The organism is Rothia sp. HMSC069C10 (genome assembly GCF_001812205.1).
Taxonomy (GTDB): domain Bacteria; phylum Actinomycetota; class Actinomycetes; order Actinomycetales; family Micrococcaceae; genus Rothia; species Rothia mucilaginosa.
Window position 1 is genome coordinate 281,586 of record NZ_KV808301.1, and the last position, 47,544, is coordinate 329,129.

Genomic DNA, 47,544 nt, shown 5'->3' on the forward strand with positions numbered 1-47,544 from the left:
GGCTCCTCCGCCGTCTGGTCGGTAGCGTTCGATCCGGCACCGGAGGCGGGCGCGGGAAAAATAGTTGCGCCGCTCAGCTTCGCCGTGGAACCGTTGAACTCCACCGTGCCGAGGGCGGTCACCTTCATGCCCGGATAAATCGCCTGCGAGCGCGCGGTACCGCTCCCCTGGTGCTGAGCTACCGAGCTCGCCGCTGAACTTGCCTCTAGACGCTGCGCGGCGCTCTTTGCCGAACCGTCACGCCGATACACGCGCACCCGCTCATTAACCAGCGCACGCACGCTCCGCCCCTGAATTTCCTCCAGCTTAATAACCACCAGAGTAGTGCGCGGATCCACGCGGCGAACCTGCTCCACCGTGCCATTCAGACGAAGCGAGGCACCCTGCGCCTGCTGTAGGGTGGCGCGGGATGCATCCACCCCCGTAGCGCACAAAAGCACCGCCTGAACCGTGACAATACACGCCAGAAAAACCAGCTGACCGGTCGTGCGAAAGAGTAAGCTGTAGGGCATCACCGCACGCGGCGGAAAGAACAACAGAATCGCCAGGCACCCCAGCAGGGCAATGAGCACGCACGCCAGCGGATGCACCACCCGCCACGTGCCCACAGTCAGCGCCGCCGCGGTAAAAGCCCACAGCGCCAGCACCGTGAAACTCAGGCGAAGGTCCAGGTGAATGAGGCTTCCCTGGGCGCGCAGCTCCTGCTCATCGCGGCGGGTACGCCACCGTTCAGCGCCGATGCTCCAGCGGTAGCGGGCACGGTCATATGCCGTAGCCGCAGACCGGGTGAGGCGCAAGGAACCGGGAAAGAGTTCCCGCTCCCCTGCGTGCTGGCGGTTCTGCAAACGGCTCGGCCTGCGGTTCTGCCGGGGCATTAGACCGTCACCAGCGGGCGCAAATTCTCCAGCATCGACGGACCAATGCCGGGCACCGCATCCAACTCATCCACGCTATGGAAACCGCCGTGCGCCTCACGCCAGGCAATAATGCGCTGAGCCATTGCCGGACCAATACGCGGCAGGGTCTGTAGCTCCTCAGCGGTGGCGGTGTTAATGTTCACCGGGGTTGAGCCCTTCTGCGCGCTGCCTGCAGGAGTTAGCGTGCGTGCAGGATGAGGCTGAGTGCCACCCTGCGAAGCGCCGTTCTGCGATGCACCATTCGCCGCGTTACCCTGACCCGCATTCGCCGTGCCACCGTTGGGCTGAATCTGCGCCGGAGCAGCCGTCTCACCACGATGCGGCACATAAATCTGCACCCCGTCACTGAGCGCACCGGCAAGGTTCACGCGGTCCAGGTCAGCATCCGCTGCGGCACCGGAGGCGGCGGCAATCGCATCCACGGCACGACCCTGCGCGGGCAGCGTGTACACGCCGGGGTTGTTCACGGCACCCGCCACGTGTACCCGCACGGTAGCCTCACCGGAGGCGCCACCACCCTGCGCGGATTCACTCGGATGAGCGCCCGGCTGGGCAGTAGATTGAGTAGCGGACTGGGTGCCGGGTTGAGTTCCGGGGCTCTGCTGGGCACCCACCGCCTGCACCGACTCGGCAGAAGCGCCCGGGGAGGCGACCTGCTCGGCACGCGGCGCCGCCGAAAACTGGGTCACACCCCACACCACGGCAACCAACGCCAACACCGCCACCAGAAGCAGCACGCGCGGCGACAAGCCCCAACGGGCACTGCGGGTGGTGCCGGGCTGATCGGCCTGCTCCCACTCCGCCCAGTCGTCCACCTCGTTCCAATCGGGCTGCTGATCCCAGTCAGCCCAACCATTCGACTCCGGCTGGGATGCCGTGGGCTTGCTGGTAGGTACAGGGTCGCCGGTAGGTACGGGCTGGCTCGCCCTGGGTTGTGCGGTGCCGGGCTGAGAAGAATTAGGCAGCGAAAATTCAGGCTGCGGTGCCTCAGCTTCTTCGGCAGCTACCTCCGCGGGCGTTACCTCAGCGGCAATAGCCAGCGGCACGGTGTCCTCGGCATCCGGCGCACCGTTCTTGCGGGCGCGGGGGCTGCGGTAGAGGCTGTTCATCAGGGAGCGGGCGCTACGCTGCGCGCCGCCCTGCTGGGTTGTGTTGCCAGGCTGGGCTGCGCTGTCCTGCGCAGGGCTCTGTACAGCGTTCTGGTCGGGGTTGGGGGTCATGCTCGTCATACCCCTACCCTAGGCTCACGCGCGCGAACGCACGAGCGCGAACAAAGAACCTGTGGATAACTCCCCTCGAACAACGAGAAAGAAGCTATCCACAGGCTCATTTTTGAAAAATATGCGGTTTTTGTTCAAAAACGGCGGGTTTCGGTTTGTCATAAAACCGTCACAAACACCTCAGCCACATGCCCAGACACAAGCACCGCCACACGCGCAGACCGCGCCGCACAGACCAGAATCTAGCCCTCGCTTAGTCCTCACGCGGCAACTCAGTACCCGGAACGCCCAGCTCCGAAGCACGCTTATCAGCCATCACCAGCAGGCGACGAATACGGCCCGCAATCGCGTCCTTCGTCATCGGCGGATCAGCCAGACGACCCAGCTCATCCAACGACGCATGCTTATGCAACACACGTAGCTCACCGGCATAGCGCAGATGATCCGGCGCCTCATGACCCAGAATCTGCAGGGCACGCTCCACGCGAGCGCTCGCCGCAACAGCCGCCTGAGCGCTACGGCGCAGGTTCGCATCATCAAAATTCGCCAGACGGTTCGCGGTCGCACGAACCTCCTTGCGGGTACGCGCCTCACGCCACGTGGTCAGGGTGCCGGTCGCGCCCATACGCTCCAACAGCTGCGAAATCGTCTCGCCGTCACGCACCACCACACGGTCCGTGCCGCGCACCTCGCGTGCCTTCGCAATAATGTCCAGGCGACGAGCCGCACCCACCAGCGCGAGCGCCGCCTCCGGACCGGGGCAGGTAATTTCCAGGGAGGAGGAGCGACCCGGCTCAGTCAGCGAACCGTGCGCCAAGAACGCACCGCGCATGACCGCCTCGGCGTCCTGCAGGGAGCCGTTCACCACAGCCGGCGGCAGACCACGCACCGGGCGGCCACGCAAATCCAGCAGACCGGTCTGGCGAGCCAGCGCCTCACCGCCGTGATCCACACGCACAATGTAGCGGCCGCCTCGACGCAGGCCACCACCGCTGACGCTGGTCAGCTCAGAGTCGTGGCCGTAAATCTCCGCGATGGTGCGGCGCATGCGGTGGGCGGTTGCTTCGTGGTCGACCTCAGACTCCACCACGATTCGCCCCGAGACAATGTGCAGGCCTCCGGTAAAACGCAGAATCGTAGAGATTTCTGCCTTACGAGCAGAGACTTTCGTTGCCTCGTAGTTGGCGAGTTCGTCCTTGACGAGCGTGGTTAATGCCATGAACAGGTCCTTCTGGGCGTAGTGTCTAAGAGTCTATAACTTCGGGAAATGGGCACACCAAAATAGCAGCCGCAACGGTGATTCTAGGAGCTCAGCTCAAACGCTTCGTTATACGCAGCCGCAAGCTTCAGCGGGTCGTGCACATTCGGCTGGGAGCTCGAACGCAGATGCGCCCACACAACCTTCGCACCCATCGCAGAAGCCTCACGCTCCAGCTCGGAACGGTGATCAGCCTGCATGTCAGCGTCAGCAATCACCGCGTCAAGGTGAAGCTTCGGGGCGTACTGGCGCAACAAATCCAGGTGCGTTGCCGGGGTGAAGCCGACCGTCTCCTTATCGTCGGAGAGGTTCATGACCACGCAGCGGCGCGCCTCCGTGCGGATAATCGCCTCACGCTGAGCGTCCAACAGCAGATGCGGCAGAACCGACGTACGCCACGAACCCGGACCCAAAACAATCCAGTCGGACTCCTCAATAGCGGAGAGCGCCTCCGGGCAAGGACGCGCATTTGCGGGAGATAGACCAATATCGTGAACCCGCTCCTCCTTCGAGAGGTTCACCTGGCCGACCACCTTCACACGCTCAATACCGCCGCCGTTATGCTCACGCAACACGGTGCCGTAAATGACCATCGGATCCAGCGCCATCGGCAGCACGCGGCCGCGCGCATTCAGCAGCGCACCCGCCCAGTCCAGACCCGCAACCGGGTCATCCAGCAGCTGCCAGAGAGTAGCAATCAGCAGGTTACCGAGCGCGTGATAATCCAGCGGGAACTCACCCTCATAACCCTCGGGTGCGCTAAAACGATGCTGCATCACATCACGCCACGTGCGACCCCAATCGGTGTCATCACACAGCGCAGAAAGCGCCATACGCAAATCACCCGGAGGGAGAATACCCATCTCCTCACGCAAACGACCCGACGAACCGCCATCGTCAGCAACCGTCACAACAGCCGTCAAATCAGGCGTGACGTGGCGCAACGCAGACAGGGAACCGTACAGCCCGTGGCCGCCGCCCATCGCCGTAACCTTCGGCGAACGGTGCGTGGTCTTCAACAAGCGCAAAGCCTGAGTCGGCAGAGCCGGCAGGCGCGGAATACCCTGAGTGTCATAACTGGTCGAATGGGTAGACATAGTAATACCTCACATACCCGGAAGGAATGGTATGCCGGCCCCACGGTGTGCGGGGCCGGACGGCGGCTAATGAAACACGACGCGGTGGTTGGGACGCGCCGGGAAAAACTTACTCGCGGCCCTTGTCGCGGTGCTGAACATTCACGTTCAGCTCACCGAAAGCAGAGAGACGACGAGCCAGTTCCTCCGTCACAGCCACGGAACGATGCTTACCACCGGTGCAGCCAATTGCGATGGTGGCGTAGTACTTACCCTCACGGCGGTAGCCCTCAAGCACGGGGCGAAGAGCCGCAAGATAGTTGCTGATGAACTCCTCGGTGCCTGCGTGCTCCAGCACGTAGTCGCGCACCGGGGCGTCCTGACCGGTCAGGGGGCGCAACTCCGGAACCCAGTGCGGGTTCGGGATGAAACGCATATCAGCCATGTAGTTAGCGTCCGAAGGCGCACCGTACTTGAAGCCGAAGCTCATCACGGTCAGGTTCAGCTTCTTATCCGCACCCTCAGCAAACATTTCACGCACGGTACGAGCCAGCTCGTGAACGTTCATGCCGGTGGTGTCAATGGTGCGGTCAGAAGCGAGGCGCAGACCTTCAAAGAGAGTGCGTTCAGCGCGAATACCGTCGAGGACGCGGCCCTCACCCTGCAGCGGGTGCGGGCGGCGCTGAGCCTCGTAGCGAGCAATAATGGTCTCGTCCTTGGCGTCAAGGAAGAGCATGGAGAAGTCAATATCGGACTTGCGCAGAGTCTCAATCGCAGCGGGAAGATCGGAGAACAGTGCGCGGGCGCGAACGTCAATACCGAGCGCCACCTTCGGAACTCGTGCACCGTCGCGGGTCACCAGCTCAGCCAGGGAACCGAGCATCTGCGGCGGGATGTTATCGATAACGTACCAGCCCTCATCCTCCAGTACATTTGCGACGGTGCTGCGGCCTGCACCGGAAATACCGGTGATCACCAGAATCTGAGGACGCTCCTCACTCTGGGCGGGCTGTACCGTGGCGGGCTTGCTCTGATTCTCGGGCATGGTGCTTCTTCCCCTTCAACGCGAAATACTCTCTATGCCATGATACTAGACCTTTATCTGACGGTTCAGGGGTACGGTCAGAAATTTCACCACTATGACAGAAATATGAGATGCTCCCCCGGCGGAAGCCGAAAGGAAAGAAATCCCGGTCACAAATCCCTGCGCATAATGCTCTCCAAGGGGGTCCACAGAAGGGGGTCGCGGCTGAGCTACGGAGGGTACAGCAAAGCCCGCACGATACCTCCTCGCAGGAAATACCGCACGGGCTCCACACTATGAACGTTCCGAAATTTTACGCGGAAACGCAGGTTACATTAGGCAGAAAGCTCCGGCAAGAAAGCCGCCACATGCTCCAACAGACGCACCGACAACTCCTTCTTCGAACCGGAGAACACCGGCGCCTCATCATTCAGAGTCGACAGCAGCGTAATCGTGTTATCGTCCGTGCCGAAACCACGATTCACACCCACCGTATTGACCGCCAAGAAGTCCGTGCCCTTACGCTGCAGCTTCTCACGACCCAGCTCCAACGGAGTCTTCTCCGCCGAACCGGTCTCCGCCGCAAAACCAACAATGAGCTTCGGACCGAGGGTGCTCTCCCCCGCCTCACGAGCCTGCTGGCGGCGCACCACGACCTCACGCAGAATATCCGGGTTACGCACCAGCTGAATCACCGGCGCATCCTCAGAATCAGCGCTCTTCTTAATCTTGAACTTGGCAAACTCGGCGGGCCTAAAATCAGCCACCGCAGCGGACATAATCAGCACATCCACCGCCGCGCTCGCCTCAAGGGTCGCCTCACGCAGCTCCAGAGCGCTGACCACGCGGGTCACCTGCACGCCCTCCGGCGCGGGAACCTCAAGGTTCGCACCAATTAGGTGCACGGTCGCACCCAAGTCGCGTGCCGCCTCCGCGAGCGCCACACCCTGCTTACCGGTCGAACGGTTGCCGAGGAAGCGTACCGGGTCCAGCGCCTCACGGGTACCGCCAGCGGTAATGACTACGAGGCGACCGGACAGCGGGCCAGAGTCATCTGCCGAAGCGTCAGCCACCTGACCAGATTCACCCTGACCCAGCAGTGCCGAGGTCAGCGTCGCCTGACGCGCCGCCGCCATACGCTCCTGCTCCGTGCCCGTGTACAGGGGCTCAGTCGGCGCGTAACCGGGCGTGTACACCGGGTGCACCTGCCCCTTCGGGAAGCGCTCAATCACATCCAGCGCGACCGCGAAAATATCCTCCGGCTCAGGCATGCGACCCGGACCAGAATCCGGGCCCGTCAAACGCCCAATCGCAGGCTCAATCACGTGATAACCCCACGAACGCAGCGTCTGCACATTCGCCTGAGTCGCCGGATGCTCCCACATCTGGGTGTGCATCGCCGGCGCCAAAATCACCGGGGCGTGCGTCGTCAACACCGTAGAAGACAGCAGATCATCCGCACGACCAGCCGCCAAACGAGCCAGCAAATCAGCGGTCGCCGGGGCAATCACCACAGCGTCAGCCTGCTCGGCCTGACGCACGTGGTTCACCTCCGGCACGCGGTCAAACACGTCCGTCGAGACGGGGTTGCCGCTCAGCGCCTCCAGGGTGGGAACACCCACGAACTTCGTCGCGTTCGGGGTGGGCATGGCGATTACCTCGTCGCCATTCTTCGCAAAAAGACGAAGGAGCATCGCCGCCTTATACGCAGCAATGCCCCCTCCAATACCAACGATAATGCGCATGGTACGTTAAAGAATCCTTAAACCTGAAAGAACGCAGATTACTCAGCGGACTCGTCGAGGATAACCTCTTCGATAGCAATAACCTCTTCGCTACCTGCGGGGATGTACTCCTCCTCGATAGCGCCAGAGAACTCAGCCGCGCTGAAATCAATCACAGCGGACAGATCCTCGGGAACGGGGTAGCCGTCCTCATCGAACTTAGCGTCCGGGTGGTGCTCCGCCACAACACGGTCAGCAATGATTTCACGCATTGCCACCGACAGAGACTTCTCGTTCGACTCAGCGTCAACCAGCGGGCCAACGTGCGCAGCAGTATTGTCCTGCAGGTTAGCGTAGTACGCGTTAATCTGGCGTGCACGGCGGGCACCGAAAATCACCAGGCCGTACTTGGACTCCGCCTTCTCAATCAGCGCGTCAGCGCTGGGGCTCACGATGCCCTCGGGAGCGACACCGTCAACGAAGTTGTAGTCCTCGTGTTCCTTGATTTCGTTTGCCACTAAAAACTCCAAATAGCTTGATGGAATGTACGTACCGAACGCCCCCGCACACCGTTCGCGCTATGGCGCAAACCGGGCACACTGAGGGCACGGTCAAAACTAAAGAACTATTCTACCCTCTCAACGGCTAAAACGCACGTACCAGCCCGGATAAAAGGCAGACCGGCAGGCACAGAGTAGCGGGCACAGGGCAAACAAAAGGCGGGGGCTCCGAAGAAAACTCTTCGAAACCCCCACCTTTCACAACGCCTCACGGCAGAACTACAGGTCGGAAGAAACTCTAGCCCCACCGCAAACGCAAAGCATGCAGATTAGGCAGCGCCAATCAGCTCAGCAATCTCCTTCGCTGCACGCTCAACAGAGTCGTTGACGACCGTGACGTCAAATTCCTTCTCAGCAGCCAACTCAACCTTCGCGGTTTCAAGGCGACGAGCTTGCTCCTGCTCACTCTCGGTACCTCGACCCACCAGACGCGACACCAGCTCATCCCAGCTCGGAGGAGCCAAGAAAATCAGGCGAGCATCCGGCATGGTCTCGCGAATCTGGCGAGCACCCTGCAAGTCAATCTCAAGAATCACCGGGCGGCCAGCATCCAGGGCCTCCTGGACCTTAGCGCGCGGAGTACCGTACTTGTTCTTACCGTGTACCACAGCGTACTCAAGCATCTGACCGTCAGCAATCATCTGGTCAAACTCTTCCATCGAAACGAAATAGTAGTGAGTACCGTCAACCTCACCGGGGCGAGGATCACGAGTAGTAGCGGAAACAGAGAACCACACGTTCGGGTAGTTCTCACGAATGTACTGGCACACCGTACCCTTGCCAACAGCAGTGGGGCCAGCCAGTACGGTGAGAGTCGGCTGAGACATAGCTTCCTTACTGCGCCTTCATCGACTGAAGGCACGATGTGTTAGGACTGAGAAGATTCAGGAGGCAGAGTATTAGTCCTGCGACGTGCACGGTTCAAATACCGCGAATTACGGTTGAAGTACTCCACCATCTTGCGACGCTGGTGTACACCAAGGCCGCCAAGGCGGCGAGTCGGTGCAATATGAAGTTCTTCAATGATGCGTTCAGCTCGAACGGCACCAATGCCCGGAAGTGCGCGCAGCATCTGCCCCACCGGCATTTTAGCCAGTGCAGGGTCGGAATCGACCATATCAAGCACCTGACGCACGGAAAGTTCACGGTCACTCAGTGCACGCTTAATTTCCTGGCGGTGTGCTCGGGCAAGTACTGCCTTCTCGCGGGCGGAGGCGCGCGCATCCTCAGTTAGCGGAGTCAGCGGCATGGTTGGGTCCCCCATTTCTGCGAGTTATAGAATTTTACTTATCAACTAATGTAACACGGATAGCACGAGAACCCTCGTTCCACCCGCGGCACTCACCCTCGCACCAACAATGCGTCTACGCACGTCAGCACGTAAATATCAGGGAGTACCCCTATAGCATAGCGGAGTATTCGCACTATCAAAAGTGGAGCCACGCACGCACCTCAAAGAGCAGGCACACTCCCCCACTACAGAGGTGAGCAAACTCGCATCGGCGCGAGTGCACGGCGGCAAAATTATGCATGCGGATGTACCGAAAAAATGCAATAAAACAGGCACAAGGGGTACGCAAAAGGGGCGCGCACCCCGAGCAGACCCTCAACAGAATCCACCCGGAGCACACACCCCTCTCACACAACACGCGAACTACGCGCCGCGAGCCGCCAACAGGTCATCACGAGCCGCCTGCGCAGCCTGCGCCAAACCCTCAACCGACGGGCCAGCGGCCAGCACGCCGCGGCTGGAATTCACCAGCACCTGCGACTCAACGCCCGCAAACACGCGGTACAGATCAGCCGCCGAAGCGCCCTGCGCACCGTAACCCGGCGACAGAATCGGGCCGTTGAACACGCTCAGGTCAATACCCAAATCAACCAGCGCCTGACCAACAGTCGCGCCAACCACCAGACCGCACGGGCCCATCTGCTCCCACTGGCGGGAAGCATTCTCAGCGGTAGCCGCAGCGATAATACGCTTAGCCACAGCGCCCCCAGACTCACCCGAATGACCAGACTCCGACGCGCCCACGTACTGAACGCTCTTACCCTCAGGGTTCGAGGTCAGCGCCAGCACGAACGTGCCGCGGTCATTCTCATCAGCCAAATCCAGCGCCGGACGCAGCGACTCAAAACCCAGATACGGGCTCAAAGTCACCGAATCGGTACCCAGCGGCGAAGACGAGCCAAGCCACGCATCCGCGTACGCCTTCATGGTCGAACCGATATCGCCGCGCTTAGCATCAGCAACAATCAGCACACCATCAGCGGCAGCGCGGGCAAACAGCGCCTCCAGCACAGCAAGACCAGCCGAACCGTGACGCTCAAACAGCGCCACCTGAGGCTTCAACGCCGCCGCAAACGGGGCGCAACCCTCATAGACCGCTTCAGTAAAAGCAGCCAGACCGGCAGCAGAATCCTCAAGACCCCACTGCTCCAGCAGGTTCGGATGCGGGTCAATACCCACACACAGCGGGCCGCGCTCCGCCATCGCCTTCGCCAGACGATCACCAAAAGTAGCGGACATTACGCCTCGCCACCCTCGGAACGAGCATCCACAGCGGCAGCCAGCTGAACGCCGTGCTCCTGCAGGCTCATGATGTCCCAGCTGTGCTCACGCAGAGCATTGATCGCCTGAACAGCCGCAGCGAACTCAGAAATGGTGGTCATGACCGGGCAGCCCACCGAAACCGCAGCGGCACGAATCTCGTAACCATCGCTACGGGCAGCACCACCGGCAGGGGTGTTCAGAATCAGGTCAATATCACCGTTGCGGACCATGTCCACAATCGAGTGGTCGCCATTCGCCTCAGCGAACTTCGAAGCCACAATCACCGAGTTCAAGCCGTTACGGCGCAGAATCTCAGCGGTACCACCGGTCGAAACGATCTCAAAGCCCAGCGACTCCAGCATCTTCGCGTAAATAATGACGTTACGCTTATCGTGGTTAGCCACCGAAATGAACACCTTACCGGAGGTCGGCAGCGGCGAACCAGCACCAGCCTGAGCCTTCGCGAACGCGGTGTCATAGTGCTTATCCAGACCCATGACCTCACCGGTCGAACGCATCTCCGGGCTCAGCAGCGAATCCACCACAACACCCTCGGGGGTGCGGAAACGAGCGAACGGCAGAACCGCAGCCTTCACAGCAATCGCAGTTTCCTCAGGCAGGGACGCGCCATCCATGTTCGACGGCAGGTAACCCTCAGCCTTCAGCTCAGCAATGCTCTTACCCAGACCAATCAGCACAGCAGCCTTAGCCATCTGCACGCCGGTAGCCTTCGACACGAACGGAACAGTACGGGATGCACGCGGGTTCGCCTCAATCACGTACAGGTTCTCAGACACGTACGCGAACTGAATGTTAATCAGGCCGCGCACACCGGTGCCGCGAGCAATCTTCTCGGTAGCGTCCTTCACCTTCGCGATGATGTCCGGGCCGAGAGTAATCGGAGGCAGAGTACAGGAAGAGTCACCCGAGTGAATACCGGCTTCCTCAATGTGCTCCATAACGCCGCCCAGGTACAGCTCCTCGCCGTCAAACAGTGCGTCAACGTCAATCTCGATAGCGTCCTCAAGGAACTTATCAATCAGAGCAGGCTGCGAAGGCGAAACCTCGGTAGCGTTCTCCAGGTAGCGTGCCAGGTTCGCCTCATCGTAGACGATCTCCATGCCACGGCCGCCCAGCACGTACGAAGGACGAACCAGAACCGGGTAACCAATCTCGTCAGCGATGCGCTTAGCACCCTCGAAAGTGAACGCGGTACCGTTCTTGGGCGAAATCAGGCCGCCCTCCTCCAGCACGCGAGAGAACTCGCCGCGGTCCTCAGCCAGGTCAATAGCCTCGGGGGTGGTGCCCAGAATCGGCACGCCCGCATCCTTCAGAGCGCGAGCCAGCTTCAGCGGAGTCTGACCGCCCAGCTGAACAAACACGCCCATCAGACCGCCGGTACGACGCTCCGACTCAACAATCTCAAGCACATCCTCAAGGGTGAGCGGCTCAAAGTACAGGCGAGTCGAAATATCGTAGTCAGTCGAAACAGTCTCAGGGTTGCAGTTGACCATGACAGTCTCGTAACCGAGCGAACGCAGCACCAGCGAAGCGTGCACACAGGAGTAGTCGAACTCGATACCCTGACCGATACGGTTCGGGCCCGAACCCAGAATCATAATCGAGGGCTTCTCGTGGTGCGCAACCTCATCCTCCAGGTCGTAGGAGGAGTAGTGGTACGGAGTGAACGCCTCAAACTCGGCTGCACAGGTGTCAACAGTCTTGAAGACCGGGCGGATACCCAGAGCGTGGCGAACACCGCGCACAACATCCTCAGAAGAGCCGATAATCTCAGCAATCTGAGCGTCCGAGAAACCGTGACGCTTAGCCAGCTTCAGGGTCTCCGGGTCAAGGTTGTCACGCTTAGCGTGAACCACACCGGCAACCTCATTCAGCAGCACCAGCTGATCCAGGAACCACGGGTCAATCTTGGTCGCCTCGTGCAGCTGCTCCACGGTAGCGCCAGCCAGCAGAGCCTGCTGAACCTGGTAGATACGCTGAGTGGTCGCAACCTTAGTCTTCTCAACCAGCTCAGCCAGCTCAGCCTCAGACAGGGACAGCGGCTTGAACGAGAAGGACGCACCCTTCTGCTCCAGCGAACGCATCGCCTTCTGCAGAGCCTCAGTGAAGTTACGGCCCAGAGCCATAGCCTCACCAACACTCTTCATGGTGGTGGTCAGGGTCGGGTCAGCAGCCGGGAACTTCTCAAACGCGAAGCGCGGAACCTTCACGACCACGTAGTCGAGGGTCGGCTCGAAGGACGCCGGGGTCTTCTGGGTGATATCGTTCGGAATCTCATCCAGGGTGTAACCCAGGGACAGCTTGGTCGCAATCTTCGCAATCGGGAAGCCGGTAGCCTTCGACGCGAGCGCCGAGGAACGAGACACGCGCGGGTTCATCTCAATGACGATGATGCGGCCGGTCTTCGGGTCAATCGCGAACTGGATGTTACAACCACCGGTGTCCACGCCAACCTCACGAATCACGTTAATCGCGATGTCGCGCAGCTTCTGGAACTCACGGTCGGTCAGGGTCAGTGCGGGTGCCACGGTGATGGAGTCACCGGTGTGCACGCCCACGGGGTCGAAGTTCTCGATGGAGCAGACGACCACGACGTTGTCGTTGGTGTCACGCATCATCTCCAGCTCGTATTCCTTCCAGCCGAGGATGGACTCCTCCAGCAGGACCTCGCTGGTCGGCGAGTACTGAATACCGGCGCCAGCAATACGGTAGAGGTCTTCCTCGTTGTACGCCATACCTGAGCCGAGACCACCCATGGTGAAGGAGGGGCGGACCACCATCGGGTAGCCCAGCTCCTTAGCGGCTTCCAGCGCCTCCGGCATGGAGTGAACAATCACCGAGCGTGCAGACTCGCCGCCGGCGCGATCCACCACGCCCTTGAATGCTTCACGGTCCTCACCGAGGTTAATCGCCTCAATGTTCGCGCCGATCAGCTCAACATTGTACTTGGCGAGCACGCCGCGCTCATCCAGGGAGATAGCCGCGTTCAGCGCGGTCTGACCACCCAGGGTCGGCAGGATTGCGTCCGGCTTTTCCTTCTCGATGATCTTCTCAATCACCTCGGGGGTGATGGGTTCAATGTAGGTGGCGTCCGCGAACTCGGGGTCGGTCATGATGGTTGCCGGGTTCGAGTTCACGAGGATGACGCGCACGCCCTCCTCCTTCAGCACGCGCAGTGCCTGAGTGCCGGAGTAGTCAAATTCCGCTGCCTGACCGATGACGATGGGGCCGGAACCGATGACGAGGACGCTATTAAGGTCAGTACGACGAGGCATTTATGCTTCCTTTGCAGTCTTGGTTGCGACCATCAGGTCGATGAAACGGTCAAAGAGGTAGGCGGAATCGTGCGGGCCCGCGGCAGCCTCGGGGTGGTACTGCACGGAGAACGCGGGGATGTCCTTACAGGTCAGGCCCTCAACCACGTTGTCGTTCAGACCCACGTGGGAGACCATGACCTGACCGAACTCAGCGTTCGGTGCGGTCACGTAGTCGCCAATCGGCGCGTCCACAGCGAAGCCGTGGTTCTGCGCGGTGATTTCAACCTTGCCGGTGGTCTTGTCCATGACCGGCTGGTTGATGCCGCGGTGGCCGAAGGGCAGCTTGTAGGTGCCGAAGCCCAGGGCGCGGCCGAGCAGCTGGTTACCGAAGCAGATGCCGAAGAACGGGGTGCCCTTACGCAGCACGCCCTGCAGCAGCTCAACCTGCTCGTCAGCGGTTGCCGGGTCACCGGGGCCGTTGGAGAAGAACACGCCGTCGGGGTTGTGGGAGTAGATGTCCTCGAGGGTTGCGCTTGCGGGCAGCACGTGCACGCGCACGCCACGCTCAGCGAAACGCTGCGGGGTCATCGACTTAATGCCCAGGTCCAGGGCGACGATGGTTGCGACCGGGGGTGCGAACCAGTTGAACTGGTGCGGCTCAACGGTGTAGGCGGTGTCAACCGAAACGGAGTCAGCGAGCTTACGGCCAGCCATCGGCTCGGAGGCGCGCACCTCCTCCAGCAGTTCAGCTTCGGGGCGTTCTGCGTGCTCACCGGAGAACACGCCCGCACGCATCGAACCGCTCGAACGCAGGCGGCGGGTCAGGGCGCGAGTGTCAATGCCCTGAATACCGACGATGCCCTGCTCGATGAGCTCTTCGTCGAGGGTGCGCTCAGAACGCCAGTTGGATGCCACACGTGCTGCGTCGCGAACCACGTAGCCGGCAACCCAAATCTTGCGGGACTCAGCGTCGGTGGTGTTCACGCCGGTGTTGCCGATATGGGGAGCGGTCTGAACCACAATCTGACCCGCGTAGGAGGGGTCGGTCAGGGTTTCCTGGTAGCCGGTCATACCGGTCGAGAAAACCGCCTCGCCCAGGGACGCGCCGGTTGCGCCGTAGCCGTAGCCGCGGTAGACGGTGCCGTCCTCCAGGACGAGCAGCGCGCGGTCCGTACGCAGGGCGCCGGATCGTGTCATGTCAGTCATGCTCTTCTTCCTTTTCTCTGGTGTTCTCCCCCGCTTCCTGTACGGCCTCTACCGTGCAGGTTCCGGGGTAGTCTATGGTGCCTTCGGCGGGGTTTTCGCCTGCCGTGGGGCAAAATCTATGGGTGTGGGTGCGCAGGGATATTGCGCCGGGATATTACACCGGGATTTAGGCTTCCGGTTCTGCCGTCCACTTCTCGGGCGCATCCACCGCGTTCGGGGCGATGCGGCGCAGCTCCTGCAGTACCGCCTGCTTGTCCTCGGCGTAGCGGGTGCGGAAGCCGGTCTGCACGCGGTGACCGTCCAGGGTCCAACCAATCACGACCAGGCCGTTCTTCTCCACAACCTTGCCCGCCATACCGCGGTCGGTGGTGATGACGGCGAGCTTCTTCGCCGGAATCCACAGGTCCTTCGCTCCGTTACGGGTGAAGATGATGCTGTCCGGGTAAATCAGCAGGGTGGACTTGCTCTTGAAGCCGAGCGAATCGAAACCCACGCGGTCCAGCCAGTTACCGAAGATCGTGGTGCTGACGTACTCGCCCTCAAAAGCGGCGTCAGCGGTCATGCCCTCGTAGCGTTCGGGAACTTCCTTGAGGGAGCCGAACATGTTCGCCTGGCGTGCCAGGCGCGAGCGCCATCCGTGCCACATGCCGTAGATGCACAGGGCGACCAGGGCGATGCAGATGATGGCGGTCAGGAACTTTCCCACGAAGGTTCTCTCTTTCGGTTGGGGTCTCGGTCGATGATCTCGGCCTGGGTTGGTGAGGTTGGGGGCGGTGCTCCCGGCGAGGCGGTGGCAGGCGTGAACCTACCACCGCCAGGCACGGTCACCACGTGCGTTCGCCTCGCGGGTTTAGCGGCGCGGGGTTGCCAGCTCGCCGTTCAGCACGGTCGGGTGGCCAGCGTAGAAGGTTGCACGGATCGAGCCGGGCACCTCCATGTCGCGGTAGGGGTTGTTCTTACCCTTGGTAGCCTGCTCCTCCGGCTTAATCACGCGGGTTGCCTTCGGGTCGACCAGCACAATGTTTGCCGGTTCGCCTTCGGCAAGCGGGCGGCCCTGCTCGTGGTCCAGGCGACCAATCTTCGCGGGCTCCTCGGAGAGGATGCGTGCCACATCGCGCCAGGTAATCATGCCGGTGTCAACCAGGGTCATCTGGATGATGGACAGTGCCTGCTCCAGACCGGTCATACCGTTCGCGGCGCACGCCCACTCGCATTCCTTGGTCTCTGCCGGGTGCGGTGCGTGGTCGGTACCAATCACGTCGATGATGCCGTCAGCAACAGCCTGACGCAGCGCCATGACGTCCTCTTCGGTGCGCAGCGGCGGGTTCACCTTGAAAATCGGGTCGTAGGTGCGTGCAGTCTCGTCGGTGAGCAGCAGGTGGTGCGGGGTTGCCTCCGCGGTCACCTTCACGCCGCGGGACTTAGCCCAGCGCACAACCTCAATGGAGCCCTTGGTGGACAGGTGGCAGATGTGCAGCTTAGAGTCCAGGTGCTCAGCCAGCAGCACGTCGCGGGCAATGATTGCCTCTTCAGCGACAGCGGGCCAACCGGTCAGACCCAGATCAGCGGACACCTTACCTTCGTTCATCTGGGCGCCTTCGGTCAGGCGCGGCTCCTGCGCGTGCTGCGCAATAACGCCGTCGAAGGTCTTGACGTATTCGAGGGCGCGGCGCATCACGGCGGGGTCGTACACGCACATGCCGTCGTCAGAGAACACGCGCACGTTCGCGGTGGAGTTCGCCATGCCGCCAATGTCGGAGAGGCGCTCGCCCTTCAGGCCCACGGTTACTGCGCCGATGGGCTGCACGCGGCACCATGCGGATTCCTTGCCGAGGCGGTCAACCTGCTCAACGACTGCGGCGGTGTCTGCCACGGGCATGGAGTTTGCCATGGCGAACACTGCGGTGTAGCCGCCCAGGGCTGCTGCACGGGTGCCGGTCTCAACGGTTTCGGATGCCTCGTAGCCGGGCTGACGCAGGTGGGTGTGGATGTCGACCAGACCGGGCAGTGCCACCTGGCCTGCCGCCTCGACGACCTGTGCGTCTGCGGCGTCGATGTTCTCTGCGATGCGGCTAATCACGCCGTCCTCGATGAGGATGTCGGCGACCTTTTCGCCGTAGAGGCTTGCGCCCTTAATCAGGTACTTGCTCATGGTGTTGGTTCCTCTCGTTAGGAAGGTCGTTTAGGATTCGTCGCCGGCGTAGAGCTTGGCGCTGGAGCCGTCGGTCAGAAGCAGGTAGAGCACCGCCATGCGCAGCGCCACGCCGTTGCTGACCTGGCGCAGGACCCAGGAGTTGGTGGCGTCGGCGGCTTCGGTGCAGATTTCCAGGCCGCGGTTCATGGGGCCCGGGTGCAGGATTGCGACCGGCTGCGGCTGCGCCTGCAGGGTTGCGAAGCGTTCGGCGGTCAGGCCCCACAGGTCGGTGTACTCCTCTGCGGAGGGGAAGTACGCGGCGTTCATGCGTTCCTTCTGGATGCGCAGCAGCATGACGGCGTCGGGGTTGGTGGCGATGGCTTCGTCGAAGTCGTGGAAGATTTCCAGGCCGGCTTCTTCAACCCAGGAGGCTGTGTTCAGCGGCAGCAGGGTCGGCGGCGCGACGAAGACGACCTGCGCGCCGAGGGTGTGCAACAGCCAGAGGTTGGAGCGTGCCACACGCGAGTGCAGGATGTCGCCAACGATGAGCACACGCATGCCGGACAGGTCGGTGCCGCGGGGGCTGTCGAGGCCGTCGCGTTCTGCCTTGTACTGGCGCAGGGATACGGCGTCGAGCAGTGCCTGGGTGGGGTGTGCGTGGGTGCCGTCGCCCGCGTTGAGCACGGGAATGTCGGTCCAACCTGCCTCGGCGAGGCGCTGCGGTGCGCCGGATGCCGAGTGGCGGATCACGAACGCATCCGCGGCAATCGCCTTGAGGGTCTGCGCGGTGTCCTTGAGCGACTCGCCCTTAGACAGGGAGGAGCCAGATGCGGAGAAGTTGGTGACGGCGGCGCCCAGGCGCTTCTCTGCGGCTTCGAAGGAGAGGCGGGTTCGGGTGGAGTCCTCGAAGAAGAGGTTGACGACGGTCTTGCCGTTGAGCACGTTGAGGGTGCGGTTTTCGGCTTTGACCTGCGCCATGTAGTCGGCGACGTCAAGGATTTCGATGGCTTCTTCGCGGGTTAGTTCGCGGGTGTCGAGCAGATGCTTCATGAGAGCCCTCCCAGCTGGATAATGTCAACTCGGTCTGTTGCGTTGTCGGTTTCAGTCAGTACGACGCGCACGGTTTCGCTGGCGCTGGTGGGCAGGTTTTTGCCCACGTGGTCGGCGCGGATGGGTAGTTGCCGGTGTCCGCGGTCTACAAGGACTGCCAGGCGTACGAGGGCGGGTCGTCCGTGGGCGTTGAGTGCGTCGAGGGCGGCGCGTACGGTGCGGCCGGAGTAGAGGACGTCGTCAACGAGGACTACGGTTTTACCTTCAATGCCGATGGTGGGCATGATGCTTTCCCCTGCGGTGTCTGGGGAGGTGGTGCCGCCGGTTCGCTGGTCGTCGCGGTAGGCGGTGATGTCCAGGGCGCCGAGTCGGGTTTCTGCGTTGAAGTTCGGCTCGATGGCTTGGATGCGGGCTGCGAGTCGTACGGCGAGGGGCACGCCGCGGGAGCGGATGCCGATGAGTACGAGGTTTTCTACGCCTTTATTGGTTTCGATGATTTCGTAGGCGATGCGGGTGAGGGCGCGGCGGATTTCGTCCTCGCTGAGGATGGTGCGGCCGACGGTGGTCGCGTCCTCTGAGGTGCTTTGAGGGGTTGCCGAATGGGGGGCTGCGGTTACATTTCGCCCCTGATTCGCGCCGGATGTGGGTACAGTTGACCCAGGCATAGCCGTCTCCTTCCCCGCCTCACGGGACGGATTTAAAGGTTTTGTGCTTCTAGTAGGGTACCACAGTTCACAGGCTACGTTCAGGTTCGGCGAGAGACCGCTCACGGTGAGGGGGCTGCGGGGATATCAGAAGCACCTATTGAAGAAGCACGTCTATAGCATGAGGCCAAAAATAGAAGTGGGAAGGTAGTTGAAGCACACTCAGATGTACTTCAAGTACCTTCCCATTTCTGAAAGCGTTAGTGCTGCGAGGGCTTGCAGTCACCCTGAACTTTGCGGCCACTCTGAATCACAAACACACCGTCAGGTCGACGAATCATAATGTTCTCGCGCATTTCCTCTGTTGCGAGAGAATCATCAAGAACAATAGGTTCGCCGGTTGGCCAGCGAAGGCTTCCCCAGTCTTCGCAATACTGCACACGAACAACGGCGTTAGGGGTGCTCTGCCCGTTTTGGTCCGTTGAGGCAGATACTTCGACTACTTCTACATCGCGGATTTCAATCTGCCCACTGAACGGCCCTTCCTGAAGTGTTTCACGTAAGTCCGCAAAACCATCCAGGGTGCTTTTAACGCCCTTCGGTTCCATATACTTAGCGAGATCCTTTTCACTGGTATGTTCCAGGTTCCCCTGCATCCAGGCATTCCGAAGGCGCACGTCCTGTTCCAGCACTTGCTTAGCAGCTTCTCCTGCAGCTTTTCGTGCTTCTTCTGAGTCAACGGTGGTGTCAACGGCGGCACGGATTTCGACAACCTCAGAACCGGTCGGGGTAGGCGAAGGAGTGGGAGTTGCGGAAGCTTCGGCGCTTGCCGATTCAGTGCTCGCGGAAGTGGAAGCGCTCGATTCTGCGTTGACCTGCGAGCCGCCAGAACATGCGGACAGGGTGAGCATCATTGCCGCCGAGAGCGCGGCAATAGAACTACGGTTAAACATCATTGTTGGTTCTTTTCTGGTGTGTGGTTGTGCCGCCAAAAGACGGCTATGAAACGGTGACTGCTGGAGGCGCATATCGAGCAACACAGGCGGGGGTAGCCTCCCCGTGTGCCCGATATGCGTCCCATTAGATTAAGGGCGGAGGTTAGACAACCTCGTCTACCTCATAGTCACAACCTTCATGCTCAATATCGGTACTGCCGAGAACATATGCCCCGTCATCACGTCGAACGATAAAAATCCTCCGTGTTTGGCTGGCGTTCAGCCTACGCCCGTCAGACATACGAATATTGCTGGTATCTTCACAGTAGGTGATGGCTATACCAGCGTTAGGCTGCGACGGCTTAGAACCGTCAGAGTGCTCCAAACTGTAGATAGAGGGAAAGCGAACATCACGGAAAACAATATCGCCTTCCACAGGAGCGGATACAGCGAGCTTACGCATAGACTCTACCTGCTTTTTAACGCTTTCAAGAATGCGCTTATCTACATACTGCAATAGTTCCTCATCGCTGGTATGCTCCAGATCTCCATGCACCCATGCGTTCTTAACACGTAGATGCTGGTCCAATACGGCGTACGCTGCGACAAGCGCCGCGTTTTCAGCTTCCTTCGAATCATTATTGGTGTCCACGCTCGGGCGAACCAGTACAATCTCGGAGCCAGACGGGCCGGTCGGGGTAGGTGAAGGAGTGGGGGTTGCGGAAGCTTCGGCGCTTGCGGATTCAGTGCTCGCGGAAGTGGAAGCGCTCGATTCTGCGTTGACCTGCGCGCCGCCGGAACAAGCGGACAGGGTGAGCATCATCGCCGCAGAGAGCGCGGCAATAGAAGTACGGTTGAACATCATTGTTGGTTCTTTTCTGGTGTGTGGTTGTGTAAACCGCAGAATTATCCACGCAACAACGTGTGGAATTCAGCGGAATGTTATCGGTTGATGCCATTACCCTAACATATATCCACAGAGCACACACCCCGGCTCACTATTTGTCCACTTTGGCAATGTTCCGTTCATATCGGTGCAGACAAGGGCATATCTGAGGTATGCATAGAGGCGCATACCGGGCACGCGGGGCGACCGCATCCGCTCAAAGCGAGTAGTGATACTAAACGAGGCGCATACCGGACACGCAGGGCGGGGGCTCCGTCCTCAAGGCGCTCAGCGCCGCAGAGGGGGCACTCCCCCGCCTGCGTTGTCCGGTGAAGCCTCGACTGTTGCCGCCTACCCTACCCACGGGCTCCGATGAAACCTCGACTATTGCTAACAAACCCAGCGAGCGCATCCGCACCCAATACGGAACCCCACGCAGAACTGCACCAACCAAGCGCAACCTAGACACAGAAAACCCCCGCCGTCCTGTAGCGAACTACAGCACGGCGGGGGTTTCACGTACGCTCCCCTGCGGACGCATCCTCAACGGCAGAAACCAACCAGCCATAAAAGCTGGCGGGCAGGCCGCGGCGGGACGTCTTACGCGAGCAGGGTCGGCTTCACCTGACGGAGCTTATCCAGCAGACCGTTCACGAACTTCGGAGATTCATTCGTGGACAGCACACGCGCCAGACCGACAGCCTCAGAAATTGCGACAGCGTCCGGAACTTCGTCATTGTACAGAAGCTCCCAAGTGCCAATACGCAGCACGGCACGGTCCACGGCGGGCATACGCTCGAAGGACCAGTCACGGGCGTAAGTCTCCACAAACTCGCGGATCTCTTCGTCGTGGTCGCGAACGCCACGAATGATTTCCTCAGAGTAAGCAGAAATCTGCGCTACCGTGTACAGTCGGCGGCGGCGGAGTACCTCAATATAATCTTCGTTGCGCTGATCCGCCTCGAAGAGCACTTCGAGGGCGCGCAATCGGGCTTTCGTACGCGAATTCATTAGTCGTTCACACGACCGAGGTACTCACCGGTGCGGGTGTCAACCTTGACCTTGGTGCCGGTCTCCAGGAACAGGGGAACCTGGATCTCGTAGCCGGTCTCAACGGTTGCGGGCTTGGTGCCGCCGGTGGAGCGGTCGCCCTGCAGGCCGGGCTCGGTGTAGGTGATTTCGAGGACCACGGATGCGGGCAGCTCGATGTACAGGGGGCTACCCTCGTGCATTGCGATGGTTGCGGTCTGGGACTCGAGCATGTAGTTTGCTGCGTCGCCAACAACGGTTGCGGGAACGTTGATCTGGTCGTAGGTCTTCATGTCCATGAAGACGTAGTCGTCGCCGTCCTGGTACAGGTACTGGTAGTCGGAGCGGTCAACGGTTGCGGTTTCGATCTTAGCGCCAGCGTTGAAGGTGCGGTCGACGACCTTGCCGGAGGTAACGTTGCGCAGCTTGGTGCGGACGAATGCGCCACCCTTACCGGGCTTAACGTGCTGGAACTCTACGACGGACCAGAGGTTGCCGTCAATCTTCAGGACGGCGCCGTTCTTAATATCGGTAGTGGATGCCATGGGGCTCTCCTTCGTGTCATCGACGCTCACGCCGTAGTGATACACCGGCGAGGCGCTAAGTTTTCAATGAGCAAAAATATGTCCCGTACATTCTACAGGATGCGCACGAATTTGCCTAGCAGGGGCGCCACAGTTTCTGTGGCACCCCGCCCGGCTGGCGCGTATTAGCAAACACGCGCCGGGTGCATCCGGTAAATGTACGGGACCCGTCACCTACTCGGTAATCTCCTGGTAGGTCATGTACAGGATCGAGTCGTCCGGCACCTCGTAGACGCGCGGGCGAGCCAAACCGTCAAGAATGATGAAGCGCAGCAGGTTGCCGCGTGCCTTCTTATCGCGGCGCATTGCTTCGAGCAGCTGGGGCCATGCGTCTGCCTTGTAGGAGGTGGGCAGGCCCAGGGATTCGAGGATGCGGCGGGTGCGTGCCACGAGTTCTTCGTCGGCGTGGCCGGTTGCCAGCGCCAGTTCGGCGGCGTAGACCATGCCGACGGATACTGCCGCGCCGTGACGCCACTGGTAGCGTTCGTTACGTTCAATGGCGTGGGCGAGGGTGTGGCCGTAGTTCAGGATTTCGCGGCGGCCGGATTCGCGCAGGTCCTCGGAGACGACCTCCGCCTTTACGCGCACGCTGCGTTCAATGAGCTCACGCATCACGGCGGACTGAGAGTCGCGTACGGCGTTCGGGTTCGCCTCGATCAGGTCGAGAATTTCGGGGTCTGCGATGAAGCCGCACTTGACGACCTCACCCATGCCGGTCAGCAGCTCATGCTCGGGCAGGGTGCGCAGGGTGCCGATTTCGCAGAGCACCGCGGCGGGCGGCCAGAACGCGCCGACCAGGTTCTTACCCTCGGCGGTGTTGATGCCGGTCTTACCGCCCACGGCAGCGTCTACCATGCCGAGCAGGGTGGTCGGAATGTGAATAACGCGCACGCCGCGCAGCCAGGTTGCCGCGACAAATCCGGCAACGTCGGTAATGGCGCCGCCGCCCACGGAGATGATCGCGTCGGTGCGGGTGAAGTCGTTCTGACCGAGCACCTGCCAGCAGAACGCCGCCACCTGGTAGTGCTTCGCCTCTTCAGCGTCCGGGATTTCGGCGCTGAACGATTCGTAGCCCATGGCGCGCAGGTCTTCCATGACCAGCTCACCGGTGGAACGCAGGGCACGCGGGTGAATCACGAGCACCTTCTTGGTGCGGTTGCCCAGAATTTCGGGGATTTTACCGAGCAGGTTGTGGCCGATGAGAACCTCATAGTTCTCACGCGGGGAGCTGCCGGTCACCGGGATGCGGATGATATCTTCCGCGCCGGAGGCACCGAAAGTGGGGGTGGGCTGAGTGCTCATCATGTGTCCTTTCACAGGTGAGGGGTTATGCTTGGGGGCGCTGCGCGCGGGAGGCGCGGGTTGCGGTCACGTACGCCTGGATTTCGGCGGTCATCTCGGTGATGGGGCGGCCGCCTCGTGCGTCCAGGGTGAAGTGCGCCAGCTCTTCGTATCGGCTGCGGCGGCGCTCAAAAATTTCGGTCCACCGCTCGACCGGGTTCGGCTGCAGCAGCGGGCGGGTCTTATTGCCGGTAATGCGCGGGGTGACGGTGTCAGCATCAACGAGGATGTACACCACGCATTCGTCCTTGAGCAGCTCCGCGACCGAGTCGGTCATGGGCGCGCCGCCACCCAGAGAGAACACCGTGTTGCGGTACACGGGCGAGGTGAGGACCTCTTCGATGGTTTTGCGTTCGAGCTCGCGGAAATACGCCTCACCAAAAATCTCGAAAATTTCGGAGACTTCGCCGTAGCGTTCGACGATGAGCTGGTCGGCGTCGAGGAACTCGTAGCCGTAGAAACGCGCCAGGTGCGTACCAATGTAGGTCTTACCTGCCGCCATGGGGCCGATGAGCACGATGGGTCGGGAGCGTTCCGCGAAGTTCTCGTGCATTTCACGCACCTGCTGCGGGTGGATGCGAGCACCGGCGGACTCGTCTTCTGCGAGCGCCTCTGCGGGGACGGTGAGCTCTGCGGGTGCCACAGATTCAGCCGGGGTTGCGGGCAGCTCGGAAGCATCGAGGGGCGTCTCCCCCGCCAGGCTCTCTTCTTCCGCGGCGGGTGCAACGGGTGTTGCAGATACTGCGGGTGCGGCAACCTGAACCTTGCCGAACAGCGCCGGGGTCGGACGGACCGGCTTGGCGGGTTCAGCCGCGGGCACAGCTACGGAAGTTTCGGGCACACCTACGGGGGCTGCGGGCGTGACCTGTACAGTCTTGGGTTCAGCCTTCTGCACGGGAGCAGAAACGCTCTCCCCCACCGCTTCTGCAGGCTGAGCCTGCTTCGGAGGTGCAGGCTTGGGCGCGGCAGGCTTAGGAGCAGTCGGTTTCGGTGCGGCTGGCTTCGGCGCAGCAACTACTGACGGCGCGGCAGGCTTCGGCGCAGTCGGCTTGGGTGCTTCCGCCTTCGCTGGTTCCTTGCGGGATTCCTCTTCAGCGGTGCCCATGCCCTGCAGGGCGCTGAGCAGCTTCAGGCGCAGGTCCTCGTCCAGGCCGAGCGCCGGGTCGGCGTCCTCAGATACCGAGGAGGCGTACAGGCGCACACCCTGCGTGCTCGCCGTAGCGGCGGCGGGCAGGGGGCGGGTGCCAGAACGCATCAGGTCAGCGGGGGTGGGCACGCGAGAAGCCGGGCGCACAGAAGAAACTGACGCAGAAGAAACCGAGGCGGCAGCCTCACGCGCAACAGTCTCACGAACCCCAGCGCCCGCAGCCTCAACACTCTGCTCAGCCGCAACAGATACACCGGGTTCTGTGCCGGTTTCCGGGCGCGGCGAAGCGCCCCCTCGCGCACGCTGCGTTGCCGCAGCAATACGCGCAAGGGGGCTCGAAGCGACCGGGCGAACACCCTGCTCCACAGAAACCTCCCCGGAACCGCGACCCTTCGCGCCGCGGCCCTCAGACTCCGCCGGAAGGGGCACTACGCGTCCCAACCAGCCACGTTAGACTCCCACGCCAGAGACGCCGGAATAGCGTCCAGGTAGGAATCCATGTTGCGGCGAGTCTCACCAATCGAGTCGCCACCAAACTTCTCCAGCGCAGCCTCAGCGAGCACCAGGGCGACCATAGCCTCCGCTACCACGCCTGCGGCGGGAACAGCACACACGTCCGAACGCTGGTGGTGGGCGCGAGCCTCTTCACCGGTGGAAGTGTCAATGGTCTTCAGGGCCTTCGGCACGGTCGCAATGGGCTTCATTGCCGCGCGCACACGCAGCAGGTCACCAATGCTCATGCCGCCCTCAATACCACCTGCACGGTTGGTATCGCGCGTTACGCCGTGCTCACCAATGGAAATCTCGTCATGAGCGGCAGTGCCCGGGCGGTCAGCGGTCGCAAAACCGTCGCCAACCTCAACGCCCTTAATCGCCTGAATACCCATCAGCGCTGCGGCAAGGCGCGCGTCCAGGCGGCGGTCCCAGTGCACGTACGAACCCAGTCCGGGAGGCATACCGTATGCGAGCACCTCAACCACACCGCCGAGAGTCTCGCCGTCCTTGTGCGCCTCGTCCACGCGCTGAACCATCGCGTCGGAGGTCGCCTTGTCGAAGCAGCGCAGCGGGTCAGCGTCCAGCTGGTCAACGTTGCGGGGCGAAGGCACCGGGGCGCCCTCGGGAGCGTGCACGCCACCCACAGCAACGGTGTGAGAAACCAGCTCAACACCCAGAGCCTTCAAAATCTGGGCGGCAACCACGCCAAGAGCCACGCGGGTCGCAGTCTCACGCGCGGAGGCGCGCTCCAGCACCGGGCGAGCCTCCGAGAAGTTGTACTTCTGCATACCCGCAAAATCGGCGTGACCGGGGCGCGGACGGGTCAGCGCAGCATTACGCGCACGACCCTCAATCAGCTTCGGATCCACCGGGTCGGAGCTCATCACGTCAGTCCACTTGGGCCACTCGGTGTTCGCAATCTCAATCGCGACCGGGCCGCCCTGAGTCAGTCCGTGACGCACACCGCCCAGGATGCGCACGCGGTCCTCCTCGAACTTCATGCGGGCACCGCGGCCGTAGCCAAGGCGGCGACGAGCCAGGGCGTCACGCACCATGTCGCTAGTGAGTTCCACACCGGCGGGTACGCCCTCAATAATGCCGACGAGCGCCTCGCCGTGGGATTCTCCGGCAGTGAGCCAACGCAGGGCCATAGGTTAACCTCTTTTCATCGCACCCGCACCGCAGCGCAGGAGGAAGGAATAATAATTCTTCACGCGTATAAATAGTGTATAAAATGCCTGTTTACTGAGCGAGTGAAAGCACGCTTTTTTCACGAAACGGAAGCACGAGGCGCAAGATTAACCGCCGCGCACATCGCATTGATTAGACCCAGCAGTTCGGCGGGCTGCAGTTCACGGCCGGTAAACAGCAGCACCTGCTCCACCGCCTGATACAGCAGCATCTCCAGTCCAGAAACCACGGTGCCGCCGTTAGCCTCCCAGGCGCTCGCCAGCACCGAAGGCCACGGGTTATACGCAACATCGAGCAGTACCGGCCGGTGCGTTGCGGAGGCGCCCTTCAGCCCGCTCAGCTGGCTCGCCCACTCATCCGCCGCATGGGCAGGAAGCGTAGACACCACCGGGTGATGACCGCGCTCCGCAAGGTTCTGCGGCAAATCAGCCAGGGAAACCTGCTCCAGCTGAACGCCCAGGCGGTCCGCCGCCTCCTGCACGCTACCGAGCTTATGCAGGGAACGGGCGTACACGCTCACGCGGCGGTACCCCAACGCGTGCAACGCCGCCAAAGCAGAAATAGCGGTCGCTCCCCCGCCCACAATCGCGGCAGAATCCTTGAGTGGCTGCGGCTCCAAACCGGCGTGGCGCAGCGCGTTCACAATGCCGATCACGTCCGTGTTATCGCCCAGCACCTTCTCACCGCGCGGATACACCGTGTTCACCGCACCGGTCACGCGGGCAGTCTCACTCAGCTCATCGCAATACTGAATGACCGCGGTCTTCAACGGCATCGTCACCGACAGACCCGCAATATACGGGGCGTCCTCCGTACCGTCCGGGTGGCGCACACCGTGCATAATCGCCGGCAAATCATCAGGCAGAGTATCGCGGCGATCATAACCCAAATTCTGCTCACCCAAAAAGTCATACGCGGCACGATGCAGCGCAGGCGACAGCGAATGCGCAATAGGGTGCCCCAGCACGTAGGCGCGGCGAAGATACGGGGCTTCGCGGTACGGTTCAGTCTTCATCGATAGATACTCTCTCGCTCTCAACGCTGGGGAACGCTCTCAACACTCAACGCTCGGGGCTTGCGGGCTTGCGGGCTTGCGGACACGCACGCCACGAACCCGCGTTCATGGGCGCACTCTACCCATTTTAAGGGACAAACCAATATTCGGGTATAGCCCAACAACCGAGCACCCCCAACATCCGGGTACAGCAAAGGCGGGTACCTCCCCCACTCTCGTGGAGGCGGTACCCGCCTCAGCAAGGAACCTTCAGTCCAAAGCTACCGAATCATAGCTACCGGCTAAAACCGATTAGCTACAGCGGTTCGGGTGCTTAGAACACCACTGGTTGTACTCTTCAACGTAACGCTGGTGCTCAGCGTAAGTACGGGAGTACTTAGTCTCACCGGAATCCAGGTCCACAGTCACCCAGTAGTAGTACGGGTTCTTCTCAGGAGCCGCAGCAGCCTTAATCGAAGCCAGCTGTGGGGAACCAATCGGACCCTTCGGAAGACCCTTATTCGCATAAGTGTTGTACTTATTGCTCTTATCGGCCTTCTGCTCTTCAGTCAGGTGGTACGAGCGGACACCCAGACCGTAGGTCACGGTCGCATCCGACTGAATCAGACCCGAGGTCTCACCATCGGGGTTGTTCAGGCGGTTCTCAATGATGCCTGCAACCGCCACGTAGTCCTTCGGCTGAGCCTCAAGCTCCACGATGGAGGCAATGGTCAGAACCTCAAAGGTCTTCTGGTCGCCGCTCACGCCGGCTTCCTTCAGGTCAGCCTTGGTCTTATCAACCATGGTCTGAATGACCTTCTTGATGTCGGTGTCCTTCGGGAAGCGGTACTCACCCGGGTGCAACCAACCCTCAATCGAGGGGAAGTTGCTCGGCACACCGTACTGGGTGTAGTTGCTGACCGCGTCCTCAACCTGCTTGCGGGTGAACGCACCATCGGAGCCAGAAACAATCAGATCGATGGTCTCGCTCACGCGCTTACCCTGCGGAATCGCCAGGTACAGTACGTTGCTGTTCGCATCAATAATGGTCGTAATCGCGCTCGAGCTGCTCATGTGCTGCTGCAGTTCATAGGTGCCAGGCTGCAAGTACTTACCCTTGCTCTCTTTGGTGTACACCTCAACGAACTTATCAGCATCAGCAATAACGCCCGCCGCCTCAAGCTCCTGCGCCACCTGCGCGGTGGACTGGCCGGAACGAATCGTGAAGGTCACGGTCGTACCATTGCCGCCACCCGAGTAGTCACGAGTCTTGAACGGGTCGTAGCGAGTAATCAGGGCACCAGAGATGATGACCAGAGCCACGACAAACAGGGAAATTGCGCTCAGCAAAACGGCGCGGCGGCGGCGCTTACGCGCACGCAACGTAGCCACCGACACGATTTCCTGTTCCATCGTAATGCCGGTAATGCCCTTACGTTCATCCTCGGCTGTCGGCCTAAAGAGGTCGAGCCCGCTCTCTTCGGGATGTTTATTCTGTTCGGTCACTGAAGGTTCTCCGTTTCGTTGACGGCACCGACCGTGGTCCCTTCTGACTCGGACGGTCGGTTTTCTTCGTGGGCCGGATCGCTCACCTTGTACCCGGCTACGGACTGCCCTGCCTTGAGGGCATCCAGGCTGTACTGCAAAATATTCACAGCTGCCACCTGGTCAACCATAGTCTTGAAATCTCGGCTGGAAACCCCAGCCTCGTGCAGTGCACGGTGAGCGCTCACGGTGGTGAGTCGCTCATCCACCAGCCAAATGTTAATGTGTGTTTTGTCTTCGGCATCCAGCTCGGAGCGCAGAGCCTGAGCGTACTCCCGAGCCATTTCCGTGGAAGGAGAATCCCCACCACGCATGGTCTTCGGAAGCCCGACGAAAACCTCCACCACCTCGTTCACCTCAATCAGCTTGCGCAGAACGCGGCGGTCAGAGTTCTTCTTCTCGTCGCGGCGCAACGTCTTGAGCGGGGTGGCGAGAATACCGTCGGGGTCGCTGAGGGCGGTGCCGACGCGGGCATTACCCACATCGACACCCATCCGCACTCCGCGCTGGAATTCTGCCATGTTTAGGCCTGAGCCTGTGCGATAGCGTCGCGGACAGCGTCCAGTGCAGCACCAATCTTGGATGCGTCCTGGCCACCACCCTGAGCGACGTCGTCCTTACCGCCGCCACCGCCGCCGAGAACACCGGCAGCGACGCGGACCAGAGCGCCAGCCTTTACGCCAGCCTCGCGAGCACCCTCGTTGGTTGCCACCAGGACGACGGGGCGGCCATTAGCCACACCCACCACGGCGACAACAGCGGCCTCGGAGCCGAAGCGCGAACGCAGATCCAGAGCCAGCTCACGAACGCCGTTAGCGTCCAGTTCGCCAGCGTCATGCGCCAGAACGCGCACGGAACCGATGGTCTGTGCGTTCTCCAGCAGCTTGCCAGCCTCAGCCTGCAGCTTCTCGCGGCGCAGCTGAGCCAGTTCCTTCTCAGCGGCCTTCAGCTTAGACAGAGTCTGGTTAATCTTCTCGGGCAGATCAGCGGAGGACTGAACCTTCATCAGGCCGGTCAGCTGGTTCACCAGGGTACGCTCAGCAGCCAGGTGGTTGAAGGAGTCCAGACCCACCAGAGCCTCAACACGGCGGTTACCGGAGCCAACAGAGCCCTCGGTCAGCAGGGTCAGGGAGCCAATCTCAGCGGACGAACCAACGTGGGTACCACCGCACAGCTCGCGGGAGAACTCGCCGCCGATCTCAACAACACGCACCACGTCGCCGTACTTCTCGCCGAAGAGGCTCATCGCGCCCAGAGCCTTAGCCTCAGCCAGCGGCATCTCACGAGTAATTACCTCGTGGTTATCGCGGATAGCGAGGTTAGCGACCTCTTCCACCTCACGCTTAGCGGACTCGGACAGGCCCTCGCTCCACGCGAAGTCGAAGCGCAGGTAGCCTTCCTTGTTGAAAGAGCCGCGCTGAGTAGCCTCGTTGCCGAGCACCTGGTGCAGGGCAGCGTGAATGATGTGGGTACCGGAGTGTGCCTTCTCACCGTCGCGGCGGCGCTGAACGTCAACCTGTGCCACAACATCGGCACCGGTGTGAACCTCACCCTCACGCACAACGGCGCGGTGGACACTCAGGCCCTTCACGGGCTGCTGAACGTCCTGAACGTCAATGACGAAGCCGTTGCCGGTAATGACACCGGTATCAGCTGCCTGGCCACCAGCCTCCGCGTAGAACGGAGTCTCATCCAGGACAACCTCAATCTTGTCGCCAGCCTTAGCGGCGGGAACCGACACGCCGTCCACCAGGATTGCGCGCAGCTTAGTCTCAGTACGCAACTCGGTGTAACCGGTGAAGATGGAGCCGCGCTCGTCCACGAGCTTACGCAGCTCAGACAGGTCAGCAAACGCGCCCTTCTTCGCCTTAGCGTCAGCCTGCGCACGGTGACGCTGCTCAGCCATCAGCTCGCGGAAGGACTTCTCATCCACCTTCACGCCAGCCTCAGCAGCCATCTCCAGGGTAAGGTCAATCGGGAAGCCGTAGGTGTCGTGCAGAGCAAACGCCTCAGCACCAGAAACAGCGTTAGAGCCGTCCTTCTTAGCGGCAGCAACAGCCTCTTCCAGACGCTCAGTACCGGTCTCAATGGTGTGCAGGAACGCCTTCTCCTCAGCGTACGCAATGCGGGAAATACGCTCGAAGTCGTCAGCAACGTACGGGAACGCGCCCTTCATCGCATCACGCGAAGCCGGGAACAGCACGGGCAGGCAGGGCTCAGTCACGCCCAGCAGACGCATCGCGCGAATCGCACGGCGCATCAGACGGCGCAGAATGTAGCCGCGACCCTCGTTGGAGGGGGTCACGCCGTCAGCAATCAGCATCAGCGAGGAACGGATGTGGTCAGCCACCACGCGCATACGCACGTCGTCCTCGTAGCCCTCGTCCTCAGCGGACTCAGAGCCGTGGTACTTCTTACCGGACAGCTTAGAAGCAGCGTCCAGAACGGGGCGAACCTGGTCGGTCTCGTAGAAGTTCTCAACACCCTGCAGCAGCATGGCAAGACGCTCAACGCCCAGACCGGTATCGATGTTCTTCTTCGGCAAATCACCCAGAATCTCGAAGTCATCCTTACCGATGCCCTCGCCACGCTGGTACTGCATGAACACAAGGTTCCAAATCTCAATGTAACGGTCGTCGTCAGCCGCCGGGCCGCCTTCCTTACCGTACGCGGGGCCACGGTCGTAGAAGATCTCCGAGTCGGGGCCTGCGGGGCCGGGCTGACCGGTGGACCAGTAGTTTTCCTTCATGCCCATACGCTGAATACGCTCAGCCGGGAAGCCCACCTTGTTGTGCCAAATGTCGAAAGCCTCATCGTCACCCTCATAAATGGTGACCCACAGGCGCTCCGGATCCAGGCCGAAACCGCCCTTATCCTGAGGGGTGGTCAGCAGCTCGTAAGCAAACGGAATCGCCTGCTCCTTGAAGTAATCACCGAAGGAGAAGTTACCAGCCATCTGGAAGAAGGTACCGTGACGCGCAGTCTTACCGACCTCTTCGATGTCCAGGGTGCGGATGCACTTCTGCACGCTGGTCGCGCGGGAGAACGGAGGGGTCTCACGGCCCAGGAAGTAGGGAATGAACGGCACCATACCGGCAATGGTGAACATAGCGCCGGGCTCGTTCGAAATCAGCGATGCCGAAGGCACCACAGTATGGCCGCGGGAAGCGAAGAAATCGATCCAGCGCTTAGAAATCTCCTGTGAGAGCATCTCGTTCCTTAGAGTAATCTGTGCGAAATTCTAAATTAGTCTACTGACCTATGGTGCCTGCCCGAGAGCAAAATGGCTAATCGAGCCAGTCTCGTACCGTGGTTTACGGGCGAAAACACCATCTTTTAAAACCTAGTTGAAGAAGCCGTCACCGAGCTGACGGTCACGCGCAATACGCTGCTCACGCGCTCGCTTCTGGGCCTCTTCCAAGGAGGCAATCCCAGCCTCCACCTCAATGAGTTCACGCTCAGCCAAGCGGCGGTTCGTGGACTCAATCTCAGCCGAGCTCATCTGGCGGTCCCATGTATCCAGGGAGCCAGGACGTAGATCCTGCTTCTGGCGCTCCACCTTAGCGTTGAGCTCCATCTCCTTCTCCTGCATGCCCTCACGCACGCGGGCGGCGAACTCAACAGCACGCAACGCATACGGCTGCAGGGGCTTGCCAATCGGCGAATCGAAGAACTTTCCCATCTGAGACTCCGGGTTGAGGGCAAGCTCACCGTGCTCACGCATGAGCAGGGCGCTGCCGGGGGTACGCTGAGCAGGTTCGGAGGCGGCACGCCTGGAAGCGAAGTAACCAACCGCCGCGCCGGCGCCGAGCAGAAGAGCTGAACGAAGCAGACCCATTAGTTCTCACCGCCTGCAGAGTAAGAGGACTGAGCCGAACCGTACTGGCCGCCAGTGTGGGTGTTGCCGGTGTTGCCAGCGGTGCCGTGCGCGTCGCCGGACTTACCGCCGCGGAACGCCTGACGCACACCGTACGAGAAGGACGCAACCTTAATCAGCGGCTGACCCACAGTCGAGGTCACCAGCGAGGACAGCGCAGAAACGTTCGCGGACGCATCCGAAACATTCGAAGTGATGTCGTCAACCTTCTCCAGCTGCTCATTGGTGGTCACCACAGTGCGGGTCACCTCTTCAATGAGAGGGCCGGTGCTCTGGTTCAGCGAACGAATCGTCACGATAAGCTCATCAAACACCTTAGTCAGGCGAATAATGGGTAGCGCAAGCAGAGCCACCAGAATCGCAAAAACTCCTGCTGCAATCAGGCCCGCAATATCTCCGCCGGTCATCTATAACCCCATTCCGCTCAATGCATGATGCTTATCAATAGTCGTACAAAGCTGGACGCCACCGTGGCGTACAGCCGGATTGTGCGTACAGTTCAGGACTGTATACACAGTTCAATCCCCTATTTTAGTCGAAAAATCCTTCAAGCGCCCCCTAAACTCTCATGAAACTCCCAGCGACGGAAGATTCACAGGTTCAGCGGCATCACTGCCCTGTAGTGTATATACCCCAAAAACCCGCGCGTTAAACGGGAACAACCCGCCCCCACCGAACGGTGCAGGACGGGTTGCTTCTCGAAAAATCGAGATTATGCCAGACGCGAGTAGTACTCAACGACCAGCTGCTCGTCGCAGATCACGGGGATCTCTTCGCGCTTGGGCTTACGCTCAAGCTTTGCGTGCAGCTTCTCGATCTCAACGTTCAGGTATGCGGGAACCTCGGGCAGAACTGCCTGGTTCTCACCTGCAGCCGCAGCCTGGAAGGGGGTGGTCTTCTCAGCCTTGGGGTGAACGTGGATCAGCTGGCCGGGCTTGACGTGGAACGAGGGGCGGTCCACGCGAACGCCGTCAACCATGATGTGACGGTGAACAACCATCTGACGTGCCTGTGCAATGGTGCGGGCGAAACCTGCACGCAGAACCAGAGCGTCGAGGCGGGTCTCGAGCAGCTCGACCATGTTCTTACCGGTCTGGCCCTCGGTACGCTTTGCCTCGAGGTATGCGCGGCGCATCTGTGCCTCGCGGATGTTGTACTGAGCGCGCAGACGCTGCTTTTCCTTCAGCTGGGTAGCGTAGTTGGAGTCAGCCTTCTTGCGGGCACGGCCGTGCTGGCCGGGGCCGTAAGGACGACGCTCGAGGTACTTTTCTGCCTTCGGGGTCAGTGCAATGCCCAGGGCACGGGACTGACGCACGGTACGGCGGGTGCGGTTGTGCTTAGCCACAATCTACCTTTCATATGTGAGGCTCCTGCACCCTTGCGGGTGGGGCCTCGGTCTGTTGAATACTGGCCTCCTCGGTTGACCCCGCCGGGATCCGTACGCGACCGGTTCGGTCGTTGCTGTACGGCGGTGGGGCGGAGAGCTCGGGGCAGAGTACCCCGCAGCTACATTACTGACACCCGCACGGATGCGGGCATAGTAATTGCCAGACCCGTCAAGCTTACCGGATGCACCCGGGCTTTACCAGCCTTTTGGGAAATCTTTGGTTCAAATCACTGTGCGTGTGGGTTTTTAATACTTACCCACACGACCCCACAGGAATTATTTATGCCCGTCAGAGCTATTTAGGTGCGACTTCCCCGAAAAATTGCGGCGCTAAGATGTTGGATTGTAATCATTTCGTTATTTTTAACCTGTGTCTTTATGGGAATAGCTTGAATCAGACCCCCATATCGCCTAGACTAGAAACCATAACAAGCTTGGCGTCCGCCCTTCCGGGAAGGCCGACAGCCAAGACGTCTATCACAACTCAAAACTCTGACGCGGTGCGCAGTACTACCGAGGTACTACGCACCGCTTTCTGTTTGCACTCAGTCCTATACGGCTGCCTTCCTGCCGAGGCGCGCCACTCCCCCGGTGGTCAGCACTCAAAGTAGTAGACGGCTCGATGGGAACCACGTAAGCTAACGGGTCGTATCCTGCACCGGAGCCGCATCCAAAATACGGCGAATACGCTCACGACGCTCCGTCAACGTACGCTCAAAACCGTGCTGAGTCGGCTCGTAGTAGACCGTGCCGCGCAGGGTATCCGGCAGGTACTGCTGCGCCGCCACATGACCGGGCGCATCATGGGCATAAATGTACCCCTCACCGTGGCCAAACTGCTTAGCCCCCGCATAATGACCATCACGCAGATGCACCGGAACCTGGCCCGAAGCACCCGCACGCACATCCGCAATCGCACGGTTAATCGCGTTATACGCGGCGTTCGACTTCGGCGCGAGCGCACAATAAATCACCGCCTGCGAGAGGATAATGCGAGCCTCCGGCATGCCCACCAGCGCCACCGACTGCGCCGCAGCCGTCGCCACCTGCAGCGCCTGCGGATCAGCCAGGCCAATATCCTCACTCGCTAAAATCATGATGCGACGAGCCACAAAACGCGGATCCTCGCCGCCCTCTAGCATGCGCGCCAAATAGTGCACCGCGGCGTCCGCATCAGAGCCACGCATGGATTTAATGAACGCACTCACCACGTCATAATGCTGATCACCCGAACGGTCGTAGCGGATCGCGGCGCGGTCCACCGCCTCCGTAGCATGCGCCAGGGTGATGCGCACGGGCGCGGCAGGTTCCGGGTCCTTCTCCCCCGCTTCCCCCGCCGGGTCTTCTGAACCCTCGGCGGAAACGGCAGGTTCTACCGAAACCTGTTCAGCCTCGCTAAACGCAATCGCAGCCGCCGCCTCCAGGGAAGTCAGGGAGCGGCGAGCGTCGCCTCCAGAAACCGCCGCGAGGTGGGCGCGCGCATCCTCATCAATCACCGCCGCACCGTCAAAACCGCGCGGGTCAGCCAACGCACGGTCAATCAGACGCTCAATATCGGACTGCTCCAGCGAATGAACCCGCAACAGTAGCGAGCGTGAGAGCAGCGGCGAAATAATGCTGAACGACGGGTTCTCCGTCGTAGCCGCCACCAGAATCACCCAGCGGTTCTCCACGCCGGGCAGGAGCGCATCCTGCTGAGCCTTCGTAAAACGGTGAATCTCATCGAGGAAGAGCACTGTGGTCGTGCCGTACATGTCGCGGTCGAGTAGCGCCTGATCCATGACCGCGCGCACATCCTTCACACCCGCAGTAATCGCCGAAAGCTCCACGAACTTACGACCCGGCGCACGCGCAATCACATGCGCCAGGGTGGTCTTACCCGTACCCGGCGGGCCGTACAAAATCACCGAGGACGGGCCAGCCGGGCCGGCGTTCTCCCCCGCCAACACGCGCAGAGGCGCACCCGGAGTCAGCAGATGCTCCTGGCCGAGAACCTCATCAATAGTGCGCGGACGCATACGCACCGCCAACGGCGCACGAGACGCCGAACGGGCAGAATACGCACGCGACGCAGAGGCACGCGAGGAGGGCTCCTCAGCGGGCGCACCAATCAGGCTCACGCGGTCCCCGTCATCGGGCAACTCAAGATCAAAGAGGGAATCAGCCATAGTCTTACTCTATCGTTTCACAATCTGGAGGCGGGTACGGGGTGTGGGTATACAGCTGCGGATTTAGCTCGCGGCGTGACACCACACGGGTTTTCGATAGGTTAGTGTCTTCGCCGTGGGTTTTAAACCCCGGGGCAAGGCTTTAAACCCCGGGGCAATCCACTAACCTATCGAAAGCGCCGGCCTAGAGGGTCTCACTATCGAGAATCAGGGTCACCGGGCCGTCATTGACCAGCTCCACCTGCATGTCCGCACCGAACACGCCGGTCTCCACGTGCAGGCCACGCTCACGCAGCGCCTGAACATAGTCGTTGAACAGCGGCTCACTCACCGCGCCGGGCGCAGCGGCAGACCAGGAGGGGCGGCGGCCCTTCTTCGCATCCCCATACAGGGTGAACTGGCTGACCGCCAGCACGGGTGCGCCCTCATCGAGCAGGGACTTCTCCCCCTCCATCAGGCGCAGGTTCGCGGTCTTGTCGGCAAGCTTCGCAATCTGCGCCGCACCGTCACCGTGCGTGATACCGACCAGCACCAGGTAGCCGGGCTGCTCAATCGCGCCGACCGTCTCACCCGCCACGCGCACCGCCGCGCGGGTCACACGCTGAATAACTACTCGCATCGTTCACCTTTCATCATGGAACCGGCATTCGCCGGGCTCATACATCTCTTTCGACACCACTCTCAGCGGCTGGTTTAGGGGAGCCGCAGTTCTAGAGGCAGCCGCCTCAGAGCACGCCGCGCAGCTGCACGGCACGCAAAAACTGGTTCGCCGCCCGCGGGGTACGAAACTCAATAAAACGCTTCTGCAGATGCTGCCCGCGAGCCTCCGCCAGCAACTCCCCGACGTGCGGGTAGCTCCTCCACGTGTACCGAATCATGTTGTCCGGGTCGCGCAGAATATTCTTCAGCGGCGGCTCCACATTATCAGCCCACAGCCTCTGACCCGTCACCGCGCGCCGCACCGTCCGGCGAACCACACGCCACATGACCACCGCACGGCTATAGCGTAGGTAAATCACCACATCCGCACGCTCCAGCAGGCGGCCGCGCACCTGCGGATACTGCCACTCCGTAATCCACGCAGGCCGCTCAATGAGCGTCTGAACATCCGCTTCAAAACTAGGGCGCGGAGTCCAGTTCGGACCCCAATGCAACGAGTCCATCTCCGTATGCGGAATGTCCAGGAGGCGCCCCAACCGCGCCGCGAACGTCGTCTTACCGCTACCGCTCGGGCCGGCAATCAGAATACGCATGCTCCCCTCCCCCTTTGGTTAGTACACAAATCGGCACGCACGCCAGTTGATACAAAAGGTGGGCTGCGACCCTGCACCAGCAGAATACACAGCCCACCCTCAACGGCGACCCCGGCACAACTCAACGCCCGCCGGGTTCACGCCGCACAGGCCCACACCCCTACGGGGCGCACGACCAAAGACTAGAGAAGATTACTCCTCGTCCTTCTTCTTCGGCTTGAAATCAACGCCAGCTTCCTTACGCTGCTCCGGGGTAATCGGTGCAGGAGCCGCAGTCAGCGGATCAAAACCATTACCGGTCTTCGGGAACGCAATAACCTCGCGGATCGAATCAACGCCAGCCAGCAGAGACACAATACGGTCCCAACCGAATGCAATACCACCCATGGGCGGTGCGCCGTACTTGAACGCATCCAGCAGGAAGCCGAACTTCTCCTGAGCCTCTTCCTCACCAATGCCCATCACAGCGAACACGCGTTCCTGCACGTCACGGCGGTGAATACGAATCGAACCGCCGCCAATCTCGTTACCGTTGCAGACAATGTCGTAAGCGTACGCCAGAGCCGAACCCGGGTCGGTGTCGAAAGTATCCATGAACTCGGGCTTCGGGGAGGTGAACGCGTGGTGCACGGCAGTCCATGCGGAGTGACCCAGAGCCACGTCACCGGACTCAGTAGCCTCAGCAGAAGACTCAAACATGGGAGCGTCAACAACCCACACGAAAGACCACTCGCCGTCCTTAATCAGGCCGGTACGGTGACCAATCTCAACACGAGCAGCACCCAGCAGTGCACGGGAAGCCTTAGCCTCGCCAGCAGCGAAGAAGATGCAGTCGCCGGGCTTCGCGCCGGTAGCCTCAGCCAGGCCAGCACGCTCAGCGTCAGTGATGTTCTTAGCAACCGGACCGGTCAGCTCGCCATCCTCCTGAATGAGGACGTAAGCCAGGCCCTTAGCGCCACGCTGCTTAGCCCACTCCTGCCAAGCGTCCAGAGTACGGCGAGGCTGAGAAGCACCACCGGGCATCACAACAGCACCCACGTAAGGAGCCTTGAACACGCGGAAAGTGGTGTCCTTGAAGTACTCGGTCAGCTCAGTCAGCTCCAGACCAAAACGCAGGTCGGGCTTATCCGTACCGTACTTCTCCATCGCATCCTTGTAGGTCATGCGCTGAATCGGGCGGGGAACCTTCACATCAATCAGGTTCCACACAGCCTCAACGATGCGCTCACCCAGCTCAATGATGTCTTCCTGATCAACGAACGACGCCTCAATGTCCAGCTGAGTGAACTCAGGCTGACGGTCCGCACGGAAATCCTCATCACGGTAGCAGCGAGCAATCTGGTAGTACTTCTCAATACCGCCCACCTGCAGCAGCTGCTTGAACAGCTGCGGGGACTGCGGCAGAGCATACCAAGAACCCGGAGCCAGACGAGCCGGCACCAGGAAGTCACGCGCACCCTCAGGGGTGGAACGGGTCAGGGTCGGGGTCTCAACCTCAATGTAGCCGTCTTCGGCCAGCAGGTTGCGTGCCGCACGGTTCGCGTCCGAACGCAGGCGCATGATGCGAGCCGGCTCCGGGCGGCGAAGATCCAGGTAGCGGTAGCGCAGGCGCGCCTCCTCACCCACCTCAACGTGCTCGTCAATCTGGAAAGGCAGCGGAGCGGCAGTGTTCAGCACCTCAACGGCGGACACCTCAACCTCAATCTCGCCGGTCGCCAGGTTCGGGTTCTCATTACCCTCCGGGCGCTTAGTCACCAGACCGGTCACGCGCAGCACGTACTCGTTGCGCAGGTGCTCAAAATCAGCCTCATTGTGGAAAACACACTGGGTGACACCCTCACGGTCACGCAGGTCAACGAAAGCGACACCACCGTGGTCGCGGCGGCGAGCCACCCAACCGGTCAGGGTAACAGTCTCTCCAATATTTGCGGCGGTCAGCTCGCCGTTGGTGTGAGTGCGAAGCACAGACATTCCTTTCATAGCGGGCACCTCACGACTATAGACAGTAGCCGGGTACACGCGGTTGATGATATGCGCACACTGCGTGCGCCTCATATATTGTATCCCCTCCGGGCAGGTCGATGGCAGGTCGGGGCAAGTCAGACGCCAGAAAATGGGGTGCGGAGGCGGGATGCGGGTAGGGCGGCAGGTTCGTGGGTGTCTGCGGTCGATAGGTTAGTGTCTTCGCCGTGGGTCTTTAACCCGGGGTGAAGGCATTACCCTATCGAAAAGCCGCTAACCTATCGAAGTATTACCGGGGAATCCACTCCGCATGCCTGTGGACAAACGCTCATTCTGCAGAACCGACCAAGTTATCCACAGATTTTTGATTCGTCCTGTAACTCCGGCTCAAAACTGGCAGGCTTATGCCATGAACGCAGTAACCCCTCTGACATCAAATGCATCAGTCTCAAATGCTCCTACTAAGTTGCCCGGGATTCCACGTATCGCGGAGCTATACCCTCTCGTGCACACCCCCGCCACCCTTCGTATGCAGGGAATAGGCCCACGCCGCCTCCGTAATCTCATAGCCGGAAAAACCCTGCAACGTATTCGACGAGGAGCCTACATTTACAACCACAACGCAGATCAGCTCAACCCCGACGACCGGCTCCGCGTACGATGCATCGCCGCCCACACCGTAGGGTTTCAGGGAGTATTTTCACACGAGTCAGCAGCGGTGCTGTGGGGCCTTGACCTACTGACCGTTCCGCAGATGCTAGACGCGTACAGCCGCAGTCACTGCGCAACGGACCGGGAACGGATTCACCGGCATAAAACCGCTATTAGCCCTGATGAGGTCACCAGGTTGCCGGGCACATCCATCATGGTTACGACGGTGGCTCGAACGTTGCAGGATTGTGCGCGCAGCATGCCCTTTCGGGAGGCGGTGGTCCTTGCTGACTCCATCATGCGGCGGGGACTGATGGAGCCCCACGAAGTTATCGAGACTCTACTAAACCTCACCGGGTACGGCGGTTCTGCAGGGCCTTTCCTGGCGCAGGCGGTGGATGCATCCAGCGAGTCGGCTGGTGAAAGCCTCACCCGGTGCCTACTCATGGAGCACAGGCTACCCTCCCCCGTATCGCAGTACCCGATTTCGTGCGAGGGTCGTAACTACCGGGTAGACTTCGCCTGGCCCGAGGCGCGGGTCATTCTCGAGTTCGACGGCGAACAGAAATACGTGGACCACCCCGGCAGGGACCGCTACGAAGCCACCCGCGACCGCGCACTGACCCGCGCCGGGTGGACGGTCGTACACCTCACGTGGGCTGACATCTTTAACAAGGAGCTAGAGGTCGTGACCCATTTACGGAATCTACTTCTGAAATAAGCCGGGGTTGGCAGCCGAAGACCAAGGAGCCGGGCGGAGGTGTTCCGTGCGAGGTTGCAGTTTTTCGGTCATGAGTTACGGATTTCAGTCATGACTTAGTGACTCTGGTACGGGTTAAAGACCCTCTCCAAAGTCACTAAGTCATTACCCAAATCAAGAACCCACGGCTGAAGACACTAACCCATGGCGCAAATCAACACAGCACAAATCCGCGCGACCAAAAAGCGCAACAAAAACCCGCCCGGCAGGGAGGTCAGTCCTCCCCACCAGGCGGGTACACATCCATATGCAGGCTTACAAGTAGCCAAATACTACAGCAACCAGATACTACCGCAGGCATTACAGGCCCTCAGATGACAGGCCCCTAAAGATTACAGGCCCTCAGCACGCACAATCTGAACGTGCAGGTCCTCAGCCGGCGGCATCCACGAAGCCGGATCAGCAGCAACCTGCTCACCCGAACGGATATCCTTCACCTCGTGAACCGGGGCACCCGACTCATCCGAGGAAATGAACCACACGAACGGAATGCCGCGCTTCTCAGCGTACTTAATCTGCTTACCGAACTTCGCCGCATTCGCAGACACCTCGCAGGCAATACCGCGGGCACGCAGCGCATCCGCAACATCATTCGCAGCCGACCAGCCCTCATCATTCGTCAGCGCAACAAACACAGCCGAAGGCACCTTACGGCTCGCCTGCGCAAAACCCTGCGACAGAATACGAGCCACCACACGAGTCACACCAATCGACAGGCCAACACCCGGGTACGTCTTCTTACCGTTCGACGCCAGCGACTCATAACGGCCACCCGAGCAGATCGAACCCAGCGACTCGTGACCAACCAGAACAGTCTCATACACGGTGCCGGTGTAGTAGTCCAGGCCGCGAGCAATCGACAGGTCAGCCAGCACCTTACCCGGCGCACGGCGGGACGCCTCCTCAATGACCTCAGCCAGCTCAGCAAGACCCTGATCCAGCAGCTCATGCTCCACTGAATACTTAGCCGCAAGCGCACGCACCTGCTCCACGAAAGAAGCATCCTCAGTGCGGATCTGTGCCAGCTCCAGGGCGGCAGCGGCAGCATCCGCGCTCGCGCCAGCCTCAGCCTGCAGCTCCTCAGCCACACGCTCAGCACCAATCTTCTCCAGCTTGTCAATAGAACGCAGAACAGCCGCAGTATCAGTCAAACCCAAGCCCAGGTAGAAACCCTCAGCCAGCTTGCGGTTATTCACACGCAGCTTGAACTCAGGAATCGGCAGCTTCGACAGCGCATCAACAACGACCAGCGCGAGGGTCACGTCGTAACGGAACGGCAGCTCGCCGTCGCCAACCACGTCAATATCAGCCTGAGTGAACTCGCGGGCACGACCCTCCTGCGGACGCTCACCACGCCACACCTTCTGAATCTGGTAACGCGAGAACGGGAAATTCAGGTAACCGGCGTTCTCCACCACGTAACGGGCAAACGGCACGGTCAGGTCAAAGTGCAGAGCCAGCTTTTCCTTAGCCTTCGCAGCCTCGTCCTCCTGCAGGCGAGAAATTGCGTAAACTTCCTTGTCAATCTCACCCTTGCGCAGCAGCTGCTCAATAGTCTCTACCGAACGAGTCTCAATCGGGGAGAAACCGTGCAACTCAAAAGTCTCACGCAAAGTGTCCAGAACATGATTCTCAACCAACCGCTCAGCCGGAAGATACTCGGGAAAACCAGACAGCGAAGCCTTGCGAGCCATACGCGATACTCCTTGACAAAGAACTCGACAACAAAACCCCGGAACACCTCCGGGCATATCTACCCATCATACCAACACCCACCCCAGCACAGCACCCACTCCCCCAGCTCACCCGACACAAACCCACGCAAACCCGCAGCCGGCAGGTTCGCCCACAACACAACACGACCAGACACTACTCACACACAGCCCACAGAGGCTATGCTTAGGAGGTGCACACGCACACCCAAACGGGTGCCCACCACGGGGAACAGCGCAAAGGCGCCCCACCCCCAGCACCCCCGAGTGAAAGAGTTATAGCGGTGACTACCAAACCCGACGACACTGTAAACCTCGAAAAGGCACGCCAGTACGGCCGCGTCTCCGAGGACGGCCACGTCTTCGTCATTGTCGACGGCGAAGAATACGCCGTAGGCCAGCTGCCCGGCGCCTCCGAAGAAGAAGCGCTCAGCTACTTCGCCCGCAAGTTTGAAAACGTCGAGGCGCAGGTTGCCCTGCTCGAATCCCGCCTCGCCAACAACGCCCCCGCCGCAGACCTGCAGAAGGGCATCACCTCCATCGGTGCACAGATCGGTGTGCGCAATATGGTCGGTGACTACTCCGGCCTGCAGAAGCGCCTCATCACCCTCGCAGAGCAGATTGCTGAACTCGGCGAGAAGCAGCAGCAGGCACGCGCCGAAAACCGTGAACGTGCCCTCGCCGTCCGTGAAGAGATTGTTGCCGAAGCCGAGCAAATTGCCGGCCAGGACCCCGACCAGATCCACTGGAAGAACTCCCACTCCCGCATGAACGAACTGTTCGAGGCGTGGAAGAAGGCACAGCGCGAAATTCACCTGGCAAAGAGCGTAGAGGACGAGCTGTGGAAGCGTTTCCGCGCGGCCCGCACCACCTTCGACCGCAACCGCCGCGCGCACTTCTCGCAGCTGGACGACCGCAACGCACGCATCAAGCGCGCCAAGGAAGAACTGATTGCACGCGCCGAGGAGCTGTCCACCTCGACTGACTGGTCTGAGACTTCCCGCGCATACGGCGACCTGATGCGCGCCTGGAAGCAGGTGCCCCGCGGCCACCGTCGCGAAGACGACAAGCTGTGGGCACGCTTCCGCGCGGCACAGGACGTGTTCTTCAACGCCCGCAACGAAGCCGAAGCAGCGCAGGACGCAGTCTACGCCGAAAACCTCAAGGTCAAGGAAGCACTGCTCGAAGAAGCACGCGCACTCCTGCCCGTCGAGGACATTGAGGGCGCGAAGGCTGCCTTCGAGAAGATCCTGGACCGCTGGGATGCGGCAGGCCGCGTGCCCCGCAACGACCTGCGCCGCGTCGACGGCGAACTGCGCCGCATTCAGGACGAAATCAACGGCGCCGAAGAGGCAAAGTGGAAGCGCAACGACCCCGCCAAGGCGGCACGCGCGAACTCCCTGCTCGCACAGATCGAGGACTCCCTCGCCGAGCTGGAAGCAGAGCTCGCAGCAGCCGAAAAGGGCGGCGACTCCAAGAAGATCGCCAAGGCTAAGGAAGCTCTGGAGGCGCGCCGCGCCTGGGCAGCAACCCTGCAGGGCTTCGGCAACTAGGGTCTAGCAGACGGTCTAAATAACGGTCTAATTAACGCCGAGAAGCCACATGTGTTTCGAAAAGCCACCATTATCGTGGCTTCTCGAAACACATGTGGCTTCTGCATGTCTGCAGTCTGCGGATTGTCTGTGGGATGCGGGATATCTGCGGGGTGCGGACTTTTAGGATCGGCTGGAGGGACTAGTCATCAACGGGCTCATAATTCATGATTTCCCATTTCTGCCCGTTGTGCTTCAGCTCAAATCTAAAGGTGTCATCGGTTTTATCGTCATTACTCCATTTGCGCCAGCTACCGTCAGATTCAACATAAGTCTCGTAATCCCATTCGCGGTACGCCTTCCAGAAATAGGTTTCACCGTCTTCTGACCAGGGGTTACCGTCAGCAAGATAATGGTTTATACCGCCAATGACCCATCCGCCGCTTTTGTAAAGTTCCTCGACGCCTGTATAGGCCTTACGTTCGTCTTCAAAAGTAGGGGACATGAACTTGAAAGCCATCGAGTAATCGCCAGTTTGAGTACCGTAATTACCCCACAAAATCCAGGCATCCATCGTCTTACGCATGCCCTCTAGAGACTTTTCGTTGTAGCCGTCTTCCGGAGCATTGGGTTTCGGTACATTCTGTGCTGGACCGTATTTATCAGCAGGGCGGTACTCGCCATCGGGTGCTTTTGATCCGCCCGAGTAGCCTCGGACAGTAGACGGGGTAGCGCTTGCCGAAGGCGACTCCGACACCGCTACAGACGCCGAAGCCGTTTCGCTCGGCGCTGCGGAGGCGGTGGCTGCCGCCTCGTTATTAGCCTGCTGACTGCAGGCTCCAAGAAGGGTACTGAGACCCATGAGTGCGCCGCCGTTCAACAACGCTCGACGAGTAAGAAAAACGGAAGTCATGGAAGTAGATTCCTTCTATCGGTGTGGTGTGAATGGGGGATGCTGATTAGAAAGCGGAAGATAGAGAAATTCTCGAAGCAAGAATAAGAATTCTTGCGATACTAATAAGTGCTTTATATTTCCTATTTAGTCATCTACTTGTTCAAAATCGATAATCTTCCAGCCCTCAGAGGTGTACTTGAACGAGAACTTCCACGTGTCGTCATCCTTTCTGTCATTCTCGTAAGACTTCCAATCACCGTTAGGTTCAATGTACATAACGTAACCCCACTCCCGGTACGCCTTCCAGAAGTAAGTCTCCCCCTCGATCCAGGGGTTCCCGTCAGCAATGTAGTGATCAAGTCCCGCGATAATCCAGCCGCCTCGCTTGTAGAGGGCTTCAAGACCTTCGTAGGAGTCTAGTAGTTCGGTAAAGCTGCTATCAACGAATTTGCGTGCTTGGCTGTAATCTCCGGTTTGGGCGCCGTAGTTGTTCCATTCAATCCACGCGTTGAGTGTTTTGCGTAGACCTTCATTGGATTTTTCTCGGTATCCGTCCTCAGGTGATGCAGGTTTCGGAACGTTTTGTGCCGGACCGTTAGGGTCAGCTCCGCGGTACTCCCCGCCAGGTGCCTTTGAGCCGCCGGAGTAGCCGCGGGTAATGACCGGGCTCGGAGTAGCTGATGCAGAAGAGGCATCGGAAGCCGCCGTAGAAGCTGAAGCGGAAGTCATTTCGCTCGGCGTGGCGGAGGCGGTCTCGCTCGGTGCTGCCGAGGCGCTCGCCTCATTAGCCGCCTGCTGGCCGCATGCCGCAAGCAGGGCACCAAGACCCAGAAGGGTACCGCCGCTCAACAGTGTGCGGCGGTTCAAAATAACGGAAGTCATGGAAATACATTCCTCGTATCGGTGTGAAGTGTGAATAGGGGGGCTGGTTAGAAACCGGAAGACTAACCAGCTGAAGGGGAGAACCCCGATAGCTGAGAAGCCACATGTGTTTCGAAAAGCCACGAGAATGGTGGCTTCTCGGCGAACATGTGGCTTCTCAACGTAAGACCCACAGTGGACTTTACATGTCGGGCCAGTCACGGTGCAGTGAATACTCCGTGTCCCCGTCACCGTTATCATTCAGGTGCCAGCGCTGACCGGTGCGAATATCGGCCTTGCGCAGGCGCGGGTTCGGGTTATCCTTCTTACCCATCGTGGGGTCGTTCTTGCAGCCCCAGCGAGTGTCGTCGTAGCTGCAGTCACCTGCCACGCGTCCCACATCAACCCACCACACACGCACCAGCAACGGGTCACTGGTCGCCTGCGGGGTCACTTCCATCATCTGCCACGGGCCACCATCCACACGGAAACGAGCCGTGTAATGCACGGTCGCATACGCATGGAAGTTACCCGAACGCTGGTAGGCGTAGCTGGTATCCGTCTGCCTCGGACGCTCACGGGGGTAGGTGGTGACCGGTTTGCCAGCGGTGTAGTTAGTGGCAGTATCGCCGTTGCCGTACTCGATGACATAGGAGGAGGGCATGAGCTCAATTTCGACGTGTCCGGCGAGCATGTCTGCTTCGAGGCGGTAGGGGCCTCCGTCATCGACGTAGAAGTTGATCTGGTCGCCCTTGTAGACGTTGGGGTCGCCTTCTGCTCGGCCAGTGCCTGCGGGGTTGTTGTAGGACTGGTGCAGGGTCGGCTTGCCTGGCTCTAGCGACTCTGCACCGTGGCGGATTTCCTCCATGACTTCTTCGTAGGTCGGGCCGGTGGGACCCGGGCTGTCGGCACTGGTCAGGGTGCGGGTATCGTTGGGAATGCAGCTAGCAGAAGAAGGACTATGTCTGCTTCCACCACGGTCGATAGGAATTCCGTTTTCGTCTACGGTCATGTTTGTATATCCAACATGCCCTACTCGTCCGTCTAGCGTGGTGCAGAAGAAATTGTTGGGGTTGTCTTTATAAGATGTAACATAAAATCCCTCGCGCCGTTTTGTCGTATCTGTTTCGGGGGCAGGCGTTACTGGCTGGTTTGTAACGGAATCAATATCTGAAGCGCTTCCTGTTCTTTCCGTATTTTCATTTCCAACCATTTCTTTAGGAGGAATTTTCTCTTGGCATATGCTAGCAGTATTATTTGATGAACATTCACTCGTTTTTACATCTGCAAATGAGGGGAGAATACTAAGTTGAAATATTTGTATGCTTACAAAAGGGAGGAAGAGAATTTTATGCCACTGCTTCATTTTAATCTTCAACCTTTACATACCCAATAAGCTCCCATTTTTGACCGTTGTGCTTTAGCTCAATTTTATAAGTGTCGTTAGTTTTATCTTCATTGGTCCAAGAGCGCCAACTACCATCAGCCGCGACATAAATCTCCTTTTCCCAGACATGGTAAGCCTTCCAAAAATAAGTCTCCCCGTCCTCAGACCACGGCGCGCCATCAGCAGTCAAGCTTTCAATACCATCAATCACCCAACCACCATGCTGGTAAAGCCTCTCGACACCCTCATAAGCCTCCAACTCGCTCTTAAAAGTCGGCGACACAAACTGACGAGCCATCGAATAATC

At 60.2% G+C, this 47,544-nt stretch carries 40 protein-coding genes and 1 pseudogene (1 of these 41 cut by a window edge); 2 read left to right on the forward strand and 39 right to left on the reverse strand.

What is annotated here, in order from left to right; genetic code table 11:
- From HMPREF2842_RS06115 to aspS, 34 genes are all read right to left on the reverse strand, one after another.
- A protein-coding gene (locus tag HMPREF2842_RS06115) for a ComEC/Rec2 family competence protein (RefSeq protein WP_246823211.1) crosses the window boundary here: on the reverse strand, nt 1–797 show its beginning. 1,165 nt of this gene lie to the left of the window's left edge; only the first 797 of its 1,962 coding nucleotides appear in the window; it begins with the start codon at nt 795–797; the stop codon falls past the left edge of the window.
- 77 nt (nt 798–874) lie between these two features.
- The gene (locus HMPREF2842_RS06120; protein WP_070643397.1) at nt 875–2,146 is read right to left on the reverse strand and encodes a ComEA family DNA-binding protein; all 1,272 of its coding nucleotides are present in this window, start codon (nt 2,144–2,146) and stop codon (nt 875–877) included.
- Nucleotides 2,147–2,390: 244 nt separating this feature from the next.
- Entirely contained in the window at nt 2,391–3,356 is a 966-nt protein-coding gene (gene whiA, locus HMPREF2842_RS06125; RefSeq protein ID WP_005505961.1) for a DNA-binding protein WhiA, read from the reverse strand.
- 83 nt (nt 3,357–3,439) lie between these two features.
- Nucleotides 3,440–4,492 carry a gluconeogenesis factor YvcK family protein gene (gene yvcK / locus HMPREF2842_RS06130; protein WP_049345462.1) on the reverse strand — a complete coding sequence of 351 codons (1,053 nt, stop codon included), beginning with the start codon at nt 4,490–4,492 and terminating at the stop codon, nt 3,440–3,442.
- Nucleotides 4,493–4,601: 109 nt separating this feature from the next.
- Nucleotides 4,602–5,516, reverse strand: coding sequence for an RNase adapter RapZ (rapZ, locus tag HMPREF2842_RS06135; RefSeq protein ID WP_049362661.1), 915 nt, complete (start codon nt 5,514–5,516; stop codon nt 4,602–4,604).
- 314 nt (nt 5,517–5,830) lie between these two features.
- Entirely contained in the window at nt 5,831–7,240 is a 1,410-nt protein-coding gene (locus HMPREF2842_RS06140) for a bifunctional phosphopantothenoylcysteine decarboxylase/phosphopantothenate synthase (protein WP_070643400.1), read from the reverse strand.
- 38 nt (nt 7,241–7,278) lie between these two features.
- Nucleotides 7,279–7,737: a DNA-directed RNA polymerase subunit omega gene (gene rpoZ / locus HMPREF2842_RS06145; protein WP_070593339.1), complete on the reverse strand. Its 459-nt coding sequence runs from the start codon at nt 7,735–7,737 to the stop codon at nt 7,279–7,281.
- A gap of 311 nt (nt 7,738–8,048) precedes the next feature.
- A complete protein-coding gene (gene gmk / locus HMPREF2842_RS06150) occupies nt 8,049–8,606 on the reverse strand; it encodes a guanylate kinase (RefSeq protein ID WP_005505951.1) in 558 nt (185 codons plus the stop codon).
- 41 nt (nt 8,607–8,647) lie between these two features.
- Nucleotides 8,648–9,028, reverse strand: a complete 381-nt coding sequence (mihF, locus tag HMPREF2842_RS06155) for an integration host factor, actinobacterial type (RefSeq protein ID WP_005505949.1) — start codon at nt 9,026–9,028, stop codon at nt 8,648–8,650.
- Nucleotides 9,029–9,433: 405 nt separating this feature from the next.
- Nucleotides 9,434–10,309, reverse strand: coding sequence for an orotidine-5'-phosphate decarboxylase (pyrF, locus tag HMPREF2842_RS06160; protein WP_070643402.1), 876 nt, complete (start codon nt 10,307–10,309; stop codon nt 9,434–9,436).
- Nucleotides 10,309–13,629 (reverse strand): carbamoyl-phosphate synthase large subunit, encoded by a 3,321-nt coding sequence (gene carB, locus HMPREF2842_RS06165; RefSeq protein ID WP_070634036.1) that lies wholly within the window; start codon nt 13,627–13,629, stop codon nt 10,309–10,311. The genes pyrF and carB overlap by 1 nt, the downstream gene beginning before the upstream one ends.
- The gene (carA, locus tag HMPREF2842_RS06170; RefSeq protein WP_049327218.1) at nt 13,630–14,817 is read right to left on the reverse strand and encodes a glutamine-hydrolyzing carbamoyl-phosphate synthase small subunit; all 1,188 of its coding nucleotides are present in this window, start codon (nt 14,815–14,817) and stop codon (nt 13,630–13,632) included.
- Nucleotides 14,818–14,983: 166 nt separating this feature from the next.
- Nucleotides 14,984–15,523 carry a PH-like domain-containing protein gene (locus HMPREF2842_RS06175; RefSeq protein WP_070604312.1) on the reverse strand — a complete coding sequence of 180 codons (540 nt, stop codon included), beginning with the start codon at nt 15,521–15,523 and terminating at the stop codon, nt 14,984–14,986.
- Nucleotides 15,524–15,667: 144 nt separating this feature from the next.
- On the reverse strand, nt 15,668–16,969 hold the full coding sequence (locus HMPREF2842_RS06180; RefSeq protein WP_070506251.1) for a dihydroorotase: 1,302 nt from the start codon (nt 16,967–16,969) through the stop codon (nt 15,668–15,670).
- 30 nt (nt 16,970–16,999) lie between these two features.
- On the reverse strand, nt 17,000–18,001 hold the full coding sequence (locus tag HMPREF2842_RS06185; RefSeq protein WP_049337443.1) for an aspartate carbamoyltransferase catalytic subunit: 1,002 nt from the start codon (nt 17,999–18,001) through the stop codon (nt 17,000–17,002).
- A complete protein-coding gene (pyrR, locus tag HMPREF2842_RS06190; RefSeq protein ID WP_070643405.1) occupies nt 17,998–18,666 on the reverse strand; it encodes a bifunctional pyr operon transcriptional regulator/uracil phosphoribosyltransferase PyrR in 669 nt (222 codons plus the stop codon). The genes HMPREF2842_RS06185 and pyrR overlap by 4 nt, the downstream gene beginning before the upstream one ends.
- A gap of 239 nt (nt 18,667–18,905) precedes the next feature.
- Nucleotides 18,906–19,601 (reverse strand): methyl coenzyme M reductase subunit gamma, encoded by a 696-nt coding sequence (locus HMPREF2842_RS06195; protein ID WP_246823212.1) that lies wholly within the window; start codon nt 19,599–19,601, stop codon nt 18,906–18,908.
- Nucleotides 19,602–19,743: 142 nt separating this feature from the next.
- Complete coding sequence (locus HMPREF2842_RS06200; RefSeq protein WP_070738471.1) at nt 19,744–20,445, reverse strand: hypothetical protein; 702 nt, start codon at nt 20,443–20,445, stop codon at nt 19,744–19,746.
- A gap of 621 nt (nt 20,446–21,066) precedes the next feature.
- Entirely contained in the window at nt 21,067–21,477 is a 411-nt protein-coding gene (nusB, locus tag HMPREF2842_RS06205) for a transcription antitermination factor NusB (RefSeq protein WP_005505934.1), read from the reverse strand.
- Nucleotides 21,477–22,040 carry an elongation factor P gene (gene efp, locus HMPREF2842_RS06210; protein WP_005505932.1) on the reverse strand — a complete coding sequence of 188 codons (564 nt, stop codon included), beginning with the start codon at nt 22,038–22,040 and terminating at the stop codon, nt 21,477–21,479. The genes nusB and efp overlap by 1 nt, the downstream gene beginning before the upstream one ends.
- Nucleotides 22,041–22,253: 213 nt before the next feature.
- Entirely contained in the window at nt 22,254–23,384 is a 1,131-nt protein-coding gene (gene aroB, locus HMPREF2842_RS06215) for a 3-dehydroquinate synthase (RefSeq protein WP_141752181.1), read from the reverse strand.
- A gap of 22 nt (nt 23,385–23,406) precedes the next feature.
- Nucleotides 23,407–24,996 carry a shikimate kinase gene (locus HMPREF2842_RS06220; RefSeq protein WP_070643416.1) on the reverse strand — a complete coding sequence of 530 codons (1,590 nt, stop codon included), beginning with the start codon at nt 24,994–24,996 and terminating at the stop codon, nt 23,407–23,409.
- A complete protein-coding gene (aroC, locus tag HMPREF2842_RS06225; RefSeq protein ID WP_005508730.1) occupies nt 24,996–26,213 on the reverse strand; it encodes a chorismate synthase in 1,218 nt (405 codons plus the stop codon). The genes HMPREF2842_RS06220 and aroC overlap by 1 nt, the downstream gene beginning before the upstream one ends.
- Before the next feature lie 119 nt (nt 26,214–26,332).
- The gene (locus tag HMPREF2842_RS06230; RefSeq protein WP_070643420.1) at nt 26,333–27,268 is read right to left on the reverse strand and encodes a shikimate dehydrogenase; all 936 of its coding nucleotides are present in this window, start codon (nt 27,266–27,268) and stop codon (nt 26,333–26,335) included.
- Nucleotides 27,269–27,559: 291 nt separating this feature from the next.
- Entirely contained in the window at nt 27,560–28,753 is a 1,194-nt protein-coding gene (gene mltG, locus HMPREF2842_RS06235) for an endolytic transglycosylase MltG (protein ID WP_070643424.1), read from the reverse strand.
- Complete coding sequence (gene ruvX, locus HMPREF2842_RS06240) at nt 28,750–29,313, reverse strand: Holliday junction resolvase RuvX (protein WP_070643429.1); 564 nt, start codon at nt 29,311–29,313, stop codon at nt 28,750–28,752. The genes mltG and ruvX overlap by 4 nt, the downstream gene beginning before the upstream one ends.
- 2 nt (nt 29,314–29,315) lie before the next feature.
- Nucleotides 29,316–32,003, reverse strand: coding sequence for an alanine--tRNA ligase (gene alaS / locus HMPREF2842_RS06245; RefSeq protein ID WP_070643432.1), 2,688 nt, complete (start codon nt 32,001–32,003; stop codon nt 29,316–29,318).
- A 132-nt stretch (nt 32,004–32,135) separates the two neighbouring features.
- A complete protein-coding gene (locus tag HMPREF2842_RS06250; RefSeq protein WP_070643435.1) occupies nt 32,136–32,630 on the reverse strand; it encodes a peptide chain release factor 4 in 495 nt (164 codons plus the stop codon).
- Nucleotides 32,630–33,076: a DUF948 domain-containing protein gene (locus tag HMPREF2842_RS06255; RefSeq protein ID WP_049350083.1), complete on the reverse strand. Its 447-nt coding sequence runs from the start codon at nt 33,074–33,076 to the stop codon at nt 32,630–32,632. Before HMPREF2842_RS06255 ends, HMPREF2842_RS06250 begins: the two co-directional genes overlap by 1 nt.
- 305 nt (nt 33,077–33,381) lie before the next feature.
- Entirely contained in the window at nt 33,382–34,014 is a 633-nt protein-coding gene (gene rpsD / locus HMPREF2842_RS06260; protein WP_005508739.1) for a 30S ribosomal protein S4, read from the reverse strand.
- A 680-nt stretch (nt 34,015–34,694) separates the two neighbouring features.
- Complete coding sequence (locus tag HMPREF2842_RS06265) at nt 34,695–36,224, reverse strand: replication-associated recombination protein A (protein WP_070643438.1); 1,530 nt, start codon at nt 36,222–36,224, stop codon at nt 34,695–34,697.
- A 184-nt stretch (nt 36,225–36,408) separates the two neighbouring features.
- Complete coding sequence (gene dtd, locus HMPREF2842_RS06270) at nt 36,409–36,843, reverse strand: D-aminoacyl-tRNA deacylase (RefSeq protein ID WP_012903476.1); 435 nt, start codon at nt 36,841–36,843, stop codon at nt 36,409–36,411.
- 106 nt (nt 36,844–36,949) lie between these two features.
- On the reverse strand, nt 36,950–37,477 hold the full coding sequence (locus HMPREF2842_RS06275; protein WP_049337468.1) for a P-loop NTPase family protein: 528 nt from the start codon (nt 37,475–37,477) through the stop codon (nt 36,950–36,952).
- A gap of 192 nt (nt 37,478–37,669) precedes the next feature.
- Complete coding sequence (aspS, locus tag HMPREF2842_RS06280) at nt 37,670–39,442, reverse strand: aspartate--tRNA ligase (protein ID WP_044145827.1); 1,773 nt, start codon at nt 39,440–39,442, stop codon at nt 37,670–37,672.
- A gap of 907 nt (nt 39,443–40,349) precedes the next feature.
- Here aspS and HMPREF2842_RS09370 point away from each other — a divergent pair.
- A complete protein-coding gene (locus tag HMPREF2842_RS09370; RefSeq protein WP_246823214.1) occupies nt 40,350–40,811 on the forward strand; it encodes an endonuclease domain-containing protein in 462 nt (153 codons plus the stop codon).
- A 371-nt stretch (nt 40,812–41,182) separates the two neighbouring features.
- Here HMPREF2842_RS09370 and hisS read toward each other — a convergent pair whose 3' ends face one another.
- Entirely contained in the window at nt 41,183–42,544 is a 1,362-nt protein-coding gene (gene hisS / locus HMPREF2842_RS06290; RefSeq protein WP_049341928.1) for a histidine--tRNA ligase, read from the reverse strand.
- 302 nt (nt 42,545–42,846) lie between these two features.
- On the opposite strand from hisS, the gene HMPREF2842_RS06295 reads away from it, so the two are divergent.
- The gene (locus HMPREF2842_RS06295) at nt 42,847–44,115 is read left to right on the forward strand and encodes a DUF349 domain-containing protein (RefSeq protein WP_070643441.1); all 1,269 of its coding nucleotides are present in this window, start codon (nt 42,847–42,849) and stop codon (nt 44,113–44,115) included.
- A gap of 181 nt (nt 44,116–44,296) precedes the next feature.
- Here the strand turns inward: HMPREF2842_RS06295 and HMPREF2842_RS06300 are convergent, their stop codons facing one another.
- The 4 genes and pseudogenes from HMPREF2842_RS06300 to HMPREF2842_RS06315 all read right to left on the reverse strand — a co-directional run.
- Complete coding sequence (locus tag HMPREF2842_RS06300; RefSeq protein WP_049345490.1) at nt 44,297–45,007, reverse strand: DUF6318 family protein; 711 nt, start codon at nt 45,005–45,007, stop codon at nt 44,297–44,299.
- 126 nt (nt 45,008–45,133) lie between these two features.
- The gene (locus HMPREF2842_RS06305) at nt 45,134–45,871 is read right to left on the reverse strand and encodes a DUF6318 family protein (RefSeq protein WP_070643444.1); all 738 of its coding nucleotides are present in this window, start codon (nt 45,869–45,871) and stop codon (nt 45,134–45,136) included.
- A gap of 181 nt (nt 45,872–46,052) precedes the next feature.
- The gene (locus tag HMPREF2842_RS06310; RefSeq protein WP_246823216.1) at nt 46,053–46,862 is read right to left on the reverse strand and encodes a hypothetical protein; all 810 of its coding nucleotides are present in this window, start codon (nt 46,860–46,862) and stop codon (nt 46,053–46,055) included.
- A 355-nt stretch (nt 46,863–47,217) separates the two neighbouring features.
- A pseudogene (locus HMPREF2842_RS06315) lies at nt 47,218–47,544 on the reverse strand (DUF6318 family protein); the annotation flags it as partial.

What these genes read in the sequence shown, in the direction of transcription:
- mihF (WP_005505949.1), bottom strand. Translation starts at nt 9,028, where the DNA reads ATGCCGCTGACTCCGCTAACTGAGGATGCGCGCGCCTCCGCCCGCGAG.
- ruvX (WP_070643429.1), bottom strand. Translation starts at nt 29,313, where the DNA reads ATGGCAGAATTCCAGCGCGGAGTGCGGATGGGTGTCGATGTGGGTAAT.
- HMPREF2842_RS06120 (WP_070643397.1), bottom strand. Translation starts at nt 2,146, where the DNA reads ATGACGAGCATGACCCCCAACCCCGACCAGAACGCTGTACAGAGCCCT.
- gmk (WP_005505951.1), bottom strand. Translation starts at nt 8,606, where the DNA reads ATGTCTCAGCCGACTCTCACCGTACTGGCTGGCCCCACTGCTGTTGGC.
- HMPREF2842_RS06275 (WP_049337468.1), bottom strand. Translation starts at nt 37,477, where the DNA reads ATGCGTATTCTGATTGCCGGCCCGAGCGGTAGCGGTAAGACGACGTTC.
- HMPREF2842_RS06140 (WP_070643400.1), bottom strand. Translation starts at nt 7,240, where the DNA reads ATGCGCATTATCGTTGGTATTGGAGGGGGCATTGCTGCGTATAAGGCG.
- yvcK (WP_049345462.1), bottom strand. Translation starts at nt 4,492, where the DNA reads ATGTCTACCCATTCGACCAGTTATGACACTCAGGGTATTCCGCGCCTG.
- hisS (WP_049341928.1), bottom strand. Translation starts at nt 42,544, where the DNA reads ATGGCTCGCAAGGCTTCGCTGTCTGGTTTTCCCGAGTATCTTCCGGCT.
- HMPREF2842_RS06185 (WP_049337443.1), bottom strand. Translation starts at nt 18,001, where the DNA reads ATGAAGCATCTGCTCGACACCCGCGAACTAACCCGCGAAGAAGCCATC.
- HMPREF2842_RS06310 (WP_246823216.1), bottom strand. Translation starts at nt 46,862, where the DNA reads ATGACCGTAGACGAAAACGGAATTCCTATCGACCGTGGTGGAAGCAGA.
- HMPREF2842_RS06250 (WP_070643435.1), bottom strand. Translation starts at nt 32,630, where the DNA reads ATGGGTCTGCTTCGTTCAGCTCTTCTGCTCGGCGCCGGCGCGGCGGTT.
- HMPREF2842_RS06180 (WP_070506251.1), bottom strand. Translation starts at nt 16,969, where the DNA reads ATGAGCAAGTACCTGATTAAGGGCGCAAGCCTCTACGGCGAAAAGGTC.
- carA (WP_049327218.1), bottom strand. Translation starts at nt 14,817, where the DNA reads ATGACTGACATGACACGATCCGGCGCCCTGCGTACGGACCGCGCGCTG.
- HMPREF2842_RS06230 (WP_070643420.1), bottom strand. Translation starts at nt 27,268, where the DNA reads ATGAAGACTGAACCGTACCGCGAAGCCCCGTATCTTCGCCGCGCCTAC.
- HMPREF2842_RS06195 (WP_246823212.1), bottom strand. Translation starts at nt 19,601, where the DNA reads ATGATGTTTAACCGTAGTTCTATTGCCGCGCTCTCGGCGGCAATGATG.
- dtd (WP_012903476.1), bottom strand. Translation starts at nt 36,843, where the DNA reads ATGCGAGTAGTTATTCAGCGTGTGACCCGCGCGGCGGTGCGCGTGGCG.
- HMPREF2842_RS06305 (WP_070643444.1), bottom strand. Translation starts at nt 45,871, where the DNA reads ATGACTTCCGTTATTTTGAACCGCCGCACACTGTTGAGCGGCGGTACC.
- HMPREF2842_RS06300 (WP_049345490.1), bottom strand. Translation starts at nt 45,007, where the DNA reads ATGACTTCCGTTTTTCTTACTCGTCGAGCGTTGTTGAACGGCGGCGCA.
- whiA (WP_005505961.1), bottom strand. Translation starts at nt 3,356, where the DNA reads ATGGCATTAACCACGCTCGTCAAGGACGAACTCGCCAACTACGAGGCA.
- HMPREF2842_RS06255 (WP_049350083.1), bottom strand. Translation starts at nt 33,076, where the DNA reads ATGACCGGCGGAGATATTGCGGGCCTGATTGCAGCAGGAGTTTTTGCG.
- aroC (WP_005508730.1), bottom strand. Translation starts at nt 26,213, where the DNA reads ATGGCCCTGCGTTGGCTCACTGCCGGAGAATCCCACGGCGAGGCGCTC.
- HMPREF2842_RS09370 (WP_246823214.1), top strand. Translation starts at nt 40,350, where the DNA reads ATGCCCTTTCGGGAGGCGGTGGTCCTTGCTGACTCCATCATGCGGCGG.
- nusB (WP_005505934.1), bottom strand. Translation starts at nt 21,477, where the DNA reads ATGAATTCGCGTACGAAAGCCCGATTGCGCGCCCTCGAAGTGCTCTTC.
- efp (WP_005505932.1), bottom strand. Translation starts at nt 22,040, where the DNA reads ATGGCATCCACTACCGATATTAAGAACGGCGCCGTCCTGAAGATTGAC.
- alaS (WP_070643432.1), bottom strand. Translation starts at nt 32,003, where the DNA reads ATGCTCTCACAGGAGATTTCTAAGCGCTGGATCGATTTCTTCGCTTCC.
- HMPREF2842_RS06200 (WP_070738471.1), bottom strand. Translation starts at nt 20,445, where the DNA reads ATGATGTTCAACCGTACTTCTATTGCCGCGCTCTCTGCGGCGATGATG.
- aroB (WP_141752181.1), bottom strand. Translation starts at nt 23,384, where the DNA reads ATGATGAGCACTCAGCCCACCCCCACTTTCGGTGCCTCCGGCGCGGAA.
- HMPREF2842_RS06265 (WP_070643438.1), bottom strand. Translation starts at nt 36,224, where the DNA reads ATGGCTGATTCCCTCTTTGATCTTGAGTTGCCCGATGACGGGGACCGC.
- pyrR (WP_070643405.1), bottom strand. Translation starts at nt 18,666, where the DNA reads ATGCCTGGGTCAACTGTACCCACATCCGGCGCGAATCAGGGGCGAAAT.
- rapZ (WP_049362661.1), bottom strand. Translation starts at nt 5,516, where the DNA reads ATGCCCGAGAATCAGAGCAAGCCCGCCACGGTACAGCCCGCCCAGAGT.
- carB (WP_070634036.1), bottom strand. Translation starts at nt 13,629, where the DNA reads ATGCCTCGTCGTACTGACCTTAATAGCGTCCTCGTCATCGGTTCCGGC.
- pyrF (WP_070643402.1), bottom strand. Translation starts at nt 10,309, where the DNA reads ATGTCCGCTACTTTTGGTGATCGTCTGGCGAAGGCGATGGCGGAGCGC.